Below are 57,671 nucleotides of genomic sequence, written 5' to 3'. Positions count from 1 at the left end.
AATATTTCACAGTTGATAAACCAATGCCAGCTCCTTCAACAGTTTCAATCAAAGGATTATTAATACGATGAAACCGTTTAAATATTTTTTTTTGTTCTGCCGTTTCAATGCCGACTCCTGTATCTGTAACCTTACATACCAATACATCACCTTTTTGCTTAACAAATAGAATGATCTCTCCTCCTGCAAGTGTATATTTTAATGAGTTTGATAATAAGTTACCTATTATTTGCTCCAGAGACTCTTCCAGTAATAAAATATTATGCGTATCTACATCTATATTTAACTGCATATTTATATTTTTTTTCTGTGCAATGACAAAAAACATCTGATAAATCTTTTCAATATCCGACTTTACTTCATAATTTTGAGTTTTAGCTTGCTCTATTTCTTCTTGCTGCGAAGTTAATAATAAATGCTCCACCATCTTGATCAATCGCTGACCACTGCACCAAGCTGCAAACCATTGGGTTTGATCTTTATCTTTTTTATCAAGCATCGCTTTAATGGGGATCTGCATTACAGTCAAAGGTGTACGAAATTCATGAGATATTCGAGTATAAAGCTTTTCTTTATCTTTAAGTAAATTCTCAATTTTACAATATTGTTCACGTACTTGTGATGTTCTATCTTCCACTTGTTGTTGCAACTGATTATTTCTATATTCTAATCTTTGTATTTTCCAACGAGAAAAAAAATATAAAACGAGTAAAAATAAAGAGCTTAAAACCAGTTTAAACCAAAGAGTACCATAGACTGGAGGCGTAATGACAAAGGGTAAAGATACTTCTACCCACGGGGTATGAATTAAACGACTTTGAACTTTAAAATGATAGCTTCCAGGATCTAAATTGGTATATTTAGCCTCTCGCTCATTAGAAAAGTTAGTTTGCCATTCTTGATCATACCCAACTAATTTAAAACGATATTCAGTACCAAACTGATTTAAATAATTTAAGTTTGCAAAACGAAATCTTATATTGCTGGGTTGTTCTTCCAACATAGAGTCAGAAGTTAGAGAAACTAAACTTTGATTTTGAATGGTATTTAATATCGTACTGTCAACTTTTACTTCAGTAATATACAAGCCTAGTGGCGTGACTTTTGATTTTGGATTTAAAGATATCAAGCCTCTAGTACTCCCGATATAAAGTACTCCATTATGATCTTGAGCAAGCGCCTCATCTTGTGGCGCATCAGATAAGCCTCTTATATTTGGTATACTATTAATTGTCTGCAAGTTAGTACTATTAATCTGATAAAAAGCTTGATTATCAACGACCCAAATATGGCCTTGCTTACCTTCTAATAATGATGCAATAGGTGTTTTAGCCACAATGCCATTAAAGTTCAAAAGCTGAAAGTTTAATCCTTGCTGATCCGAAACATATAAACCATTTTGAGTCGCAACCCAAATTTTTCCAAAACGGTCTTGTAACAAATCAACTATATCTCCTTTAGCAATATCATTTAATATAAAATGAGGGAGTAATTTTAATTTATTATTTTTATAAAGATAGAGCTCCCCCCCTTTAACATGCAGCATGCCATGCGATTTAGTCATTAAAGATAAATAAATAGGGTCATCTTGTTGAAAGATGACTTTATTATTCACAGAATCATATAAAAACCATTTTTCAAGGGTATTTATATGAATGAGTCCATTTTTTTGTTCTGAAAATGAATTAATTATCATCAATTCAGATTGTTTAATATCGGGATTAAGTAGAACAAATTCAAAACTATCTATTTTCTCATTATATCGAAAAGCACCATATTCACTACCAAGCCAAATATCACCGCGACTATCTTCGAAAAGTTGATAAGTATAGTTAGATGTTAATCCTGAAGTAGTAAACTGTGTGGCGTATTGTTTAAATTTATTATTACCTAAACGTCTAAAAACACCATTGCCAAAAGTGCTAAACCAAAGCCGATTTTTTTTATCTACAAGACTATCCATAATATTTTTTTGTTCAGCGAGTATATGGTCGCTATTTTTTTGCTTTAAAATACTGACATTGTCTTGAGTTGGATTTAAAATAAATGCAGCATCCCAGTTAATAGCCCAGATATTTTTTTGCTTGTCTTGATAAAACTGAACCACCCAATTAGAAGGAAGTTTACCGTTTAATATCATAACCTCAGACTGATGATTAAATGTATTAGTTTTTAATGTTAGCCTATTAATTTCCTTAGTTGTGCCAATATAGATATCACCTGATGAAGCAGTGAAAAGTGATCTTATTTCATTATGACTTAGAGATAGTTTATTATTCTTATCATGAAGAAAGTGCATGGTTTGGTGTCTTTTTACATCATGGACATAAAGTCCTTTTAATGTACCAACCAAAAGCTTGCCATCGTTTGTTTCTGCGAGCGCTGTGATATAAGCTAATTTTTGTTCGGTGTTATTTTCAAGTGAATAAACAACAAAATTTGCCCCCTCGAGTAGAAACAACTGTTTATTGTATGAAGCAAAAACTTTTCCTTCTTTTGAAATATAAGGCCTAACAATATGCCCTTGTGCACTATTAGTTCTATGAGGTAATTTGAAATACTCTAAGCTTTTATTATTGATAGAGTATTTAACTAAGTTTCCTCCGTAATAGCCTAACCAAAAATTATTATTAATATCTACAGCTAAAAAATCAAAACATATAGCACATTGATATTCTGAAATGATTTCTGGACCTAGACGAAGAATAAAACTATCTTCTTTTTCATTATATTGATATAGCCCTTGAGTTTCAGAGATAAACCACAAACCACCTTGGTTATCTTGAATCAATTGTATTACATCTTTATAAGTATAAAATTTTGATTCATAACTATCATATCGTATCAACCCGGTTTTAGAGGCTATCCAAATAAAACCTTGCGTATCTTGGATAATAGAAGAATTGGTTCTTAGTTGCGTAAACTTATCTATTTCTTTCAACTTAAAACCAAGATCGGTTTCAGCATAAAGCGCTGTATTTACCAATAAGGTTGTAATTACCAAACATGAAATTAAAAAATACTTTATCATTAATGATTCACTTTTATTACAACCTACATTCGTACCAGATAGTGAGGTGCGAAGTAGATAAAGACATGACATCAATACCCAATCGCATTATTTTTATATAAGTTTAACGATATAAATACCTAGATTAAAAAACAGGTATTAGGTACTTACTTTGTGCAATATAAAGTTTCCGCCTGTAGAAAGTAAAGTTTTTTGTGTTTTAATGTTAATTTTTTTATTTAAACCTGCTGTTTATTCATTTTTCACTACATAAAAGTGAATCAAAACAATTTATTGATAAAAATGTCGTTATATCACTATTTCTGGCGACTCTTTGATAGTCAATCATATGTTGTCGTGATCTTAATAATAATTGGCGCTCAACTGATACTCGGTTATTTATGAGCGCTCTATAGTTCTATTTATCAAAAATGGACTACAGGTATGAGTCATGGAACACTCTTTTTCATCTAAATATAAAAAATCACTTAACACATTATATAATGCGGCTTCTTTGGTTAAATTAAAAAGTGCCATTTTTAGTTTATCTCAAGAGCTAGGTTTTAACGGCATATTTATTACAGGTTTATCTCAAGTTGGCGAAAGTTTTTATTATATATCTGACTTTCCCACTCACTTGTTACCTGAATATAATAATAAATCAGGTAGCCATTACCCAAGGTATTATGAAGATGCATTAGAACAATGCCAATTTAGCAATAATTCAGTATTGTGGCATGAAGTTGCTCCCATTCAAGTACACTCTGGCTCTATTTTAGGATCACATATAGCAGGAGCAAAGGCACCTGAAAATGTGGATACAGTGCAAGGTGTATCCATTCCAACTTTTAGTAATAAAGGTTCTGGATTTATCAGTTTTTATTATTCAGGCGCACAAACTGATTTTTTGAAGTTTTACACAAAAAAACATTTAGAGCTGATCGGGATTGCCCAAATTATTTTTCAGCAATTGTGCCTTAATCACCCAGATGTGATTTTTGAAAAACCTAAGTTAACCGTTAAAAGCAAAGAGTGTTTACATTTTATGTCTAAAGGTTTTACTAATATTGAAATATCTAGATTAATGCATGTTTCTAAAGATAGGGTGAAAGAGCTTGTTAGCGGTATACTTGATAAACTAGAGGCAGCCAATCGCACTGAAGCTGTCATGATCGCCGCCTCTAACAATATAATTTGAAATAAATATAGGGTAGTTTAACTACCCTAGTTCATCTAAAATAATGACCCTAAACTCTCCACAAAAAAGCAAGTTCAGTCCTCTAAAAATACCATCCAATAAATCTTAAACCGTACATGTTCCTTTGATAAATCGATAAATTATTTGTATATGCCGAAGCCTATCAAAATGCGGATTTCAAAGCCTGAGAGGGAAATCAGACCAAGACATCTTTTTAGCCAATGTATTACCTTAACTAAAAAGGTAACGCTAAGCTGCTTCCCCCTCACATTCCAGGCGACAAGCCCAATTTAAATCATCTTCGTTGCTGTGAAAGTTTATAGGGGAATAACCACACATTCACTTTCACGTCTAGAATCTAACTCAGATTTGGCTTGCTGAAATCTCGCATTATGAATGGTTACGGATATATAACTTAATTGAATTTCATAACCCCCACTTGGGTAGGATTAATTATTAATTATTTCAGTAAAGTAGTATTCAGCCAGTTGGCAACACAGCTCTTAAATGAGTTAGTAATTTAAACAGTTAAGGAAGAAACATGAAATTTTCAATTAAAAAGTTATCATATTTATTATCATGCGGAATTTTACTATCAACCTCAGGTATAGCCAGTGCAGTTGATGGTACACAAATTGGCCCTGTGATGACGGATGCTTCAGGAAATATTCAAGTCGCTATTTTCAAAGCAACAATAAATAGAATAGGTAATGCAGGTCATTTTAAAGCTGAAGTGAAAATACCAGATGAAACTTTTGTTGCAATTAGTGGCGGATTTGAAGGTTCAGATTATCCAGGACAATATTTAGTCAGCTCTATGCCTGATTTAAACTATAGTAACTCTAAAGAACATCTTCAAACTTGGAAGATGATGGTAAAAGACCATTCATGGGTTGATAATTCACCTATAGAAGCATATGCGGTTGGTTTAAGAATTAATGGTATTTCAGCCACAGAATTGAAAAATAAAATCTTAGTAACTGAAGAATCAGCAAGTAAGCAAGAAGAACCTTATGCAACACGAACTTTATCTAAAGTGACAAGTAACTTAGTCATTGGTGGTGGAATGGAAGTTAGAAACTATACTGATAATGTTCGCTGGTTTGGTCAATTAGCAGTCAGTAATGCACCTACAGCCAATGGCACAGGTTGGCGTGGCGCATCTAAGCAACATGAGTATCATGATCAAAGAGCGCTGAAAACCTTTTTACTAGAACTACCTAGACACATAAATAACTTAACACTTGAAAATGTGATCCATGCTGGAAATTATGATACTAGTCAAACTTCTTATGTATCAGCAGATCTAAATGATAGAGCGGATTATGTATTAACATCTTGTGGCGCTGAATCTAGTTATGGCTATGCGGGCTTTGAAAAAGATACAGATAAAAGTGAAAGTGGTGCAGCTAAATTTATTACCACAATGAAACCTAGCCGTGGCGGCAAGTGTGAAGCTGTTTATAAAGATTTAAATTGGCCTGATAATACCACGCGTGTTCGTGCTGTTGTGGTAGGCTTAAAAGCAAATTAATATGTATTAATCTCAACTTGAAAAACCGAGAGTTACCCACTTTGATTAAGGTGTCAAATCTTAAATCAAAATAGGTAACTCTCAATGATCCATACTAACAATCCAATCATAAAACTAAAAGCAGGGCTTTTAAATTTAGACCAAGAACTTGGTAGTATTTCTAAAACCGGTAAAGACATAGGAGCTTCCCGTGATACATTTTATCGCTATCAAGCATGTTGAAAATGGCGGAATTGACGCTCTGATAGATAAAAGCCGCAGACGCCGTTAAACCTGTTTTTTCATATATCTTTTTGGGGCTAATCATTTTTTCATATTCATGGTATTTAACTACAGCATCAATAGTTCCGTCTTTATTTTAATTGCATTCAGCACCCGTCAATTTTCAAAGTTCGTAATATTGAATTTAACTAATGCTAAATCAATACCGTCAGCACTGGTTCCTAACATAAGAGCTAGTAATATTTAACCCAACTATCTATTTTCATTTGACCATATTAGTCACTCGTGGGTGCCCATGATGCGTCCTGACTAGAAATCAATTCCCTTCTAGCTCGATTTAGTGCGTCAACTCGTTTATTCGCTAATGTAAAAAATTGAGCTTTATATTTATTAGCTATAAGTTGTGCATCAGGTAGCTTTACGGTGCGTGGATTACTGGGCACACCATTTAACAGAAACTTATAATGTAAATGAGGTCCTGCGGCTAAACCTGTGTCACCTACGTAGCCTATTACTTGTCCCTGCTTAACACGTTGGCCTTTTTTAACTTCACGTTTTGAAAAGTGTAAGTACTTGGTGACTATACCATTACCATGTTGAATAAATACATAATTACCATTAAATTTACTAAAGGTTGAATGGGTTACTTTACCCTTACTGACAGCAACCACAGGTGCCCCTTTTTTGGCAGCATAATCGATACCGCGATGTGCTTTCCAGCGTTTTTGTACGGGGTGAAAACGTTTAGGCTTGAAGCTAGAACTGATGTATTTAAAATTCACTGGGGCACGTAAGAAAGCCTTACGCATACTATTGCCATCAGGAGTGTAATACTCATTGTCAGTAAAACGTATTGCCTGAACAGTATCCCCTTTGTTAACAACTTCAGCGGCTAAAATATTACCAGTACCAATGTATTCACCGTCAATATACTTTTTTTCGTAAATAACATTGAAACTATCACCCTTACGTATATCTTGTGAAAAATCGATATCCCAACTAAATACATTAGCAAGATTAATAACTTGAGCGTCACTTAGCCCAGCCTTTACTCCAGCATTCCAAAAATTTGAAGAAATAACTCCATTACTTAAGCTTTCTCGTATTTCAACCTCTTTGGTTTCTTTACTAGATTGGTAGCTGTCGCCAACTAAATTGATGTACAGTGTTTCAGTTGTTGATAATTGATATTCTAACCTCGCTAATTGACCGGTGTTGTTACTGCCAACCTTTAAGCTAGCACCTATACGTAGTTTTTTAAGTAACTTACTTTCGTCGCCTTTTGTTGTGATCACCGCATAGGTCGTTTGCGCACTAAACCCCAGCCGTATAAATATTCTTGCTAACGAGTCACCGTTTCCAACTTTAGCTGTTTGCCAATGAATAGGAGTTATTTTTCGAGCTCTATCTGTGGCCTCTTTTGTCTCTCGGATTCTTTTTTCTGTCGCTAACCTAGCTCTTTTCACTGTATCATTTATTTTCATCAATGATGGGGGTTCAATAATTTCACTGACTTTTTTCTCTGCCGAAAATATAAAAAAAACAAAAGTATGAAACTTAAAACAACAATTGTGATACGGTATTTTTTAGGGAACTTAAGCAAGGTGATTAAATAAGTTTTCAATGTTGCTTTCCTTTTAGAATAAACTCAGGAGTTTCATCCCCATATACCCAGCGACTAAAAAAGTCTGTAAGGTCTTTACGACTAACAGCTTCAAATGCCACTCTTAAATCAGTAGTGGTTACTGAGCCGTTTTTATGTTTTGTACTATAGTGCTTCAGGGCTTCCCAGAACACTTCATCACCCAATACATTACGCAACATGTAAAATACTAAAGCTCCTTTGCTATAAGCCATGGTTCTATTGATTTCACTTTCGTTAATCTGCTCTCTAAATGCAACAGCGGAGACCTTTTCTTTAGCAATTGCTGCCTTCACTCTTTTTTTGGCAATTTCGATTTCTTTCTCATAGGCGTCTTGCCCAAATAGGTGCTGTTTATAGGCGGCAACAAGAAATTGAACTAAACCTTCATTAAGCCAAAAATGAGAAAAGTTTGCGCAAGTTATATTGTTGCCCCACCATTCATGAGCTAGCTCATGAGCAATGAACCAGTTTTCATTTGGATCTTGCTGAACTGTATCCACAAATTTTTCGCCAACTAAGCTGAAACCTGTCGCTTCTTGAGCCATGTAACCCTCAACAATGACATACTTATAAGACAAGTTGGGGAGCTTAAAACCAGCTTTACCCTCAAAAAATGAAAGCATGTCAGGTACATCACGAAATACATCTTTCACGTTTTGATGATTGAATTTATCCAGCCGTTTCTTACGGTAAAAATAAGAAACCGAGTACTTACCTAGTTCTCTTGTTGACTGTTCAAATTTACCTAGTGCAAAGCCAAAGCTATATATGGGCATTGGAGTATCATGCAACCAATGCGAAATAACTTTTCCATTACTTTGTTGTTGAGAAACTAACTCCCCATTCCCAACGGAGATCAAATTTGAATTGTGCTTAAGCAATAACTCAAAACTTGCTTTGTCGGCAATATTACTATGGGAAATGAGCCAGTTTTTTGTATGATAGACAGTGAACAAGTGATCATCATAAAACTTCATTCCACGCTCAGGTGAAGCACGATATTCTGCTGAGACAACGTATTTTTGATTGGCAACTAATGGCGTATCAAAAGTGATTACTAAAACATCATTTTTTATTTTGTGCTTTACTCCGATATTTCTGACTTGTATAGATTTTATTGATTTATATTTAGCTGAAAAGCTAATTTGCCTTATACCGCTAACAACAGGTATAAATTCAATATCTACTGTCCCTGAAACAGTCTTAGATTGAAAGTTTGGCTCTAATTCGGCTCTGTAGTGAATAAAGTCAACTTCACTTGCTTCTACAAAATCTGTTTCAGCAAACAATTGCTGCGATGATGTAATAACAAATAGAAAAAAACAGATTTTTTGTAACATATATCCTACTGTAATTAAATTTCAGAGTGATGATAGCGAAATGCTATTACTTGTGTTTTTGTTAAATGCTAAATTTCGAATAAATTTGGCTACTGGTTTTTCAAAGTATTTATACGAGAGGTAAGCAGTAGCAATACTCAAAATAATAGACACCAGAAGCTTAAGCTCTATCGAAAAATCAAATTGATTCACTTTCGCAATAATGGGCATATGCAATAAATATAACGAATAGGATATTTTACCAATAAAATCTCCAACCTTGTTCGCTAGAAAAATATTATTATTCGGCACCAAAAATACAATACAAAAGAACAATGTGCTCATCACAAATAAGACTTCGTAACTTAGCCACATCTTATTTTTTGCATCTGATGTTATCGGAGAAAACTCAGGGCACATTAGCGGGATTAATAAAAGAGCTAAAACAAATCTGTTTTTATAGAGGTACCTCGGTACTTTGAAAGTTCTATAGTGCATTCCAAAAATCAGACCAACAAAGAAATAAGGAAGGCTTCTAAATACATGAAAAAAGTTATATTTAAAACCATAAATATCACCATTTATACGAGGAAAATTTGTAAAAAATAAAAGTATTAAAATTGAAATTATTAGCACATAAATATACCCTGAGCGCTCCGAAGCTAGCAACCAAAATACTATGAATGCTAAATAGAACTGCATTTCTGGCGAAATTGTCCAAAGAACACTTTCACCATAAATGAACATTAGGTGAGAGACTAGCTCTTTTATGTTTGTGATTTTGTATAACGCTTGAATGTCTAATAAAGTGAATAAATAGGAAAAAAATACGACTAATAAATACAGCGGAAGTACTCTCGCTAATCTGGCAATAAAATATTCTTGTATATTTCCTTTACTAAATTCTTTGTCAAAATAGAGGTAAGACATAAGGAAGCCACTTAGGAGAAAAAACAACATTACTCCATATTGACCAGCCCTTCCTCCCAAAACGCCTCCAAGCCAGTTTGTTGCATCACTGAAGTGTGTAATAAATACAATAAGTGCGGCTAATCCCCTTAGCGTATTTAATTTTCTTATTTCCAAAATCACTCTCTTAATTCACTTTAATACTTTAGTTAATATCTAACGAGCCTGTAGAATTTATCTAAAAGTCAAAATTAATTAAAAAGTGGATTTTTGTATCGCACTCTAAGCTTAAAACAAGACTTCACTAATACATTTAAAACCCTGTTTTCAGGCCATCAAATAAATTTTTAAATTATTCTACAACCTCACGCCATATTCAGTTGTTTGTCCGCAGTTATACTTTGTCATACGGCACTTTATTTGAATACATTGTTATTTTTAAAATAGTCATCCAAATAGTCTTCACTTGAGCCGACATCTCTAAGGAGCTTCTCATCCCATCCTTTACTTTTAGCAATTGCAGCTACCCTACCTTGGCCATTAAATAAAACATCGGGAATTGTAAAAGCAATAGGATCTTTATATGCCTCCTGAGGAGAAATAACCTTCCACCCCTGTTCACGAATATGCTCAATCAAATCATCGATAAATAAAGCAGCCATATCATTTTCATGAAGCAATAATACGTGTTTAGGAGATCGCCCTAGAGTTTTATTGGCTATTTCATCGTAAAAAAGAATGGACTGCCAAAGAACAGTAATATAAGCATTCTTTAATGCGTCATAATCCACTTTTTTACCGTTAACTAAAGCTCTTTGAAGTAAGCTATCCATGTACCAATCGTAGTTATCGACTGTAACGTAACCATTTTTATAGCTCATCTCTCGCAAATGCTGACGAATGCGGTCTCTTGTTTTTCTATCATTGCCTTCATGCAAATATGGGTACCTGTAAAAGGGCATATTATTTTTAAAACCTTTCAATTGATTACGCGCCACCGTTATATCAGAAAGGTATGTTTCAATATGTTTTTTATGGGCAGAAAAGTGACTATGGCTATGATTTCCAAGATGGAACCCTGCCTCTATATAAGCTTCAACACGTTTCTTTGATTTTTCCGTTATGTTATTTGTTGTTACAAATAGAAAAATATCAGGTACCTTGGATTTTCTGAGGGCTGCAATTAATTTTTGTGTTCTCTCCTCCCCAGAAAATAATCTTGAGTCTGGTCGTGGAACGTCATCAAATGTAATTGCTATCTCTTGAGCTTGACCTGAAGCAGCGGCAAATAATGTGATGAATAAGCATAATAATTTGTACATCCTGTCTCTTTCCTAATGACTATATAACGCTAACAAAAGCGAAAAATAAAGTTAGCTAAATTTAAATTGGGGTTTATCTAAATGATTACACTTGCTTATTCCTGTTTTCATAAACAGACAAGAACCGGTAGCAATATGGTATTTACCTTATCCCCTTCAGATTTGTAAGTTCAAATAAAGAGCTGGATCAATAGGTTTACCTGCTTTTAGCAGTTCAAAGTGCAGGTGAGGCCCAGTTACACGCCCCGTTTCTCCGACGGTACCGAGGGTTTGTCCCGCTGAAATATATTGCCCCGACTCAACTGAAAAGCTGTCAAGGTGCGCATACAAGCTTTGCATCTGACCTTTATGTTCAACTAGTACCACCTTGCCATAATTACGGTGCAAGGTGGCATTATCAGCAATTAAAACCTTTCCAGAAAAACTCGCAACCACTTTAGTACCTATTGGAGCAGCAAAATCGATGGCCTTATGAGGCCGATATCCTCTGAAGTCGTTAATATCACCGTAGCCGGAAGAAACCCGAGCATTCAATACTGGTAACATGCCGTCAAAGCTGTTGGAGTTAAATTCCAGCACTGGGAAAAAAGGTTTGACTGCTATAACAAAAAAGCACATAAAAGAGGATAAGAAGAGTAAAAATGAGATGTATCGCCTGTCATATTTATTATTTAGATGAGCTGACATTGCCGTTTTTATTCTGTTTTCAAAATCTTGCTTTTTAAGTTGTGGACCAGAAAAGTAAGTGGTTAACCCGTTATCTATGGTATTTTTACTTAACTTAAGACTTGCGACTAGTGCCCTAGCATAATCTAGCTTAACCTTTGGGTAGGAGGAAATAACCGCCATATCACAATTCAATTCCATACTCTGTAAAAATTGCCTTTCAAAAAAGCTTATAACAGGATTAAACCAGAATATACTGGAGCAAAACCGGAATATAATTACCGCTTTAGGATCCCACCTTTTAATGTGCATTAACTCATGTTCAATTAATAAGAATCGTTGTTGCTGCGACATATTAAAAACGCTACTTGGTAACAACATAGTCACTTGAAAAAATCCAAAAACAAACGGAGAAACAGGCTGACTGGTGATCCGAACACGAATATTATTAGTAGTAATTACGGTTTTTTGTTGCTGTGTAAAGTGCTTAAAATCAATTAGAGGTGTTGCCTGTTTAACAAATTTATTAACTTTTAACACCCCTGAGAAGAAACGTAGCAATGATAGGCAACAACCGCCGATTATCATCACTATTACTAGCGATAGGAATATCTGCAATGTCTCTGTACTTTCGATTTGATTTACAACTGAATTTGAATGATTCAATAAATTATGTTGAGAATCACTAAATGCTTCTTTCAAAGCATCAGGGATCAAAGTATTCACTTGATAAAAATAATCAGGAAATAAAGGCACTAAAGCGACTAAAAGCCAAGCTTGCCAAAACCGTGACCATTTGGCTAAATGGGGCAATATTTTAGTAATTGCTAACGCAAATCCATATAAAATCACACTCCAAGCAATGAAAAACAATATCTGCAACAAAAGAGTACTAGGCATATTTTGATAATCCATATTTTTACTCTTCTTCGTGCTTTTGTTCCAAGTCTTTCAATAGCTTTTCAAGATCAGCAATTTCGCTATCATCGATCAATCTGCTATCTGTAAACATGGCCACAGGTAATGGACCATCTAATTCAAATACACGTTTGGCAAAGTCTTGAGCAAAAGCGGCTAACGTCTTAACCTTATTTATACGGGCAAAATAGATCTTTTTGTTACCTTTAAACTCCATTGACACGAAATCCTTTTCTCCCATTCTTTCCAATGTCTTACGAGTAGAAGAATAACTCCAACTAAGTATTTGTTTGATTTCGTCGTGAAGTTCACGTGCTGTGCGGGGCTGCGTGTGCCATAACAGTTTTAAAATTTCCAGTTCAGGAGCTGTAGGTTGCATTTTATTCTTACTTATTGGCTGAGACCTACATAATGCGACATTTGTCACAGACGATCAAGGCAAATGTGACATTTGTCGCACATTATGAATAATAAATACCATTATAACTAGATTAAATCATCTATTCATAAGTACTGCTCCTTCACTAAGTACCTTGTAATTCCCAGAGATTGACACCTAATTGTTCATGTGTAGCGGTTAATATTTCATGAACGTTCACTATGATAAAGGTCCGTAAGGTGGTAGAAACCTTCATGCTAGAACAGTCAAATTCACAAGCAAACCATTGAATCAAATGTAATTTTTACGCTCACCATAAAATCATAATTAACGCAAAAAACCAATGACTTTTGCGAATTTAGATACAAACTAGGTAGCTATTGAATAAGAACTCTACATTATTTGAAGATCCACACACGTGGTATTTATGTTTTAGTTAAATGAGAGTTGAGTAACAGATAATTCTTCGAGGGCTTTAATTGAATATATAGGTTTAAGTTAAAATAGCTGGATCTGGTGGCTTATTCTATCGTTACTATCGTCATTAGGACCTATTTAAACACATAATAATCTAACGCCTTTCCACCTCCTCTGCGTATTGCTTCAATTAGTAATTCATCAAACAATTCATTACTAATCACTGAGTATTTTGATTCTTTTATTGTTTGCACAAAACCTTCGAATTTTACCTTAACACCCAATTTTCAAATTGTTCTATTAACAAGGTGCTTTTTAGAACGAAGAATTAATTCTGGAATCAGTTTTTCGCATATGTTGATATTCAACATAATTGTAATTTGCTGAAGATTATTTGATTGCCCCAAGATAAGGAGAATAATTAATCATTTTGATCTAAAACAACACTTAAAGTACCCAAAATAAGTCTACTCAACATTCAAAACTTAACTGAGCTTCATCGTTTTTTTCAAGTTTTATACCGACTCCAACACCTAATAATCTGACGCCTTTATAACCACCTCTGGTATAGGCTTTTTTTAAAAGTTCCGCATACACTTGATTACACAAAGAATTAGCAGTTTGATCTGCAGTTGTAGATACAAAGTCTGAAAACTTCACTTTAACACTCAGCTTACTAATATTTGAGGCCAAATTTTGTTTCTCTAACCTACGTTGTAGCTCATCAAGTAGTCCTGGGAATTTATCTAAACACTCCTGCTCAGAATTTAAATCAAATTCATATGTATGCTCTACACTTAATGATTTTCTCACTCTTTCAGTATGCACTTTACCAATATGATTTCCGGCACATTTTTGGTATAATTCATAACCAAAATTGCTTAAAGTACGTACCATCCAATCTTCGCCTTTATCTAAAACATCCTTGCCTAATTTTAGTTGTAATGCAGCCAAACGCTCTAAAGTTACTTTACCTACCCCTGGAATTTTACCTAAAGGCAATTCATTTAAAAAGTTTGAAACTTTATCAGGTGTTATTATACATTGTCCATTTGGTTTGTTTTCATCACTGGCTATTTTTGCTATAAACTTAATGGGTGCAACACCAGCAGATGCCGTTAAACCTGTTTTTTCATATATCTTTTGTCTTATCTCTTGTGCCATTAATGTCGCACTACCAGAACAATGTGCAGCATCAGTGACATCTAAATAGGCTTCATCCAATGATAATGGTTCGATTAAATCTGTATATTGATGAAAAATTTCACGAATTTGATTTGAAGCTTCTTTATATACCGACATTCTGCCTGGTACCAGTACAAGATGGGGGCATAATTGTAATGCTTTATAGTTAGACATAGCGGAGCGTACGCCATATTGACGTGCGATATAATTAGAGGTTGAGATCACCCCTCTTCGACTTTTACCACCGATTGCAAGAGGTACTTCTCGTAATGCAGGATTGTCTCGCATTTCAACAGCTGCGTAGAAACAATCCATATCTATATGTATAAACTTCTTCATACAAACATTCTTACTGTTTATTTATACAGTGTCAATTTTAAAATAAAAAATTCTTCGTTTGAAATTGTAAGCTGATATTTTTAATCAATGCGAGACAAATTCTAGACACAAAAAAACCTCGCGTACGAGGCTTTATCAGTATCTTTAATTTATAAATTAAAGTATTTGATTATCTTTCCAAACTTGTTCTTTAGCCATGCGTTCCTTACGACGATCACATGGATCATCACAATCACAAGCCTTTTCAATGCCCATAGCACCTAAACCACCACAACTACTTGCCATAGCCTTATTTTTAACCATCATACCAACCGCCATGGCAGCGGCAACAATTACGAGTAAAACAAATGTAAGAATAAACAGTGACATATTTTCGCCCCAAAAATCACTAAATAAATGTAGCTAAATTTCGCGACATATTATACCCCGACTCAAACTTAATAACTATACAAATTCCACGTTTGCGTGTCTCAGCTGAAACCTCACCTTTTATGCGTTATTTCAAAACCAAAAGCCCTGTGTATACTCTTAAAAACAAACTCAATGTTTCTTTTATAAATAAGGTTCAAATTTGGGACTTGAATAAGTTTGTAATCCATCAGAGGTTTTACTTATTAAATAAACGGCTAAATCATTGTCCTGAGCATACACTTTTGCTTTTTCTGTTCCCATGACAGTCAAAGCCGTAGCTAATGCATCAGCCGTCATAGATGATGGGTGTAACACTGTAACTGACACTAAATCTTGCTTAATAGGTTTTCCAGTTTCAGGGCTTATTATGTGCGCATATGTAGTGCCATCTAACTCGTAGAATATACGATAATCACCTGATGTCGCGACACTAATTGTCCCCAGTTTTAATGTACGATGAACCGCACGTTGCATTAAAGTTGGATCTGGTTGCTCAATTGCTATCGCCCAAAGGTCACCATTAGGTTTTTTCCCGCTTAGACGCAGCTCCCCACCAATTTCTACCATATAATTTGTAAAGCCATTTTCTTCTAGTAATTGTGCCACCTTATCAACACCAAAACCTTTTGCGATAGCTGATAAACTCAGTTCTAACTCTTGTACTGATTTTGTAAGACCGGCTTTAGATAAAGACAATTTATCAATACCCATTCTTGTTTGAATTGCCGTTAAATCTGATTCGCTTGGTACCTTAGTTGGCATTTTATCAGGACCAAAACCCCATAAATCAATTAATGGACCCATAGTCACATCTAATGTCTTAGTGCTGTTTCCTAAACGAATAGATTCACTCATCACAGTTCTAAAGTCATTTGATATAGGAAATATGGTATTTGCATCTAAACGATTAAACCGACTAATTTCAGAGTCGTCGATATAAGTCGACATAGACTGGTTAATATTTGCTAGCAGATCTTGAACATCTGAGAATAAATTAAGTGAACGTACCTGAGAATTAGGAACAAATACTTTTACCGTAAACGTTGTTCCCATCGTTTTACCTTGGAGTAACACTTCTTGGAACTTTTCTTGCTTAGAGCTTGGTTCACAACCTTGAAGAAATAAAAATAAAAAAATAAGAAAAAAACTAAAAACAAACTTTTTATTGATTGATAGTCTATTTAGGGTGTAAGAGTTCATCAATATTTCCACTTTAATTGTCAATAAAATTCTATTTTCAACTGAAAAAGTTAATACTTTAGAATTAACTTTCAGTGCTAAAGGTGCTTTTTTTACATAAAAAAAGCTTGCTACCAGTATAAACCAGTAACAAGCTTTTTTATAGTTTCAAACTATAAGCTTCTAATAAATAGCCGCTTTAGTTTAATGCTTTACTTAACCACCAAAGTCATCAAGTAAGATGTTTTCATCTTCAACACCCAGCTCTTTTAGCATGCTGATAACAGCAGCATTCATCATTGGAGGACCACACATGTAGAACTCACAATCTTCTGGTGCTTCATGATCTTTTAAATAATTTTCTAAAAGCACGTTATGAATGAAGCCAGTGTAACCTGTCCAGTTATCCTCTGGTTGAGGATCAGACAGTGCACAATGCCATTCAAAGTTAGGATTTTCTGCTAAACCGTCAAAATCTTCAACATAGAACATCTCTCGTACCGAACGCGCACCATACCAGAAGCTCATCTTACGCTTAGATTTTAAACGCTTAAGCTGATCAAATATGTGAGAGCGCATTGGTGCCATACCAGCACCACCACCAACAAATATCATTTCATTTTCAGTTTCTTTAGCGAAGAACTCACCAAAAGGACCTGAAATAGTCACTTTGTCACCCGCTTTAAGATTAAAAATGAATGAAGACATTTTGCCACACGGTAGAGATAAATCTCTAGGTGGAGGCGACGCAATACGTACATTCAACATAATAATACCCGCTTCATCTGGGTAGTTAGCCATTGAATATGCACGAATTGTTTCTTCATCTACTTTTGATTCTAAATTGAAGAAACCAAAATGTTCCCAGTCACCACGATATTCAGCTGGAATATCAAAGTCAGCATATTTAACATGATGTGCTGGTGCTTCAATTTGTATATAACCACCGGCGCGGAACGGAACAGACTCACCATCAGGAATTGCAAGCTTAAGCTCTTTGATGAAAGTTGCTTTATTATCATTAGAGATAACTTCACATTCCCATCTTTTAACGCCAAAGATTTCTTCGTCTAGTTCAATTTCCATATCACGTTTAACATTAACCTGACATGCTAAACGGCAGCCTTCTCTTGCTTCACCTTTAGAAATATGGTCAAGTTCAGTTGGTAGAATATCACCACCACCTGATTTAATGTTTACACGACACTGACCACATGAGCCACCGCCACCACAAGCAGAAGATACAAAAATACCAGAATCGGCTAATGCACCTAATAATTTACTACCTGCAGATGTTTTTATTGCTTTATCAGCATCTTCATTAATGCCGATTGTGATATCACCACTTGGAACTAACTTTGCTTTAGCCATTAATATAACTAAAACAAGTAGTACCACGATAGCGGTGAACATACCTACGCCTAAATAAATATCAAGCATGATTTTTCCTCGCTACCTTAAAGTGAAATACCAGAAAATGACATAAAGCCAAGACCCATAAGACCAACAGTTAGGAATGTAATACCTAACCCACGAAGACCATCAGGTACATCAGCATACTTCATTTTTTCACGAATACCCGCTAAAGTGGCAATCGCAAGCGCCCAACCAACACCCGCACCAATACCATATACCACTGACTCACCAAAGTTGTAATTACGTTCAACCATGAATGAAACCGCACCAAAAATAGCACAGTTAACAGTGATAAGTGGTAAGAAGATACCGAGTGCGTTATATAACGCAGGGAAAAAGTTATCTAAAGCCATTTCAAGAATTTGAACTAAAGCAGCAATAACACCAATAAATGTTAAGTAACGTAAGAAGCTTAAATCAGCGTCTACGAAGCTTGGGTGTAACCATTCAAGTGCGCCAGGTGCTAAAACAGCGTGATAAACTAAGTTATTTACAGGTACTGAAATACCTAATACAAAGATTACCGCCACACCAAGACCTATCGCGGTAGTTACTTTTTTAGACACAGCTAAGAAAGTACACATACCTAGGAAGAATGATAATGCTAAGTTTTCAATGAAAACAGCTTTTACAAATAAACTAATATAATGTTCCATTATTATCCCCTTAAGCCTTTTCTACTTGGTCTTTCTTATAAGTACGTAGTACCCATATGAATAAACCAATAATGAAGAAAGAACTTGGTGGTAAGATAAGTAAACCCATAGGTTGATACCAACCACCGTCTGCAACTAATGGAATAATTGAAACATCAAATAATGTTCCTTTACCGAATAGTTCACGAATAAAACCAACAGTTAATAGTACTACGCCGTAACCTAAGCCATTACCTAGACCATCAACAAATGACATCATAGGACCCGTTTTCATTGCGTAAGCTTCAGCACGACCCATTACAATACAGTTAGTAATGATTAAACCAACAAATACAGAAAGCTCTTTTGCTGTTGCGTAAGAGTAAGCTTGTAATACTTGGTCAACAATGATTACAACAGATGCGATAATCGTCATTTGAACAATAATACGTACACTTGAAGGTATGTGGTTACGTAGCATTGAAATAAACATGCTTGAAAATGCAGTAACAATCATTACAGCCATAGTCATGATCAAAGCATTTTTAAGGCTTGAAGTTACCGCTAGTGCAGAACAAACACCTAGTACTTGTAAAGCAATTGGGTTGTTAGCAAATACAGGACCAAGTAGCGCCTGTTTGATTTCTTTAGAATCAGCCATTAGTTCAACGCTCCTTTACGAACTTCTGCAAGGAAAGGACCAAAGCCGTTTTCACCTGTCCAGAATTTAAACGTATTATCAACACCAATAGAAGTTAAAGTCGCACCAGAAAGGCCATCTAACTTATTAATGTCATTACCTGTATAACCTTTAATGATATCAACCGGAAGTTGTTTACCAGCCCAAGTCGCAACCCATTTAGGGTTTTGAATCTCGCCGCCTAGACCAGGTGTTTCGCTATGCTTATAAAAGTTAATATTTTTAACTGTTGTAGTATCAACATCTAAAGCGATAAAACCAAACATAACACCCCATAAACCATAACCTTGTACAGGTAATATAAGAGTATTTACTTTGCCATTTTCTTTAACAAAATATACAGGTGATTCATTAGTCATACGTTGAATACCAGCAGTATCCATTTTTTTATCAAGTTTGAAACTGATTTTTTGATCAAATTTGCTTTTTTCAAAGTCAAAGCTATTTGGATCTGTATCAACAAATTTACCCGTTTTCATGTCAACAACTTTAGCTTCAACATTTTTGTTGAAGATAGTCTGAATATCAGCACCGTCTTTAACTTCAATGCCAGCAGCCGCTAAGATGTTTGTTTGAACATCGATCGCTTTGTTTATTGCTTGAAGTGGACGAAGTTGAACTGCAGCAGTAGATACTAAAACAGCACACACTAAACATAATCCAACTACAACACCAAGCGTTTTACCGATTGACTCTTTATTACTAGACATTGCGTGCTAACCTCCGTTTGATGTTCGACTGTACAACGAAGTGATCAAATAACGGTGCAAACAAGTTAGCAAAAAGAATCGCTAACATCATACCTTCTGGGTATGCAGGGTTTACAACACGGATCATCACAACCATAAAACCAATTAATGCACCGTAGTACCATTTACCTGTATCAGTGAATGATGCAGATACTGGGTCTGTTGCCATGAAGAACATACCAAAAGCAAAGCCACCTAACACTAAATGCCAATGCCAAGGCATTGCAAACATTTGATTAGTTTCAGAACCAACCCAATTTAATAGCAAAGATGTTGCAATCATGCCGATCATTACACCAACAACAATACGCCATGATGCAATTCGAACATACATTAAGAATAATCCACCAATGGCAAGTGCAAGCGTAGAAGTTTCACCTACAGAACCCTGAACAAAGCCATAAAATGACTCCAACCATAAATCCATGTTAGAAAAATCAATTGAACCCATAACACCTTGTGCAAGCATAGTTGCGCCAGAGAAGTTATCGACAGCAGTCCATACTGTATCGCCTGAAATTGCAGCAGGATATGCAAAGAAAAGGAAAGCACGACCAGCCAATGCAGGGTTTAAAAAGTTACGACCTGTACCACCAAATACTTCTTTGGCAATTACAACACCAAAAGTAATACCTAAGGCAACTTGCCATAATGGAATTGTTGCAGGCAAGATTAATGCAAACAATACTGAAGTAACAAAGAAACCTTCATTTACTTCGTGTTTACGGATTCCCGCAAAAATAACTTCCCAAAAACCACCTACCGCAAAAATAGTCGCGTAGATAGGTAAGAAGAAACACGCACCATAAAACATTTTGGCGCCCCATGCAGAGGATGAAGTTAATTCACCACCTAACATTTGGAACAAACCAACCTGCCAGCTATCGGCTAAAACAGCGCCGCCAGCAAGTGCATCAGCAGCTTGATGACCAATATTGAACATACCAAAAAACATAGCTGGGAATGTTGCCATCCAAACTAAGATCATAATACGTTTAAGATCGATATTATCACGTACGTGAGAACCGTTTTTAGTTACAAAACCCGGCGTATAGAAAATAGTTGCAGCTGCTTCGTAAAGCACAAACCACTTTTCGTGTTTACCACCTGGCTCAAAATTAGGTTCTATTTTTTCTAAATAATTCTTTAAGCTCATTATTAGCCTTCCTTCTCGATTGTATTCAGGCAATCACGAAGAATTACGCCATATTCGTATTTACCTGGGCAAACGAAAGTACATAACGCTAAATCTTCTTCATCTAATTCAAGTGCACCTAACGAAACGGCACTATCAAGATCACGCACAATTAAGTCACGTAATAAATGTGTAGGAAGAATATCTAGCGGCATTACTCGCTCATAGCTACCAAGTGGCACCATAGAACGCTCAGAACCACCTGTAGAAGTTGTCATATTAAATAGACGCTTAGGTGATAAATGAGATAAGAAAGTACGTGTTACTGAGAATTTTTTAGCACCTGGAGCTATCCAGCCAAATAATTCTTTTTCACGGCCTTCAGCTAATACTGAAACTTGATTATGATAACGACCTAAATAAGCGTGAACGCCATTTGCCGTTGAACCAGACAGTACCGAACCAGAAACAATACGGTTTTCACCATCTTCTAGTTCACCACTAATCAAATCTGTTAGGTTTGCACCTAATTGCGTTTTAACTAAACGTGGGTTCTTAACTGCAGGACCTGCAACTGAGATAACACGGTCAGTGAAAATTTCACCCGTAAGGAATAACTTACCAAATGCAATCACATCTTGGTAACCTAAGTGCCATACTTGTTTGCTAGCAGAAACAGCATCTAAATGATGAATATGAGTACCAACTAAACCAGCAGGATGAACTCCCGCAAACTCTTGTACTTCTACAGAAGCAACAGATGAGCTTGGAATTGAACTTCCAGCTTGTTTACAGACAAAAACCTTGCCATCTGTCAAACGTGAAACCACAGATAGTCCTGCTTCAAAAGCATCACTATTTTCACCGATCACAACAACAGGATCAGCGGCTAATGGATTAGTATCCATAGCGGTTACAAATATTGAATTAGGCTTGGCATCTAAAGCCGGCACTTTGCTGAAAGGGCGTGTACGCATTGCTGTCCACTGACCTGATTCAACAAGTACATTTTGAACTTTTTCACGTTCTAGCGTTGATAACGCATCTAAAGTGAAAGAGTCAAAAGTGATTTGCTCATTGCCATCGATTTCGATCACAACTGATTGCAAAACACGCTTTGCACCACGGTTAATCTCTTTAACAACACCCGAAGCTGTTGCTGTGAATTTTACGCCAGGAGTCTTTTTATCTACAAAAAGAACTTGGCCTTTTTTGACTTGGTCACCCACTCGAACTTGCATGGACGGACGCATTCCAATAAATTCCTCACCCAACACGGCAACTCGTTTAACGGCAGAACCGTCGTGAATTACTTGTTGTGGTGCACCTTCTATTGGAAGATCCAGACCTTTTTTTATATTGATCATAGACACTTGCATTACATTAAAGGAAAGAAACTGTTCATCTAACCGGCCATAAAATCTAACTTAAAAAAGCAACCCAACTTTTTATAAGTTCCCGTAAAGGTGTCCCATTTGAAGCTTAAATTTCAAACAAGAAAAGAATATACAGCGAAAATAAAATAATTTGCGGGATTTTAGCATTAAAACCCTATCTTTAGCGAGGGCATTATTGAAATTAATGCTTACAAATTAACTAATTCAGACCTAAATCAAAACAGGTCACTTTTCACTCAACAACTAAGCATAGACTAAAGTCTAAAAATTATGCCTTTTGAGTTAAAAAACATCAAAAACTTCATTTAATAGCAATAATTCTCATTAATAAAAAACCGCCAACCCCATAACAGGACCAGCGGTTTATAATAAAAAATAATGAGCTCTTTTTAGATCATGTGTTCTATATCTGCAACAGGGCTTACATCATCTTCATAATTAACATGGTCAATACCAAAGCCGAACAAACGTAAAAATTCATTATGATAACCAATGTAATCTGTTAGCTCATCAATTGAATCTGTATCTACAATATCCCACACTTTTTGTATACGTTGCTGCACATCATCTTCAAGCTCTTTATAGTTCTGGAATAAATGACCGTCGGCATCAAAACGCGGTGTATTACCGTAAAGGTTTTCCCTGAATAAACTATCAATTTGCTCAATAGTACCTTCATAAGTGCCATCTTCTTTCATTACTTTAAACAAAGCAGAAATATAAAGTGGCATAATTGGAATTGCAGAGCTTGCTTGTGTCACAACTGCATTTAATGATGAAACATACGCCTCACCATTTATATCTGCTGTTAAAGTTTTGATAGCGGCAGTTGCACGATCTAAGTCTTCTTTTGCTTTACCAATCGTCGCATGACCATATATAGGCCAAGTTAATTCTTTACCTATATAAGTATAAGCTGTCGTTTTGAAGTTATCGGCTAATACGTTTGCTTCATTTAATGCTTCTAGCCATAACTCCCAATCTTCACCGCCCATTACTTTAATCGTATTGGCGATTTCATCTTCATTTGCCGCTTCAACAGTGACAGAATCAATAATACGCTTAGATGTATTTAAATTTTTAGTTGTTATCTCTTGCCCAATTGGCTTTAAAGTAGAAGTATGAACTTCACCTGTTTTAGGATCTGTACGACGTGGAGATGCTAAAGAATAAATAACTAAATCAATCTTACCCATATCAGCTTTAATGGCTTCAATTGTTTTAGCTTTAATTTCATCAGAAAATGCATCGCCATTAATGCTTTTTGCCCAAACACCTGCTTTAGAAGCCTCTTCATGAAAAGCTGCTGAGTTATACCAGCCAGCAGAGCCAGTTCTCTTTTCGGTACCTTCTTTTTCAAAGAAAATACCCAATGTATTAGCACCAGAACCAAATGTAGCTGTAATTCGTGTTGCTAAACCATAACCCGTAGAGGCACCTATTACTAAAACATTTTTAGGGCCATTTTCAATAGGCCCTTGTGCTTTAACATACTCAATTTGTTCTTTAACGTGCTCAGCACAGCCAACAGGGTGTGCGTTGGTGCAGATAAATCCACGGATTTTAGGCTTAATAACCATACTCTTATCCCATACTTATATTGTAATTATTCATAAAACTAAGCGTTAGTTTAACGATAAAAATGATTTAACAGGTCGGATGTGTTTAAACGCTGTAGATTTTAAAGTACATTCATCCAACACTGTTTTAGCGCTTACTCAAGGTTTTCCATCTTATCTATTTAAATAATATTCTTTTTCAGAAATATCATGATATGACTTGGCTTGATTATAAAAAGCTTGATAAGACTGCCAAATTTGTTTCATTTTAGGGTTTGCAGCAATTTGCTCACGCATAACTTCACTCATGCCTTGTTTTAATGCAGCCATTATCTCAGGGGAGAATTTACGTAACTGCACTTTGTGTTTATTTACCAATTGTTCCAAAGCTTTATTATTTCGAGCTGTATACTCATCCAACATGTCTGTATTAGCAACGCGCATTGCAGCATTAACAATTGCTTTTAAATCATCAGGCAGCTCATTAAAAGCATCTTGATTAATTAAAAACTCTAAATTAGCGCCAGGCTCATGCCAACCAGAATAATAATAAAACTCTGCGGCTTTATTTAATCCAAAAGCAAGATCATTGTACGGACCCACCCACTCAGTGGCATCAATGGCACCCGTTTGTAATGACGTAAATAATTCGCCACCAGTCAAAGATACAGGTAAGCCACCTAACTTTTTAAGCACTTCGCCCCCTAAACCTGGAATGCGCATTTTAAGACCTTTCAAATCTTCAACTGTATTGATTTCTTTTTTAAACCAACCAGCCATTTGAACACCTGTATTACCACCAGCTGCAGGGATCAAATTATAAGGTTTATATAAATCTTGCCATAACTTTAAACCTCCACCATGATGCAGCCAGCCATTCATTTCTTGGGCGTTCATACCAAAAGGAATTGCAGTAAAAAATTGCGCTGCAGGAAGTTTACCTTTCCAGTAATATGCAGCACTGTGGCCCATTTGAGCTGTACCCGCCGATACAGTATCAAATACTTCAAAGCCTGGCACTAATTCCCCAGCACCATATACTTTAACGGTTAACCGACCATTGCTCATTAAATTCACATTCTTGGCAAATTTTTCAGGTGCAGTTCCTAAACCTGGATAGTTTTTAGGCCAACTTGTCACAAGTTTCCATTTAAATGTTTGCGCTACTTGGACTGCCTTTGTTTGTACATTATTATTTGAAGTGCTGTTTTTATCTGAGCAGCCAAAAATGAGTAAACTTGTTACCCCTAAAATAATCGCTTTTTTTATCAATTTCATTTTTCGTTTCTCCCTTTAAATTCTACTGATATCAGCACCAATAAAGCTTTACATTACATCGTCTGAACTATTTATTTTATTTTAAACGATTTAGAGTCATTTATTATTTATATAACATATCTGGCAGCCAAGTGACTACTTGAGGGTAAACAGACATTAAAATCAAGAGCAGTAATTGCATTACAATAAAGGGGATCACACCTTTATAGATATCTGAAGTTAAAATACTTTTGTCTGCAACACCCCGTAGATAAAAAAGAGCAAAACCAAAGGGCGGCGTTAAAAATGAAGTTTGTAAATTAACAGCTATCATAATGCCTAACCAAACAGGATCTACTCCCATCATTAATAAAATAGGCGCGACAATAGGCACCACAACAAAAGTAATTTCAATAAAGTCTAAAATAAAACCAAGTAAAAACATTACTAACATTACAACTAAAACGGCAGCAACCTTTCCTCCAGGTAACTGCTCAAAAAATCCAGCTATTAACTCTTCACCACCAAAGCCTCTAAATACTAAAGAAAATATCGATGCACCAATCAATATCATAAATACCATAGCCGTTATTTTTAAAGTCTGGCGCATCACATCTTGTAAATTAATGACTGTGAGTTGTTTTTGCCATAAGGCTAATAAAGATGCGCCAAAAGCCCCTACACCAGATGCTTCTGTAGGCGTTGCTAACCCAAACAAAATTGACCCCAATACGCATATAATTAATAACAATGGCGGTACTAATGCAGAAAATACACCAACAGATTTTCTACTTTTTATATAATCAATATCTTCATCAAGTAAAGAAGGGACTTGTTCGGGTTTAATAAAGGCAAGCAATACTGAATATAATATATAAAGCACAACCAATATAATCCCTGGGATCACAGCACCTGCAAATAAATCAGCAATTGATATTGTTTCAGGTGAAAATATCCCCATATTAAGCTGTGCTTGTTGATAACTACTTGAAAGTACATCACCTAATAAAACGAGTGCTATTGAAGGAGGAATAATTTGACCTAAAGAGCCCGTCGCGGCAATAATACCCGCGCTATATTGTGGGCTATAACCACGTTTAAGCATCGTAGGTAAAGCTAACAACCCCATAGTTACGACGGTTGCCCCTACAATCCCTGTGCTTGCAGCAAGTAGCATTCCGACTAAGGTTACAGCAATACCCATTCCTGCTTTAGTTTTACCCATCACAAGTGCCATGGCATCTAATAAGTTCTCAGCCACTTTGGACTTCTCAAGCATAACGCCCATAAAAATAAATAAAGGCACGGCCATTAAAGTTGTATTTGAGATAATGCCAAAAAGTCTGTTCGGAACTGCATGTAAAAAAGAAGCATCAAAATGTCCAGCTAACATACCAATACCAGCAAATGCCAAAGCAGTGCCTGCCAGTGAGAATGCAACTGGAAAGCCAATTAATAAAACAAGACAAACCGTTAAAAATAAATATAAGGCCATATACTCCATGGTCTTAACTCCTGAAAAATTAATTTAATTTTTATGACCAAGCAATATTTCAACAGATTTTAATATTTCTGAAATTGCTTGAATAATTAAGGTAAGAGACAATAAGGGGATCAAAGACTTTAAAATAAAAACGCCAGGCAAACCGCCCGCCTCGCGAGATCCTTCCATAACAGACCATGAGCTAGTGATATAATCAAAGCTCATTACTGAGATAAAAATAGTAACGGGAAATAATAAAAATATGCATCCCAGTAAATTGACCCAAGCTTGTTTTTTAATGCTAAATCGACGATAAAAAATATCAACTCGTACATGACCATTATGTTTTAAGGTATAAGAACAACCCAACATAAATACAAAAGCGTGCAAATATAAAACCGACTCTTGCATTGCAATCCAGCCAATATTAAAGCCATAACGTAACAAAACGATACTCACCATAATCAGTACCATTAAAACAGTAAACCAAGAGATCGCTTTACCTAAACTTTCTGTAAATTGATCTATTTTTTGATGGATTTTACTTAATTTGCTCAGCATCTATCACATTATTATTGTTATTTATCGCGAGAATTTAACATTAATTAAACCCAGAATAAACCTTTGTTACAGCTTCAAAATGAAAAATACAATAGATGGACCAATTTAAAGTATTTACTCTCATACAAACTCGTGTGGGCTTTTCAAAAAATGACTGGTTGAAGCTATACTATGAATAAATAATAATTTTACACTATAACTAAATTCATACCGTTAATAGGATATGTTAATGCTAGATTTTACTCAGTTATTCAAAATCATTATTATCTTTTTATTAATCAGCCTAAATGTTAATGCAAAATCTATAACTGAGACTTTAACTGAAATTGAATCTCTTACTCGTAATGATAGCTTAACTGCACAAGCACAACTAAATACTATTTTATTAAGCATAAACAATGCATCTTATGTAGAAAAGTTACGCTGGATACAATTAAGCCTATTTGCATCAGCTGTAAATTCAGATAAAAAATATCTTGACCTAACCATGAGTACAGCACGTAATTTATTGCAAAAAAAAAGCCAGTTAAATTCAAGTTGGCTCTTATTATTTCAGTTTGAAAAAGAACAGATCCTAAGAGAGAAACTAGGGTTATTAGCGCCATTACAGGCAATCTCACAACAAATTTCTATTCATGAAAACTTAAGGTTATCCGCCTACTTTAATCGGCTACTCCTTTTTGCATATATCGATGAGGCTATTTTTGATCTTGCTTTTGACACCGCATTTAAAAATATTCAACAATGGCAGCAACTTAAAGAACCCTATTTAGCCTTAGAAATCGCAGTTGAAATCATTGAACTTCAGCTTATATCTCAAGATATTGAAGGGGCTAATCGCACTTTGCAACAAGCAAAAACTCAAGCAAAACAACTTAATGCAAAAAACACTCTTATTTCACTGAACGAAATTGAATCACGAATATTATTCATTCAACAGAAGCCACATGAAGCAATAAAAAAACTAAAATATTTATTAGAAAAATATAAAATCAAAAAAAATGATGTCAACTACCCAAGCATTATATATGAACTCTCTTTTATCTATTATCAAATAGGCCAATATGACCAGGCAATTCAATATGCTGAAATACTACTATCCAATTCAGACCCTGCAATTGAAAACTCATCAATAGCAGCAAAAATGCTCTTAGCAAAATCACTGGTTGAAATTGGAGACTTGACTCGAGCAAAAAAATTTATCACTGAAGCGAAGCAAATATTCACATTAAAAAACGATCACTTTGGTTTATTTGAAGTAGACAAAACTAACATTGATATTTTATATAAAAGCAAAGATATCAATGGTCTTTATAAAAGCGCTAAAAGCTTGGTTAATAGAGTAATAAATTTCAAAGATAATCAAGGGGAACAACGTACAAAAAGAGCTAACACCATAGTACAAGTAGACAATCAAAATAAAGTGATTGATATACTTGCAAAAGATAATACAAAACAACAAAAAGAGCTAAGTGTCACAAAAAAATCAGTTCAGGAACAAAATACATACTTAACTTTATTAGTTTTATTTTGCTTAAGCTTATCCATACTGTTTATTTGGTTATTATTTTTACTCAGAAAAATAAGGGTTCTGGCAAATACAGATGTTCTCACAGGTATCACAAATAGACGCCATGGTTTAGAACTGGCCGAAAAACGACTTAACAAAAAAACACAAAGCACCTTATGCATTGCAATAATGGATCTGGATGAATTCAAATCTGTTAACGATACATATGGACATGATATAGGAGATAAAGTAATTCAATTAGCCGTTTCACAATCTCAGGTAGCGCTTAATGAAGATGACATTTTTTGTCGAATGGGTGGGGAAGAGTTCATGTATATTTTAAGCGATATAGATCAAATAAAAACAATCCAAAGGTTAAATAAAATCCGTGAGAGTATCTTTCAATCAGATACTCACTCACTCGGAATAAACCGTCAAATCAGCGCCAGTTTTGGTGCGACTCATGTGAGTGACCCCCAAAACAAAAAGTCATTAACCGATTATATGATAGAAGCCGATATTGCATTATATAAAGCTAAAAACAATGGTAGAAACCAAGTACAAAGTTAATTGTTTACTTTTTAGAACCTCCAGCGCATTTTGGTGAAAGAGGTGCTTGTTCATATAGTTCGGTCCACTCATGTTCAGTATAAGTGTGCAATGCTAATGCGTGAATATGATTTGCTAATTCATCAGCAAGAACTGAATTAATGGCTCTATGGCGTTGCAATAAGCGTTTGCCTTCAAATTCAGTACTCACAATGATAACTTTAAAATGAGAATCAGTGCCTGCACTATGCATATGACTTTCATTGGTAACAATTAAGTGCTGGCAAGCTATATTTGCCATAAGTTTTTCTTCAATTTGAAATTGCATCTGCATATATAAAACCTTAAATAAAAAGCTATAAAAGAAACTTTAGCTTGAAATACGATTATAGAAATAATAAAAACTAAGATTAAAATCCAAGTTACTGAGAGATAAATAAAGATTATTTTATTTTAAAAACCTTGATGAATATACCTAAATGTAAGGTTTATTCTCCCTCTTAATATATCAGTTTGTTTTGTTGGAGCTATCTTTGGAATACAGTGCTGATATTTTTTTTGACTCTCCTCTTGCATCAATAAGCAACTGCCATTTTGTAATAAGTGTTCAAAGACTTGTTTTGTTTTATTGTCTCTCACTTTAACTTTTCTTGCATCTCCAAGTGAGATAGACGCGATTACCGGGTTAATCCCTAGCTCATATTCATCATCGGCGTGCCAAGCAATACTATCGTTACCATCTCGATACCAGTTAATTAATACTGAATTAAATGGTATCGAAAACTGCTTAGATAACCTATTTGATATTTTTTTTAAAATTGGATCCCAAGGCTCGATCTTTAAAACCGCTCCCGAATAAGCATAAAGATTATCTTCGTCGGCCATATAAACTTGCTTTCGGGGGATCAATATTTTTTTACCAAACATATTTATTTTAGGCTGCTGCCAACTCATTTCATTAATTAAATAATCAAATAATGCATTTGCTTTATCTTCACTGAAGCAATTAGCATAATAATTAAAGCAGTTGGGTAAATCAGGTGAACAATTAAATAAAGGCATGGTAAAATCAAATAATGCAATTAAAACGAATTAGATTGGTATATCACGAATGATACAAGAGTCAATACAAGCAATTCTAGGTAATAAGTCATTTTTATTAGCAAGATTTCCACTTGAACAAAAAACAAGAAGCCTACAAGCTTGGGATTCTGCCGATGAATATTTAATAAATTATGTGGAAGAGCATCATAGTGACTTAAAAAACATTGTTATCATTAATGATAGTTTTGGTGCTTTAAGTTGTTATTTTAATGATAAAGCCAATGCCCTTATCAGTGACTCTTATATCGCTCATGAAGCTGCGCGTTATAATATTGAGCAAAACAAACTTTCTGCAAATAATTTAGATTTATTAACGTGCTTTGATTTGCCTTCAGGTGAGGTTGATTTAGTTTTAATTAAAATTCCAAAAAATAATGGCTTATTAACACACCAATTAGCAAAATTAAGTCAAATATTAAAACCAGGCACCTTAGTGATAGGAGCCGGTAAAACGAAAGATATTCACAATTCAACTTCTAAAACATTTGAAAAATATATAGGAGAAACTAAAACCTCATTAGCGGTTAAGAAATCACGTTTAGTATTTGCAAGTTTTGAGAAGCAAGCACAACAAACACCAGACCCAATAAAATGGGAATTAAAAAATACCGATTTTATTATCAATAATCATGCTAATGTTTTTTCTCGTGATTCATTAGATATTGGCGCTCGATTTTTCATGAATTTTTTGCCTCAAACAAAAAAAATTAAAAATATCGTTGATTTGGGTTGTGGCAATGGTGTCATTGGTTTAACAACTCTTACAAAATGCCCAAATTCAAACATTACATTTGTTGATGAATCTGATATGGCTATTAACTCAGCAGGATTAAACATTCAGCAAAACCTTGGTGATAAACTAGACCAGTGTACATTTATGCAAAACGATTGCATGACAGGTTTTGAAAGCGAAAGCCAAGACATCGTATTATGTAACCCTCCTTTTCATCAACAACAAGCCGTAACAGATCATATTGCATGGCAAATGTTTATAGATGCCCGTCGTGTATTAAGAACCGGTGGCGAATTACGCATTATAGGTAATCGGCATTTAGATTATCATGGTAAGTTAGAACGTATATTTGGTAACTGTAAGTTACTTGGCTCTAACAGCAGGTTTGTTGTACTTAGCTCAACTAAAGAAGATAAATAAAATCATAGGAAAATTATGAAAAAAATTGCTTTATTTTTTTGTACTTTGGTATTAACAGCATGCCAAACAGTACCTGAAAAAATTATTATTTCACCTAATTATACAGATCCTGCCAAGCTAAAACTGGCTCAGAATATAGCCTTGTCAGTTAAAGATGTGCGTGAAACACCAACTGCATTACGTATTTTAAATGATAAAAAAGTGACAGAAGTTAGTAGTAATGATTTAGCACAATCATTAAATTTTGCACTATCAAATGCTTTAGAAAAAGGTGATGTTAGTATTAATGTATCATCAAAAAACAAAATGTCTTTACATATTCATCAACTTGAAGTCATTGTTGAGCAACAAACATTAAAATACCGTAGTGAAGGCATAATTGAGCTTGAAATAAGGCTCAGTAAAGGAAATCGAAATTTTAATAAATACTATAATGGCAGCCAAACTAATGAAGGACCCCTTATTTTTGATAAAGCGAAGGTTGAAGGTCAACTTAATTCATTATTAGAACAAATGATATCTCGTATTGTAAATGACGCTGAGTTACAAACATTTTTACAAGGTTAAGGAAAATCAATGACACAATTTTTAATGAGAGTGCTTGTATTAACGATATGTTTTATTTTTTCATCATCTGCATTTAGTGCAGCCGATGGTAAGTTTGTTCAAAAAAACAACTTGTTTCCTAAAGTAGAATTTCAAACAAGTCATGGCAATATTATCGTTGAGTTAGACAGATCTAGAGCGCCAATAACTGTTAATAACTTTTTAACTTATGTCGCTAATGGAGATTATAAAGGCTCTATTTTTCATCGAGTTGAACGCGATGAAGAAAATGAGCGAGACTTTGTTATTCAAGGTGGCGGTTATGATAAAGATCATGATGGCATGCATACAATTAAGCCTATTTTTAATGAAAGTGGTAATGGTCTTAAAAATGAAATGTACTCAATTTCCATGGCCTATCAAGATAGAAAACCTCATTCAGGTGACCGCCAGTTCTTTTTTAACATGGAAGACAATACACATTTAAATCCAGGTAAAGATTGGGGGTTTGCTGTATTTGGAAGCGTATCCGAAGGATATGAAACCTTAGATAAAATCATGCAAGTCAAAACGGGTTATAACGAGAAAATTGGTTACGACTTTGTGCCTGTTAAACCAGTCCTTATCTATGGCATTAAAGTACTCCCTGAAGAGAAACTATAGCGCATACATCGCACACGCTAAATCTCGAATCTAATTAAGCGGGATTTATTTGCATATGAATAATAAAAACTAAAGAGCCAAATATGACCACTGATATATCAATGAAAGAATATTTTAGTTATTTCAAAGATAAACGTTTGATCAGTATTTTCATTTTTGGCATGGCCAGTGGTTTTCCCTGGGTTTTAATTGGCTCTGTAATGTCAGCTTGGTTAAAAGACGAAGGCTTATCTCGCAGTACTATAGGCCTGTTCGGTTTAGTATTTGGTGCCTACTCCATTAATTTTTTATGGTCGCCTTTAATTGATAGGATAAAACTGCCTTTTTTGAATAAATTATTTGGTCTACGTCGAAGTTGGATCTTGTTTACACAATTTTTTATTATCATAACCACTTTTTTATTATCAACTGTCGATATCAGCACAAACCTTAAACTTGCTGCTATTTTATCTATTATTATTGCAATTGCATCTGCAACCCAAGATATTTCTATTGATGCCTTTCGTATCGATACGTTAGCCGAAAATGAAAGCCATAAAGCAACAGCTGCGGCTGCAATGGCCACCTCAGGGTGGTGGTCAGGTTATGCCTTATTAGGCACTGTGCCGTTCTTTTTTGCTGATTTACCTGGCTGGAATTGGAATAATATATATCTTGTATTAGCATTTATGATGGCATGTTTGAGTTTATGTGTTTTTTGGGTAAAGGAACCAGAGTCAAATCGCGAAAAGAAACAATCAGAACTTGAAACTCACTATCAAAATACTTTATTTAGTCATAATAAAAATGCATTTATCTCTAAAATTACCAGCTGGTTATTAGTCACACTTATTGCACCTTTTTCTGAATTTTTTAAACGTAATGGTGTTAAAACAGCACTTGCATTACTTGCTTTTATTTTCCTATTCAAAGCAGGTGAGGCATTTTTAGGTAGAATGTCTATTGTATTTTATAAAGAAGTTGGATTCACTAATACACAAATTGGCATGTACTCTAAATTTGGCACAGGCGTCATAACCATTATTTTTGCGTTTTTGGGCAGCTTGTTTAACCATAAGTACGGCATCGTAAAGGGATTATTTATTAGTGGAATCGCTATGGCTGCCTCTAACTTGTTATTTGCAGTCATTGCAATGATAGGCCCTGTTGAATGGATGTATGCATTAACAGTTGTTGTTGATGGCTTTACTCAAGCATGGTCACTTGTTGCTATGGTGGCATTTTTATCTATGTTATGTGATCGCAGTTTTACGGCAGCTCAATATGCACTTCTTGCTTCGTTAGGGAATTTCTCAAGAACCTTACTTTCTTCTTCAAGTGGCATTTTGGTAGATTGGCTAAATGGAAATTGGGCATTATTTTTTGTATTAACGGCTGTAATGGTAATTCCATCATTGGTATTTTTATATTTGATCAGACATCATTTATATCGTTTAGAGGCAAACTTTCATAATAAAGAAAGTGTAAAGTAGACAAAATAAGTAAAAGAAAAGAGGCTTAAATAAACAATAAAACGCCTCCTTGCATTTTAAATTATATTGAGTAATTTAAATATTTTAAATTACTCAGAATGAAAACTATTCAGCTTCCAATAATGCTAGACCTTCAGTTGGATCAACTTCAAGTGCATTACAATAACGAACAAACTCTACAACGTCTAGGCGACGTTCTTGGTTTTCAATTTTACCAATAAATGAGTGTGGTGTGCCAATAATTTGTGCAAGACTTCTCATTGTATGGCCCTTTTCTTGACGCTTCTCTTTAAGCCAAGTTGTTAATCTGCTGTTTTCGTCAGATGAAACTGTTTTTCCCATCATAAAACCATCTCCTACTCGATGTTTTTTTATATTAAAATAAATGGGAGTGCCCCTCCCCATAAAATCAATCATTAATTTCTAAAAAATAAGATTCTAGAGCATAAAAACTAATTTGAGCCTATTAAAGCATAAAGCCCTATATTAGGTATAGCCGTTTTTAGCAAAATTACCTAATATAGGTTTTTATTATTACTTTGATGTTACTAAGTTGCAAATATTAACCTTTTATTTCCTTCTATAACATCAAATTCAATAAAATTTACATTCACACACAGCTTTAACATAAAACTGACTTTTATTTTTCTGCTGTTATACTCATAACCAAATGAATTAAACGAAGTGATAATTTGTAAAATATGATAAGACTAATGTTTCTACTGCCTATTTTTTTATGTTTTGCTTGGTATTTTTTTCTTAAACAAAATAACCTAAGTATTAAACAAGGCCAAAAAGGATTTTTGTATATACTTGGATTAAGCGGTTTTATATTGAGCTTTTTTACATTAATGATTTTTGTTACAAATCAGTAAAGCCACATAATAAATGACTTTACTGAAACGTACCTATCTAGACTTTGACTTTGTGCAATACTTTATTTTCTTGTCTACGTGCTCTTATCATCAATAAACAAGGTGTCAGCACCAAAGTTAACACGGTTGCAAAAGTTAACCCTCCAGCAACGGCAGTTGAAAGTTGTACCCACCACTGAGTTGATGGCGCACCAATTGCCACCTCCCGATTAAAGAAATCAATATTAACTTGTAATACCATAGGCATTAAGCCCAGTATCGTTGTAACAGTTGTTAACAGTACAGGTCTTAACCTTTGTGCTCCTGTTCTTAAAATAGCCTCTTGAGCAGCCATACCTTGTGCTCTAAGCACATTGTATGTATCTATGAGTACTATATTGTTATTAACAACAATACCCGCTAACGCGATAACCCCTATTCCCGACATCACTATGCCAAAGGGTTGTTGTAAAATTAACAAACCTAAAAACACACCTACCGTTGAAAACAGTACAGCACTTAAAATTAAAAAAGCCTGATAAAAACTATTAAACTGAGTGACTAAAATTAACCCCATAACAAACAAAGCAACCATAAGTGCATTTTTCAAAAATACCTCTGACTCTCCTTGCTCTTCATTTTCTCCACGTATTTTGAGTTTTACTCTAGGATCCATGCCTTGCTCTTTTAACTTTTTCTCTAAGGGTTTTAAAACTAAATTCAAAATCTTACCAGCTTTCAAATCAGCATTAACAGTTACAACCCTATGGCTATCTACTCTTCGAATAGTATCAACCTTAGGCACTGCAACTTTTTCAACAAAATGGGATACTGGAATTTGACCATGCATCGTTTTAATTCTAAGTGTTTCAATACGCCCTAAGTCTCGTTTTTCATGTGGAAAACGCACTCGAATATCAATTTCATCATCAACATCATCAGGGCGATATTCTCCCAGCTTTAAACCATTGGTGATCATTTGAACATTTGCGCCTAACATGGTTGCATCTGCACCAAATCGCGCAGCATTGCTACGATCAATTTTAAGCTGCCATTCAATACCTTGCTTCGAAGCTGTATCATCTATATTCATAAATGAACCATCAGCTTCAATTGCTTGACGAATTCTTCTGGCTTCATTATTTAATGCATCCGGATACTTGGAACTTAACTCAATTGATAAATCTTTTCCGCCACCGGGACCATTTTCATCTTTACGTAATTCAACTTCAACGCCTGCAATATTGCCAGTAAGTGATACCACTTTTTCTATAATTTGATCTGCGGGAAGTCTTTGATCCCAATCTTTCAAATTAAGACGAATCGTTCCCACTAAGTCTTTACCCCCTGTTCGTGAGTAAAGTGTTTTTATACCCTCTATAGATAAAATGCGACCTTCAACATCTTGCATTATCGTGTCTTTTTCATAAATAGACAGATCACCAAATGAGCGTATTTTTAGATTTATACCATTAGGTTCAACATCAGGGAAAAATTCAACACCTAACTTAGACGCACCATAACTTACAAAAACCAAAATAGAGATAATAATTGCACCTAACAATACCCACCATGGACGTGAAATGGCCTTATCAAGCACTCTGACATATTTACCACTAAAACCATGCATTTGTGTTACATCGCCTTCTTCAGCAGCTAGCAGCTCTTGTTTTTGCGACTCTTTAAGCGGCCTTACTTTGCCCATTAAACTTCCAAGTGCAGGTACAAATATTAAAGCCATTACTAAAGACGCGGTGAGTGTTGCTATTAGGGTGATAGGTAGGTACTTCATAAATTCCCCCATCATACCAGGCCAAAAAATAAGTGGTGCAAATGCAGCTAAAGTTGTTGCAGTTGAAGCTATAATTGGCCACGCCATGCGTTTTGCCGCAAGTGAATAAGCTTGCTTTCTATGCATGCCTTCACTCATCATACGATCAGCAAACTCAGTTACAACGATTGCACCATCCACTAACATGCCAACAGCCATGATAAGAGCAAATAAAACAACAATATTCACAGTAAAACCAAATAAAGATAAAACTAAAATTCCAGTTAAAAATGATCCAGGTATTGCAACACCCACTAAAAATGCTGAACGTGTACCTAAGATAGCAATTATAACTATAACAACGAGTAAAACAGCTGACATTACATTATTTTGCAAATCAGATAACATATCTTTTACATCTTTAGAACTGTCAGCTGTATAGTTTACTTTTATATGATCAGGCCATAATATTTTTGCATTTTCGACAATACGCTTTACTTCATTTACTGTATCGATAATATTTTCGCCACTACGCTTTTTAACCTCTAATGCAACAGCCGCCTCTCCATTTATACGTGCAATTGAGCTTGGGTCTTTATACGCACGGCGAATATTAGCAACATCCATAAAGCGAACGACTTTATCACCAACCACTTTTACAGGCTGTTCCATAACATCTTGTATATCTTCGAATACGGAGGGAATTTTTATTGCAAAGCGCCCTTTACCTGTATCTAAAGTACCCGCTGCAACTAATTTATTGTTATTACTTACTAAATTAAAAATGTCAGTTTGGTCTAACCCATATGAAACCATAAGAAGTGGATCAATAATAATTTCAACCATGTCCTCACGATTACCACCAATATCCACTTCCATTACACTGGATATGCCTTCTATATCGTCTTTCAGATTACGGGCTATCGTCAATAACCCGCGTTCAGGGACGTTACCTGATAAAGTCAGTGTAATTGTTGGCTGTTGGTCTTCCATAAGCACTTCATGTACTTCTGGTTCTTCTGACTCACTTGGTAGTTTCGCTTTTGCAAGTGATACTTTATCTCTAACTTCTGCTAATAAATCTTTAGTATCTAACCCAGCCAAAAATTCCAGTGTAATTGATGCATGCCCTTCACTGGCAGTTGCTTTCATTTCTTTAACACCCTGAATTGCCCTGAGTTCCACTTCCATAGGGCGAATAAGCAGTCTTTCAGCATCTTCAGGAGAAATACCATCATGTACAATAGATACATAAATAAAAGGAATATTTACATCAGGGTTCGCTTCTTTTGGAATGCTTTGATAAGTCATCCAACCGGCAATTAAAAGCAATACAAAAATAGATAAAACTGTACGGGTTCGATTTAGTGCACCGTCAATTATTGTTTTCATTTTATTATTTCCATTTAAATAATCGACCTTAATCTTGTTTAGCTATGGTTTCATCTGCAGAAAAAACAGGCTCAACAATATCACCAATGCGCACAAATCCTTGTCCTAAAGTAATGACATTCGCTTCATCACCTAAACCTGACATCCAAATACCATCAGCAGTCGATTTAACAACATTGATAGGTGAAAACACAACTTCATTTTTATCATTAATTGTTTTAACACCTATACTGCCCATAGGATCTAATGCCATAAAAGCAGGGCTAATATGAATTGCATTAATCGCTTCAAAATCAATATCTAATTGCGTTGAAAAACCAGCTCTAATTTTCATACTTGGATTATCAAACTGAGCTTCAATTCTAAACGTATTCGTATTGTCATCTGCTACAGATGCGATATACCTAAGATTTCCCTTATATGATTTTTTATTGATGAGTGTTGCTTTCACTTCTTGATTTAAATTTAAGCCAAAAATTTCAGACTGTGTAACATCAGCACGAACAATTAAAGGGTCTAAATCCGCTAGTTCTAAAATAGGATCTCCACGACCTAGGTAATCACCGATTTCAACTAAACGACGATTTATCACGCCACTAAAAGGTGCTTTAATTTCACTACGAGATAGACTTAATTTTAGACTGGCTAAATCTGACTTAGCATGTTCTAGCTGTGCCTTGCTTTGAGAAAGTTTGACTTCATCTTGTAAACCTTGCTGTTTTAGCTTAACAAACCCTTTATATTCTAATTTTCTTTGTACTAATAAAGATTTTGCTGAAATAATTCGTTCATTTAAATCAGACTGATCTAAAGTGAGGATAACCGTTCCTTTTTCAACGAACTGGCCTTCTTTGACAAAAATATTTTTTACTTCACCTTCTTCTCTGGCACTAATTTTTGAAATTTTATCTGGTTCTGACTTTCCATAAAGCGTCAGCGTTTTAAAGATTTGTTGTGCCTGTAATGTTTCAACTTTTACTTTGGCCAGGGGAACTAGTTCAGTTTTTTTATCTGTTTTACTCTGCGGATCTTGAGCATGAGAATTTCCTGATAACATCCAAAGTAATATACCTAGACTAATACTTAAAGCAATAATATATGGTTTTTCATCTAACAACTGACGAATACGGTGCAGTTTAAGCATCCCTTCTCTCCAAAAAGACAAATAGTTTTCATTTTGCTTATCATACGAATTTTTTATGTTTAAGGTAAGTAATAAAGTGTAAACAAAATTAACATTCTATTGGATTTATTAAGCTTTGAAGTACAAATCTTATAAAGCAAAAAACGAATAGATTACAGCACTAGAGTTGAAGTATCGTTATTTAAAAAATGATAAGTAAAAAGCAGATGAAATTAATTCAGGCATAAAAAAACCGCATTACGCGGTTTTCATAAACTATTTAATTTCTATGTATTTTAAACACTAAAGGATGAACCACACCCACATGTTGAAGTGGCATTAGGGTTATTAACAAAAAAACGAGAACCTTCGAGGCCTTCAGTATAATCAACAGTACCATCAATTAAATATTGAATACTCATAGGGTCAATAACAAGTGTTACGCCATTTTTAACTATGGTCATATCACCGGGATTTGTTTTTTCATCAAAAGTAAATCCATACTGAAATCCTGAGCAGCCACCACCCGTAACATAAACACGTAGTTTTAATTCAGGGTTTTCTTCTTCTTCGATTAGCTGCTTAACTTTATTTGCTGCATTATCGGTGAACTGGATAGGTAATTGCTCTGACATACTTCTGCTTAAATAATTTAATATGGAGGAATTATCCAATACCCGACTATTTTAATCAAGTATATATAAGTCAATTTCAACTTTAAAATAGTCATAACGATGCAATATTTTTATGCTAAGTCAGTAAGCATCTGATAAACTACCATTACTTTTTTGATTTGTTATTTTATAGGTATCTCTTTGCTTGAGTTGACAAATAAATCGCTTGAAGCGCTCAGAAAAAGCTTATCAAAACCAAAAACCTCAGCACAACTGTGTGTTTTAGGTATCATTTCAGGGTTTGTTGCTGCATTACTCATTATTTTTTTCAGGCTACTCATAATTGGTGTTCAGGCTTTATTTTTATCTGACACAGATGACTTCAGTCAATTACCTGAACTACATAGATTATTTATCCCTGTAATTGGTGCTTTGCTTATTTTTATGTTTGCAGCTTTATCTCGCTATAAACATTATCGTTTAGGCGTACCTTTTATTATTCACAGAATTAAACAAAATTATGGCAATATTCCTTTTAATAGCAGTTTAAATCAATTTTTTGGCGGTGCTATCGCTTTAATATCGGGATTTACGGTAGGAAGAGAAGGACCATCCGTTCATATAGGTGCAGCGGGAGCCAGTTTCATTGGCTCAAAACTGCATTTACCCAATAACGCGATGCGAACCTTAGCTGGATGTGGTGTAGCTGCTGGTATATCTGCATCCTTCAATACACCACTTGCGGCTGTTATTTTTGTAATGGAAGTGGTGTTAAGAGAATATAAGATCCACATTTTTGTACCTATAATATTAGCTGCGGTTACGGGGGCTGTGACGACACAATTTGTATTTGGTAATACCTATGAATTATCACTCATTAATGTACATCCTTTGCCAATTTGGCATTATCCCTACTTAATATTATGTGGTTTAACTTTAGGCGCAATTGCTTACGCCTTTAACCAAAATTTAATGTATGTGATCAAAGTTTTTAAAAATATAAGCATGTTTCCTAGATTATTGTTGGCAGGAACTGTGATGGGGCTAATATCTTTTTTAGTGCCTCAAGCCATGGGTTCAGGTATGAGTGCAATAGGTCTTTCCGTTATCTCAGCCGATAATCTACAACTTTTAACAACGATTCTGATTGCCAAATTACTCGCGACTTTATTTATTTTAGGTTTAGGGATCCCAGGCGGCATTATTGGCTCTGTATTTGGATTAGGTGTTATTATTGGCACTTTGATGTCTTACTTTGGTAGTTATATGAGCCCAGATATTAATGTTGTTGGTACATATGCTGTAATTGGCATGGCAGGTTTATTTGCAGCCACGTTACATGCTCCTTTGGCAGCCTTAGTAGCTGTGATGGAAATGACTTCTAGTGCTCATATTACAGTACCAGCAATGATAGTCATCACCACAGCTTATGTAAGTGCATTACAGTTTTTTGGTAATCGCTCTATATTTTTACAGCAACTCGACTTTCAACGTTTACCTTATCAAGTATCACCTGCGATTGAAGCTTTACAAAAAATTGGCGTGATGTCTGAAATGGATGAAAATTTCAAATTATTATATTCAGATGATAAAGATCAAATAAATGAAACACTCAATACAGTAACCTCTGATACACAAAATCAAACTCCGCTTATTGTTTTTGATGATGATAATGGTTACCGCCTAGCCGAATATGACTTAAGTTTAATGTCAGACAATGCCCTTCCAATTCATTATATAGAATTACAAGGGATCAGCAGTCAATCAACTTTAGCCGACGTGTTTAATATTTTAAAAGATAAACGCAGCAGCTCGGTTTATATTTACAATCAACTTGATAACAAACAAATAATGGGCTTGATTCGTTGGGATAATATTCATCATATTCTGACCATACGAAATAGTTTGGTTTAAAGTTTTCAGATTCAAACTTTAAAATAATGACAGAATAAACAAATATCAAATAAGGCAATTAATGACCACGTTCTTGATCTACAAATCACTTCATATTTTTTTCATGGTTGCATGGTTTGCAGGCATATTTTACTTGCCTCGATTATTTGTTTATCACGCGATGACAAATAATAAAGAAAGTCAGGAAATGTTAAAAATTATGGAGCGAAAGCTGCTTTATTTTGTCACGCCATTTGCAATTCTCACGCTTATTTTTGGCTCGTTAATGATTTATGAATATGGTCGACAATGGTTCAAAATGAGTATTTGGTTACATATAAAATTAGTACTCGTAATAGGTTTATACGTTTACCATGGTTACTGTTTCAAGCTACTAGCTGACTTTAAGCAAGACAAAAACACTAAGAGCGATAAGTTTTACCGAATTATTAATGAACTACCTGTTTTGGTATTATTGGCAATTATATTTTTAGCGATACTGAAACCACTTTTTTAACCGCTTTTTGGCTGCATATTCAACTAATTTAAGTATAATACTCAGCCAATAAAGATCCCCCTTATTTACTGCCAATATATTTTTATAGGATTGAACACATGCTGAACTTTCAAGGCGAACATATTCTTTCGGTTAATCAATTAAATAGAGACAGTATCGAGGCTATTTTTTCAGTTGCAAAAAAAATGGAGCCTTACGCAAAAAAGCAAAAGCGCACAAAAGTGCTTGAAGGTGCGGTTTTAGCAAACCTTTTTTTTGAACCGAGTACACGTACCCGAGTGAGTTTTGGCACTGCATTTAATTTATTAGGTGGTTTAGTACGTGAAACAACTGGCATGCAAAGTTCAGCTTTAGCAAAAGGTGAATCTCTTTACGACACAGCGCGTGTTATATCATCTTATGCAGATGCAGTTGCAATGCGTCACCCCGATGCTCATTCGGTAGCAGAGTTTGCAACAGGTTCCACAGTACCCGTTATAAATGGTGGTGATGGACCAAATGAGCATCCAACACAGGCTTTGCTAGATCTTTTAACGATAGAAAAAGAATTATCACGTTTTGAGCGTAAAATTGATGGCATGCATATTGCCCTTGTAGGTGATTTGAAATATGGCCGAACAGTACATTCATTATCTAAACTGCTATGCCATTACAAAGATGTTAAATTTACATTGGTTTCACCAGATGGCCTAGAGATGCCTGATTATATTTTAGATGCTGTCACAAATTCAGGTCATCAAATTGAATTAGTTAATCAAATGGAAGGTAACTTAGCTGCCGATATCGTTTATCAAACACGAATTCAAGAAGAACGCTTCCCATCACAAGAAGAAGCAAATAAATATCGAGGTGGCTTCAAAATAAGCCAAGCTATTTATGATGCGCACTGTAAGCCGAGCTCAGTTCTAATGCACCCTTTACCTAGAGATAGTAGAGGTGATGCGAATGAACTGGATAATGACTTAAATCATAACGACAACTTAGCAATTTTCCGTCAGGTTCAAAATGGAGTGATCGCCAGAATGGCCTTATTTGCATTGACTTTAGGTGTCGAAAATTTAGTCGACAAATATGAAACGGAAGTTCCTTGGTATAGCGCAAAGAAAAACAGCTGATTTTCACGTAAGATTACTTGCAATTAACATATTAAAAACAAATTATTAAGGCATTTTCATGACAACTAGCCAAGACTTATTTCAAAGAGCTCAAGACTCAATCCCTGGTGGCGTAAATTCACCTGTACGCGCATTTAATGGTGTTGGTGGAACCCCTTTATTTATTACGCAAGCACAAGGTGCGCGTATGACAGATGCGGATGGAAAAGAATATATAGATTACGTTGGTTCTTGGGGTCCTATGATTTTAGGTCATAATCACCCAGAAATTAAACAAGCTGTTTTGGATGCTGTAGAACATGGTCTTAGCTATGGTGCGCCAACAGAAACTGAAATTTTAATGGCCGAAAAAGTAAAAGAACTTGTGCCATCAATTGAAAAAGTGCGTATGGTAAGTTCAGGGACAGAAGCAACTATGAGTGCGATTCGTTTAGCACGTGGCTTTACTGGTCGAGATAAAATACTTAAATTTGAAGGTTGTTACCACGGCCATGCAGACTCTTTATTAGTAAAAGCAGGATCTGGCGCGTTAACTATGGGTGTACCTAACTCACCAGGTATTCCTGAAGATTTTGCAAAGCATACTTTAACTGTTTCTTTTAATAACTTAGATGAAGTAAAAGAAATTTTTGCAAAATACGCAGATGAAATTGCATGTATTATAGTTGAGCCAGTTGCTGGTAATATGAACTGTATTCCACCTGTAGAAGGCTTTTTAGAAGGCTTAAGATCTGTATGTGATGAATACAAATCAGTGCTTATTTTTGATGAAGTAATGACAGGCTTTCGTGTTGCATTAGGCTGTGCACAAGCTTATTACAACATCAGACCAGACCTAACAACATTAGGCAAAGTAATTGGTGGTGGGATGCCTGTCGGTGCTTTTGGTGGTAAAAAAGAAATCATGGATTTCATTGCACCAGTAGGACCCGTTTATCAAGCAGGCACGCTTTCAGGTAATCCAATAGCGATGGCTGCTGGTCTTAAATCATTAGAACTTATTTCTAAGCCAGGTTTACATGACGACCTTGAAGCAAAAAGCAGACGTTTATGCGAAGGGTTTAAACAAGCAGCTGAAAGAGCAGGTATTCCTTTAACAACTAATTATGCAGGTGGCATGTTTGGTTTCTTCTTTACTGAAGAAGATAACATTACAACTTATGAGCAAGCAACACAGTGTGATGGTGAACGCTTTAAGCGTTTCTTTCACTTAATGTTAGAAGAAGGTGTTTATTTAGCACCCTCAGCTTATGAAACAGGCTTTGTTTCTACTGCGCATGGTAATGATGAAATAGAACAAACCATTTCAGCTGCAGAACGTGTATTTTTTAAACTTTAGTCTTTTCTAAGATAATGCCAAGCTTTGCTTGGCATTACTCAATTAAAACTCTTCAAAATCAGCAATTAACTTCTTTTAATTTTATTTGTTTGAACTAAAATAAGAACAATACCGTTCTTATAGTGTATCAAACTAAGCTGAATAAACGTTTAGCACAAAATAAACTAATTTGAAGAAGAGTAATATGACAGGCTTGAAAAAAATAGCACAACCTGCAACAAAACTGATGGAACAGCTTAAATACTCAAAAAAAATAGCCCTCGTTTTTGGTATCTTATTAGTACCTTTAAGCTTAAGTTTGTTTTTTTTAAACTCAAAATTAGCAACGTCAATTGAAATGACACATTCAGAAATAAAAGGACTTAAACTCTATCCAAAAATACTGACCAGTATAATAGAAAAAGATGATTCACAGGCTCAAAATATAGCAAAAAAAGCAGGATATAAAATAAATAAAGAAGATGCTAATAAAGTACTCGAAGCCGTTTCAATACAGTCATTTTTAGCCATATTAAATAACTTAGCCAGTTCTTATTTAAATCGAGCCTTAGTTGAGTCTTTACCAAAATTAATCGATCAAACCCGAATCACCTCAGAGCAAACACAAACAGTTTTAGCCGCTGGAAGTTTTACCCCTGAGAGCTACATAGCACTTTCCAATTCAAATAAATCACTCCCGCTTGCACTTGATGAGTTTGTACAAAAAATAACTGTCGCAACAAATCATCAGAGTCAAATAAAAAAACAGCTACAATCAAGTATAATAACAACACAAGAGACTATTTTAAGTTTTAAAAAACTCATTGATAATAAAATTTTAGAACCCGATGAAATTAACATTTCACTTCAACAGTTTAAGCAAAAACAAAAAGCCACTTTAGAAAACCTTAATCAATTAATTAATAAAATATTACCTGTCTTGAATTCGCAGCTTGAACAAAAATTGGTAAATGAGCAATGGATTTATCGTTTAGTATTACTTGCTTCAATTTTAAGTTTATCATTAGCATTTTACTTAATGCTTGGTTTTTATTGCTCAGTCGTAGACGCTATTAAAAACTTTTCAAAAGCGGTTAACAAAGCTGCAAAAGGCGATTTAAAAGCAATTACAACACTGTCAGGAAATGATGAACTAACACAAATAGGCGAACAATATAATACTATGTTAGTACAGTTTTCGGACTTGGTGGATCAAGCTAAAAATACATCATCACAGCTTGGTGATGCAACACAAGGGTTAACGCAAGTGAGTGAAAAAACGCGTATTGATGTCACGCAACAACAACAAAAAACAACAGACATTAATGCACTACTAAGTGAGATGACGTCCTCAGCTCAAGAAGTAGAATCTAAAGCGCAAGAAGCTGTGACCCTTGCGCAAAATGCAGGAACTCATGTTAAACAAGGAACACAAAATACCATTTCTTTAGCAAATCACATGGAAGACCTTCAAACTGAATTTGAACAAAGCCGCATTGCCTTAGATAAACTAGCAGAAGACAGCCAAAACATCAGTAAAGTCAGTTTAGCTATCAGTGGCATCGCTGAGCAAACAAATTTATTAGCACTCAATGCCGCGATTGAAGCAGCAAGAGCTGGTGAACAAGGTAGAGGTTTTGCAGTTGTAGCAGATGAAGTCAGAACATTAGCACAAAGAACACAACAACAAACAGAAGAAATACATACAATAATCAGCTCACTTCAAACAGCTTCCAATGATACACAAAGCAAAATGCAATCAAGTGTGGAAAAAATGGAACAGGGCGTACTGGCAGCAAACCAAACAAGAGAAATATTAAACCTTGCTGAGCAAGGCATGTTAGATATAGATAGATACAGCGCAGACATTGTTCAGCTTTCTACGAGTCAAACTCATGCAACCGAACAGGCATTAAATCGCTCAATAGAAATTGACGCATTAGCACAAGATACCTTAAGTTCAGCACAAAGCACTGAGCAAGAATCAACTCACTTATCAAAAATGTCGGCTGATCTGCAAGACAAAATGGCTTATTTTAAATAGATACAAGAGAAAAGCATGATTAAAAAATGTATTATTTCATTTATATTTTTATACCTTGTATCAGAACCTGCTTTTGCTAAGGAAATGGTATTTTTAAAAAATCAGCGACACCCCCAAGATATAAAACGAGATATTACGAGTAAATCTTCTGCCATCATGAGTTTTGTTAATTTATCCAAAAACATGGTTGTTGCTGATGTGCTAGGTGGGGGCGGCTTTTATAGTGAATTAATAAGCAAAAAGGTGGGTCCTAAAGGCAAAGTCTACTTACATAACAATAAAGCTTGGTTGCCATTTTCAGGTAAAGAATTAGAAGCTAGATTAAAAGACAATCGCTTACCAAACGTAATCAGATATGATAAAGAAGCCGACGAGCTGTCTTTTTCAGACAATAGCCTAGATGCCATTTTTTTTGTATTAGGATTTCATGATTTATTCTATGTAGATAAAGGTTGGAAAATCGATCCTAAACATTTTTTAACTCAGCTAAAAAGTGCATTAAAACCTGGAGGGAAGCTATTAATTGTAGATCACTCAGCGGTTGCAGCGAGCAATAAAAAACATGCACAAAAATTACATCGGATAGACAAAAATTTTGTAATACGAAATTTGGAGTCACTAGGTTTTAAGCTTATCAAGCAAAGTAACATGCTCGCCAATAAACAAGATACTCGCCTAACAACCCCCTTTACCCCACAGATCCGCCGAAAAACAGACAGATTTGTTTTATTATTTGAAAAATAAGCTACTTTAAAATCATTTTTATCGCTTGCTCTAATTCTGGTGCATCAGGGTTTGAGTTACTCGTTGAAAAAACAATCTGCCCTGTTTTTGAAATGAAAAATGTTGTTGGCGTGCCTGCCACTTTATATTTTTTACTTAACTTATCACCATTTATTACAGTTGTAAGTTTATATCCTCGACTATTTAATACAGCTTGAGGAGTAGCACCTTCATCTTCCCACAAACTAATAGCCAACATTTCTAAACCTTGTTTTTTATATTTTGTATATAAGCGATTTAATCCGGGTTGAAGTTTTTTACAATACGGACACCATGTAGCCCAAAAATGAAGTATCAAAGGTTTACCTTTATAATCACTTAAGCTAATAGTTTCGCCTGCTTGCGTTTTTAAAGTGAAATCAGGCGCTTTTTCAGCTACTGCGTTATATGACATAAATAAACAAATGAAAAAAAGAATTATATTTTTAAGCATGAGAGCCTCGTTATTTTTTAAGTTCAGCCCATTAGACCTGCTCAATAAAATATTGCTTTCAATTTATTTTATGAAATATATTGTAAAAAAATAAAAATACTCATGCTGGCAGCTAAAGTTAAGTAAATACTTTTTGTTTTTAAAGAAACAAAGATTGCCAAGGTAGCGGCTAACAAATATGGGTTTGTTAAGCTGATATCTAAAGTATTATCTTTAACAAAAATAATCGGAACCCAAATAGCAGTTAAAACGGCTGGAGCACTAAAATTCAAAAAACGTTCAACTCTAGGCCCTATCTGTAAAGGCAGTTTAGGGTGTAAAAATAAATATCGTGTTAAAAACGTAATACAAGCTAACAAAAAAATTGTAATTAAAGTCATAATATTTTCTCTTCTTTTTTATTTAGCATTGCCCTACTTTTATTATTGCTTTTTATTTGCATTTTTGAAGTGAAATATCCACTGTACATGGCAATAACAGATGATAAAACAAGTCCTAATTCCAAGTTATACACCTTAAAAACAACCGATAATATCGCAGCCACACACACAGTGACCAATATTGATAGATTAACAATAGACGGGATCACTAAAGCAATAAAGGTCACAGCAATTGCAAAATCCAATCCTAAGTGTGTTAAATCGGGTAAAATACTGCCAGCAACTATGCCTATAATATTCCATGCTAACCAGCTGAAATAAAAACTACCGCCAGCAAATAATGCATATATCAATCTAAGTTTACTTTTATATGACTGTCGTTCGCCCGATAATGCAAAAAGCTCATCGGTTAATAAAAAACCTAAACTCCCCCGCCACTTTAAGGGTAAATTTTTAAGTTTCTCTCTTAGCGCTAATCCATATAAAAAATGCCGAGAGCTAATAATAAACGCCGTAAATAAAATTGTTGCTAGAGGCGCATTATCTGAAATCAGCTCAATAACAACTAACTGCACCGATCCTGCAAAAACAATCATAGGCATTAATATCGCTTCAAAAATTGTAAAGTCTCGCTGAATTGCCAGCGAACCACATAATACCCCCCAAGGAAGCACAGCTAAATTTAATGGCAACATATCTAAAAGCCCTTTTTGTGCCATTTTTAAATATGCATTTTTTCTATTAAAAGACATTACATCCCTACTATTGGTGTTAATTGCTTAAATACAGCTTGGCATTAAATAACAATGAAAACTTGTAAGATATTGCACTGCTCACATCTAAGTTATCTAGAGTATTGTTTTTGATAATAATTCTTCGCATTTTAATTTTATTTTTAGATGTAGAATGGATCTAAAAGTATGAGTTATAAATTTGCATTTTATCAACAGGAAATATCCATCTCCCACGAAAACACAAACACACAAAAACCAGCTAAACCCTTGATAATATTTTCGAAAAAGGCACTTTGTATATATAAAAACCATGTTTACGGGAAAGTCCGTGTTTAAACATTGATTAAATCCGCCTGTTAAGCGCACTATCAATTCTTGCGTAACCTGAGAGAACTATGAGTATTGAATTTTTACAAACGGATTTTGAAAAGGTAAGCTATTTAGCTAATTTATTGACCGCTCACGCTACGGGAAAAGAAGCTTCAGATCTTGAGTTTGAAAAACTTCGTCATGAGCTATTAAGCAATACATCATTCCAAGGTTTACTTCCTTCATGGTTGAAAGTTCATAGAAACTTAGGATCATTTTGGGGATTTATACAACCTAAATTTGGTACTTACGCAGATAGACGTAAATTTCTAGCTGAAGAATTCTCCCCTGCTCTAAACCTTTTAGAATTTGGTTATACTGTTGAAATGGAAAAAGTAGAGGAGTTTCCTGTCCCTCAAAATACCTTTAATCCCCCCTCAAAGACTAAACCAAAGAAAAAGATATTCATTGTTCATGGTCGTGACAATGAATCAAAACAAGAGTTGTCTCGTTACATTGAAAGCCTGGGTATTGAAGTTATTATTCTTCATGAACAAGCAAGCAGTGGTATGACTATTATTGAAAAAATTGAGCATTATTCAAATGAAGTTGATTTTGCCTTAGTGCTTTACACAGCATGTGATCATGGGCGTGGTATTCAAGAAACTAAAATTCATCCAAATAATAGAGCTAGGCAAAATGTTGTTTTTGAGCATGGTTATCTAATGGCTAAGTTAGGTCGTCAAAATGTTTGCGCTTTAGTGAAAGGTGAAATCGAAACTCCAAACGATATTAGTGGCGTAGTTTATGTTGCATTAGACCTAGCAGGTGCTTGGAAAATAGAAGTAAATAAAGAGCTTAATGCTTGTGGGTATAATATTTAAAAAGTAATTGGGGTCGAGTTTTTCGTTTGCCCCTAACTGTTTATTAACAAAGTTTATGATGAATGTTCTCATTTTTAAAACTAATAACTCTACTAAAATTTCTCCTACAAACAGACAGCTTAATCATCACTCCCGTAGGCGGGAATTCAGTCGCGCTTGTATTATATGTTGCTTATAAAGCACATTTAATTGTTAAAATAACTCAATATGAGTAAAGTGTGCGCATTATAAAAAAGTATTATGATCGATATATTAGCAGCTAAAGTTTATGATTAACTACCCTTGTATATTTAAATTATATGGTGATGATGAGCTAATTTATTTAAGTTCTAAAGATGATTTATCAAGCGAGTTTGAATCATTAATATGCCATGAAGAAGACTATTTAATCGACTCAACAGGTCAAGCCTTTAAAGTACAACAAGATAATAAGGATGAATTTAGCTTTGTTAAAATTGGTACTCCAGTATCGACACAAACACTGACTGAATTAATACAAGCCCATGAGTTTTCAAAACAGAAGTGTGCTTAGCTAAGATTCAATTTAAATCGCTAACCGATGCTATCAATTCATTAACTTTATAGTTATGTCATTGAGTTTAACCATGAGCATCTAGAAAAATTAAAACTTATTACACTACTTTAAAAACAGCTCGGATTATCGGTAATTACTCCTGCATTACTCTACAGCTTACACCTTGCAAGTAGCTTCCCGCCTACAAAACATCCATATTTAAAAATAGTTTATTCGTAACTCTAAACATCGTGAAATAGCTTTAATTAATATAAAAAAGGCTATTAATCATATATCAGTTTTTCAACAAATAGATGAATAGCAATTAAAAAGCAATACAAAGACACCTATCATTCACTTTATATTTCAATAACTCAAAAAACTTCAAGCTAGTTGATAAATTAATACTGGCATTTAAATGCCAGTATTAATTTATTTTCTAAAACAGCTAAAAACCCTAAGTTTAAAGCGCTTTATTGAGGCTATTAAAAAATTTTTGTTTTTAAATATATATGCAAATATGCAGGTAAATCTAAGGTGGTAATCATAAGCTATAAAACAAAAGTTACTATTTAGTGTAAGCTTATTACTCATCAATACACAATTTAGGTAACTTAATAATGCAAAAATCTATCTTGCTCTTTTTAAGTTTATTATGGGCTTCATATTCACAAGCTCATGATAAAAACTTAGTTGCCTGTATTGATGATCACCCTCCTTATCAATACCTAAGTGATAAACCACATGGCATTCATATTTCAGCATTAGAGAAGCTTAGCAATGTATTAGAAAGACATTTAAAATTTGAACAATCACTCAATTTTGCAAGATGTGTTGCGATGTTAAAAAAAGGTGAAGTGGATATCATCGCAGGCCTGGGTAAGACCGAAAAAAGAAATAAATTTGCATTTTATGCACCTTTTAAAATATCAGATTCACTTAAAGTTATTTCAAAAAAAGGGCTAAAAATTAATACATATAGTGACTTTAAAGGTAAAATTATTGGTGTTTCTCGGGGCTCAGTATATTTTCCGCGTTTCGATAAAGATGACTCACTAGATAAAATCTCAGTACAAAACGCACAAATAGGCTTTTCTCTGTTACTCAAAGACCGTATTGACTTAATTATGATAAGCCCTGTAATGCTGGAGACACTAAAAGAAGAAATTAAAAATGCAGGTTTAAAAGTAGCACCTATGGCACTTGAAGAATTCAGAAATAAAATAACTTTCTTTGGTTTTAGCAAACTGAATAAACTAAATTTAAGCGATAAAGAAATCATATACAAAGTAACGACTGCGTACCAACAAGGTATTTTTAAATAAACATCAAATAGCTTTATAACTGATATTAACCGCTTAACAGGTAATTATACCTTTGCTAATTTAAATAACTCACTCAAAAGAATATCGTTAACAATCACTTTATAGAAATATTGTTAAAGGGTTATTTAAATCAATGGGAACACAAACTTGTAATCAAAAAGGTTGCTCTAAAAAAGTAAGTCAAAGTTCATCAATGAGTTGTAATGTGTGCTCTTTGCTAATTAAAGCGCAACGTAAGAGAACACAAGCAAATCAAAGACTTCTACAACATATAAATAGCTCAAGAGTTTTTTCAGGTTCTATGAAGTTATTCACTTAAATGTATCTATTTATCTTTAACTAGTAACTTAAATATACCTTGCCCATCAATTGCGATATAAATAATACCATCAGGTCCTTGCTTTATATTCCGTACTCTTACTAGCTGTTCTTTAACTATCTCTTGGTTAGTCACTTGATCACCATCAAGTTTAAGCATAATTACTTGCCCAAACTTTAATGAACCGACTAGCATGTTTCCTTTTAAACTTGGATACTTATCACTTGTTACAAATGCCATTCCTGAAGGTGCAATAGAGGGAGTCCAATGCCAGACTGGCTGTACCATTCCTTTTTTCTCTGTTAAATCTGTAAATCGGGTTCCTGAATAATTAACGCCATAACTTACTAATGGCCAACCATAATTTTTGCCTTTACCAATTAAGTTGACCTCATCTCCTCCGCGAGGCCCATGTTCATGAATCCAGATTTCACCTGTTATTGGGTGTTTTGCCATTCCTTGGGGGTTACGATGACCATAAGAGAAAATTGCTTTTTTAGCAGACTCATTTTTTACAAAAGGGTTATCGCTCGGAATTTTGCCATCATCATGTAACCTATAAACCTTACCAGCATCACGATTAATATCTTGAGGATTGAGATCTCTTTGACCTCTATCGCCAATTGAAAAATACAAATATCCTTGGTTATCAAAAGCTAACCTACTTCCAAAGTGCCTACCACCAGCATTATAAGCATCTGCCACATAGAGTTCTTCTTGATCTATTAACTGCATTCCCCTTAATTTTGCTCTCATAACAGCTGTACTTTTATTTCTGTTACTGTCAGTTATTGAATAAGAAAAATAAATCCACCCATTGTTCGCATACTCAGGATGTATAACAATATCTAATAAGCCTCCTTGTCCGCCCGTAGCTATATTTGGCAAACCTGAAATGTTTTTAGACTGATGCTCACCTTTTTTAACTATTTTCAATTGCCCACTTCGAATGGTAATTAACATGTCACCATTAGGTAACCAAGCCATTCCCCAAGGTACATTTTTGTCAGCTATGTATAACTCTGTTTTAAATTGATTTTTAAGCTCTAGAGGCTCAGCTTGTGACATAAAAGAAAGCGGAGATAATAAAACAATCAGTTTTATGACCATATATTTACTATTTAATCCGAGAAAATACATAGGGTTCCTTAAAATAACAGTACTCATACCAATAAATAGAATCGCTTAAATCATAATCAATAATAAGAATATTTAGTACCATTAGATAAATAAAATCACATATAACTAAAAAGAATTAGTTATGCATCTACTTACTATTGATATACTATAACATTACTTGAAATTGAAAAAACTAAAACTTATGAAAGCCTTTGAATTAGAAACATTTATAGAAAAACGCCAATGGATTGGATTATTTGCAATTGTAATTTGTGCTCTTGCATGGACTATGGAAATAATTGGCAGCGTTTATATCTGCCCATATTGCCGAGTTCAGCGGACCGTAATTGGCATATTAGGTTTCATATTACTATTACCCTTTTCTTATCATTGGCTTGTAAAGTATGCAGCTATTGTTCTTGGTTTTTTTGGTGCTGTTATCGCTTCAAATCAACACTTTATGGGTTGGAAAAAAATCTCATCAGGGGAGTTTCAATTTAATGATAATATTTTTATCGATCCATTTTTATTATCCGGGTTTGCGCTTACAGGGATCATAGGTATGACATGCCTTATACTTAAATTACAAAATAAAAAAGTATGAGTGTCTAGATTTAAAATATTATGACTACTAATGTGAACATATTTTAAAGTCTATAAAATATAAATGGCGTTAATTATGCGGCTATATATACGCATAATTAGCACCCCAAAACGCGTGCAACTTACTTTTAGTATATAAAGGTATTAGCTCTTAATTCATGACTCGCCAATACTAACGCCATAATCTACACAAACACAGCAACCCTAACACCAAGTTTAATCATATCTCCGTAGGTGGGACTTCCATCGCGCTTGTATTAAATAAAGTATCCACGTTCTAAACAATTTAACCCACTTGCCTTGCATAACGACTTGGTGTCACACCATTGGCTTTTTAAAGTGACGATGTAAAATCCCGCCTACGGTTAGCACCCTCATTCCATTCGCACGGCTAAAGCCGAGCCTACAAATAAATTTAATAATCCCTGGGGGCGTTGGTTAAAAAGCGCGCGGATAAATCCCCGTCTACAAGACAATTTACCCACTTAGTGTCACCGTTAGCTTTTTAAAAGCGTACGATGTAAAATCCCGCCTACGGTTAGCACCCTCACTCCATTCGCACGGCTAAAGCCGAGCCTACAAATAAATTTAATAATTTCTGGGGGCTTTGATTGAAAAGCGCGCGGATAAATCCCTGTATACAAGACAATTTAACTCATTTGTCGTGCATAACGACTTGGTGTTACACCATTAGCTTTTTTAAAGTGGCGATGAAAATGGCTTTGATCATAAAAGCCAATATCAGTTGCAACATCTACAACCTTATTGCCTTGCCTTAATAACGATTTACTTTTACGAAGTCTTTGCTGAATTTGATATGCATGAGGCGGTAAACCATACATTTTTTGAAACTGTCTTACTAAATAAAATGGCGTGAAATTACTTATTTTAGCTAAGGTTTCTAATGTAATGTTTTGTTCTAAATGATCATTAATATATTGTTTTACCCATTCCAGCTTTTGGTTGGATGTTTGCTGTTGTTTTATCTCACTTCGGCTTTTACCATGTTTAAGCATTAAACGGGTTAATACGCCATACAACATGGTTTCACGTAAAAGCGTATTATCAGAGTTTGCAAGGGTATTAAATAACTGACGTAACTCAGTAGCCATTTGTGGGTCTTGTACGACTGCATTAGGAAAATAAGGCGCAAAGCCTTGTGCTAATCCAATTTCAGATGCTAATTTAGTAAAGTGTGATTCAAATGGCGCAATACCGCGATACGACCAACCATTATCTGTGCCAGATTGCCCCGTGTGCACTTCATCGGCATTTACAAAAATAATACTATGCTCAGGCGCCATAAAGTGACTGCCCGAACTTAAAAAGCGTTGTGCGCCCTTCTCTATCACGTTAATAGTATAAGTTTCATGGCTATGCTTTGAAAAGTTATGATCACAAAAATCAGCTTCCACCATTTCAAGCCCACCTAACTCTTGGTGCAGTTGAAATTTTGCTTGCTCTTTTGGTTTCATCATTTTATTAACCAAAACATTGAGGTCTTAATAGCTTACTGTATTACACTTTAAAAAGTTTGTACAAAATTGCACTTTTCGTCTAAACATTAAACTTATTAAGTGCAGTCGCTAATTTATCCCAATCAAATTCTTGTTCAATACTATCCGCTAAATGATTAATGCTTTGTTCACGTAATGCTTGGTAATCAACCTGTTTAAATTCAGAACCATTAGTTGCATCAGTAGCCCAATTTAAAATAGCACTTAATGCTGCTGGCGTATCCATTAAACCATGCCAATAACTGGCAAATATTTGATTGTCATCTGATATAACACCTGAGCCAAATGATGCTTTTAGTTTATCGTTATCAAATACTACTTGTTTAACATCAGCCGTGTTTACTGAGTTATCTAATAAAGTATCACCTGCATGAATTTCATATCCTTGAATATCTACTTTATTTTGATCTGGTAAGTCTAAAATCCCATTTTTTAAGCTCAGTTCCTTATTGGCTTTTAATGTTGTTATTAAAGGTAATAAACCTAAGCCTTTTTTGGTTTTACATTGCGGACTTTCTATGCCATCGGGGTCTTTAATTTCTTGCCCTAACATTTGCAAACCACCACAAATAGCCAAGACTTTACCGCCATATCTTAAGTGGCGTTTTAAGTAGTCTTCCCAACCTTGCTCTTTAAACCAAGCTAAATCTGCTTGAGTATTTTTAGAACCTGGTAAAATCAACAAGTCAGCTTTTGGTTTATCTGATTGTAATTCACTGTTTGTTGCTTGTGCACCAATGAGCTGCGGTCCAACTAACTGCACATTTACATCAGGGTGTGCGCGCAAAGAGTCGAAATCGTTATGATTACTGGCTCTTGGATAAACCGGAATTACAACGTTAAGCTTTGGCTTTTCTATTACTTGTTCAAGCGCTACTGAGTCTTCGCTGTCTAAATGCAAACCTTGTAAATAAGGCAATACAGCAAGTACAGGTTTAGCTGTTTTTTTCTCTAACCAATCTAAACCTGAAGTTAATAAAGCAGGATCGCCTCTAAAACGATTGATCACAAAACCTATTACCCGATTTTGTTCAGACTCACTTAAACAGGCTAAAGTACCCGTTAAATGTGCAAATACCCCGCCTTTATCTATATCTGCAATTAAAATGACAGGGCAATCAACTTCTTCAGCAAACCCCATATTGGCAATATCACGATCACGCAAATTGATTTCGGCGGGACTCCCTGCCCCTTCAACTAATATACTTTCAAAATCATTAGATAAACGTTGATGTGCTTTTAGTACCGCTTTCATCGCTGTTGGTTTGTAATCATGATAATTTTGTGCATCTAATTGCGCTGCGACTTTACCGTTAATGATCACTTGGCAGCCAATATCAGAGCTGGGTTTTAACAATACCGGGTTAAAATCACATATTGGCGCTAAATCACAGGCCTGCGCCTGTAAAGCCTGCGCCCGACCAATTTCTCCCCCATCAATAGTAACAGCACTATTGAGGGCCATGTTCTGAGGTTTAAATGGTGCGACTTTAATCCCTTTACGCTTAAACACACGACCTAGACCACAGACCAAAGTCGTTTTACCTGCATCTGAAGTTGTACCTTGC

At 34.8% G+C, this 57,671-nt stretch carries 49 protein-coding genes and 1 pseudogene (1 of these 50 running past the window's edge); 18 read left to right on the top strand and 32 right to left on the bottom strand.

The window, feature by feature from the left end; all coding sequences use genetic code 11:
• On the bottom strand, positions 1-3,031 hold the 5' portion of the coding sequence (locus BM088_RS07480; RefSeq protein WP_177207977.1) for a hybrid sensor histidine kinase/response regulator transcription factor. 1,070 nt of this gene lie to the left of the window's left edge; only the first 3,031 of its 4,101 coding nucleotides appear in the window; its start codon is at positions 3,029-3,031; its stop codon lies beyond the left edge, outside the window.
• 430 nt (positions 3,032-3,461) lie between these two features.
• On the opposite strand from BM088_RS07480, the gene BM088_RS07475 reads away from it, so the two are divergent.
• From BM088_RS07475 to BM088_RS27010, 3 genes and pseudogenes are all read left to right on the top strand, one after another.
• Complete coding sequence (locus BM088_RS07475; RefSeq protein WP_091982387.1) at positions 3,462-4,208, top strand: response regulator transcription factor; 747 nt, start codon at positions 3,462-3,464, stop codon at positions 4,206-4,208.
• A gap of 541 nt (positions 4,209-4,749) precedes the next feature.
• Entirely contained in the window at positions 4,750-5,742 is a 993-nt protein-coding gene (locus BM088_RS07470; protein WP_091982385.1) for a hypothetical protein, read from the top strand.
• 84 nt (positions 5,743-5,826) lie between these two features.
• Positions 5,827-6,004: pseudogene (locus BM088_RS27010) on the top strand (helix-turn-helix domain-containing protein); the annotation flags it as partial.
• 235 nt (positions 6,005-6,239) lie between these two features.
• Here the strand turns inward: BM088_RS27010 and BM088_RS07465 are convergent.
• From BM088_RS07465 to BM088_RS07375, 19 genes are all read right to left on the bottom strand, one after another.
• Positions 6,240-7,448, bottom strand: a complete 1,209-nt coding sequence (locus tag BM088_RS07465; protein ID WP_091982382.1) for a peptidoglycan DD-metalloendopeptidase family protein — start codon at positions 7,446-7,448, stop codon at positions 6,240-6,242.
• 136 nt (positions 7,449-7,584) lie between these two features.
• Positions 7,585-8,949 (bottom strand): M1 family aminopeptidase, encoded by a 1,365-nt coding sequence (locus BM088_RS07460; protein WP_091982381.1) that lies wholly within the window; start codon positions 8,947-8,949, stop codon positions 7,585-7,587.
• A 21-nt stretch (positions 8,950-8,970) separates the two neighbouring features.
• Positions 8,971-10,014, bottom strand: coding sequence for an acyltransferase family protein (locus BM088_RS07455; RefSeq protein WP_091982379.1), 1,044 nt, complete (start codon positions 10,012-10,014; stop codon positions 8,971-8,973).
• 239 nt (positions 10,015-10,253) lie between these two features.
• The gene (locus tag BM088_RS07450) at positions 10,254-11,159 is read right to left on the bottom strand and encodes a polysaccharide deacetylase family protein (RefSeq protein ID WP_091982378.1); all 906 of its coding nucleotides are present in this window, start codon (positions 11,157-11,159) and stop codon (positions 10,254-10,256) included.
• A gap of 156 nt (positions 11,160-11,315) precedes the next feature.
• The gene (locus BM088_RS07445; protein WP_091982376.1) at positions 11,316-12,740 is read right to left on the bottom strand and encodes a M23/M56 family metallopeptidase; all 1,425 of its coding nucleotides are present in this window, start codon (positions 12,738-12,740) and stop codon (positions 11,316-11,318) included.
• A gap of 4 nt (positions 12,741-12,744) precedes the next feature.
• Entirely contained in the window at positions 12,745-13,122 is a 378-nt protein-coding gene (locus tag BM088_RS07440) for a BlaI/MecI/CopY family transcriptional regulator (RefSeq protein ID WP_091982375.1), read from the bottom strand.
• Between the two features lie 888 nt (positions 13,123-14,010).
• Entirely contained in the window at positions 14,011-15,063 is a 1,053-nt protein-coding gene (gene dinB / locus BM088_RS07435) for a DNA polymerase IV (protein ID WP_091982373.1), read from the bottom strand.
• Between the two features lie 156 nt (positions 15,064-15,219).
• Positions 15,220-15,432 carry a (Na+)-NQR maturation NqrM gene (nqrM, locus tag BM088_RS07430; protein ID WP_091982372.1) on the bottom strand — a complete coding sequence of 71 codons (213 nt, stop codon included), beginning with the start codon at positions 15,430-15,432 and terminating at the stop codon, positions 15,220-15,222.
• Positions 15,433-15,615: 183 nt separating this feature from the next.
• Entirely contained in the window at positions 15,616-16,674 is a 1,059-nt protein-coding gene (locus tag BM088_RS07425) for an FAD:protein FMN transferase (RefSeq protein WP_091982370.1), read from the bottom strand.
• A 195-nt stretch (positions 16,675-16,869) separates the two neighbouring features.
• Positions 16,870-18,093: an NADH:ubiquinone reductase (Na(+)-transporting) subunit F gene (gene nqrF / locus BM088_RS07420; RefSeq protein ID WP_091982369.1), complete on the bottom strand. Its 1,224-nt coding sequence runs from the start codon at positions 18,091-18,093 to the stop codon at positions 16,870-16,872.
• Positions 18,094-18,110: 17 nt separating this feature from the next.
• A complete protein-coding gene (gene nqrE / locus BM088_RS07415; protein ID WP_091982367.1) occupies positions 18,111-18,725 on the bottom strand; it encodes an NADH:ubiquinone reductase (Na(+)-transporting) subunit E in 615 nt (204 codons plus the stop codon).
• Positions 18,726-18,735: 10 nt separating this feature from the next.
• Positions 18,736-19,365 (bottom strand): NADH:ubiquinone reductase (Na(+)-transporting) subunit D, encoded by a 630-nt coding sequence (locus BM088_RS07410; protein ID WP_091982365.1) that lies wholly within the window; start codon positions 19,363-19,365, stop codon positions 18,736-18,738.
• On the bottom strand, positions 19,365-20,114 hold the full coding sequence (locus BM088_RS07405) for a Na(+)-translocating NADH-quinone reductase subunit C (protein ID WP_091982364.1): 750 nt from the start codon (positions 20,112-20,114) through the stop codon (positions 19,365-19,367). Before BM088_RS07405 ends, BM088_RS07410 begins: the two co-directional genes overlap by 1 nt.
• Positions 20,107-21,309: an NADH:ubiquinone reductase (Na(+)-transporting) subunit B gene (locus BM088_RS07400; RefSeq protein ID WP_091982362.1), complete on the bottom strand. Its 1,203-nt coding sequence runs from the start codon at positions 21,307-21,309 to the stop codon at positions 20,107-20,109. The genes BM088_RS07405 and BM088_RS07400 overlap by 8 nt, the downstream gene beginning before the upstream one ends.
• 2 nt (positions 21,310-21,311) lie before the next feature.
• Positions 21,312-22,655 (bottom strand): Na(+)-translocating NADH-quinone reductase subunit A, encoded by a 1,344-nt coding sequence (locus tag BM088_RS07395; protein WP_091982360.1) that lies wholly within the window; start codon positions 22,653-22,655, stop codon positions 21,312-21,314.
• A 419-nt stretch (positions 22,656-23,074) separates the two neighbouring features.
• On the bottom strand, positions 23,075-24,265 hold the full coding sequence (gene fabV / locus BM088_RS07390) for an enoyl-ACP reductase FabV (protein ID WP_091982359.1): 1,191 nt from the start codon (positions 24,263-24,265) through the stop codon (positions 23,075-23,077).
• A 153-nt stretch (positions 24,266-24,418) separates the two neighbouring features.
• A complete protein-coding gene (locus BM088_RS07385; RefSeq protein ID WP_091982357.1) occupies positions 24,419-25,522 on the bottom strand; it encodes a TRAP transporter substrate-binding protein in 1,104 nt (367 codons plus the stop codon).
• 103 nt (positions 25,523-25,625) lie between these two features.
• Entirely contained in the window at positions 25,626-27,005 is a 1,380-nt protein-coding gene (locus tag BM088_RS07380; protein WP_091982355.1) for a TRAP transporter large permease, read from the bottom strand.
• 24 nt (positions 27,006-27,029) lie between these two features.
• Positions 27,030-27,545 (bottom strand): TRAP transporter small permease subunit, encoded by a 516-nt coding sequence (locus BM088_RS07375; protein WP_091982354.1) that lies wholly within the window; start codon positions 27,543-27,545, stop codon positions 27,030-27,032.
• Positions 27,546-27,774: 229 nt separating this feature from the next.
• Here BM088_RS07375 and BM088_RS07370 point away from each other — a divergent pair, with 229 nt between their 5' ends.
• Positions 27,775-29,625 carry a GGDEF domain-containing protein gene (locus BM088_RS07370; protein ID WP_177207976.1) on the top strand — a complete coding sequence of 617 codons (1,851 nt, stop codon included), beginning with the start codon at positions 27,775-27,777 and terminating at the stop codon, positions 29,623-29,625.
• A gap of 4 nt (positions 29,626-29,629) precedes the next feature.
• On the opposite strand, the gene BM088_RS07365 is transcribed toward BM088_RS07370, so the two are convergent.
• Both BM088_RS07365 and BM088_RS07360 read right to left on the bottom strand, forming a co-directional pair.
• Positions 29,630-29,938, bottom strand: a complete 309-nt coding sequence (locus BM088_RS07365) for a BolA/IbaG family iron-sulfur metabolism protein (RefSeq protein WP_091982350.1) — start codon at positions 29,936-29,938, stop codon at positions 29,630-29,632.
• 119 nt (positions 29,939-30,057) lie between these two features.
• Positions 30,058-30,666 carry an alpha-ketoglutarate-dependent dioxygenase AlkB family protein gene (locus tag BM088_RS07360; protein ID WP_091982349.1) on the bottom strand — a complete coding sequence of 203 codons (609 nt, stop codon included), beginning with the start codon at positions 30,664-30,666 and terminating at the stop codon, positions 30,058-30,060.
• Between the two features lie 49 nt (positions 30,667-30,715).
• On the opposite strand from BM088_RS07360, the gene BM088_RS07355 reads away from it, so the two are divergent.
• From BM088_RS07355 to BM088_RS07340, 4 genes are all read left to right on the top strand, one after another.
• Positions 30,716-31,861 carry a methyltransferase gene (locus BM088_RS07355; protein WP_091982347.1) on the top strand — a complete coding sequence of 382 codons (1,146 nt, stop codon included), beginning with the start codon at positions 30,716-30,718 and terminating at the stop codon, positions 31,859-31,861.
• Positions 31,862-31,876: 15 nt separating this feature from the next.
• Entirely contained in the window at positions 31,877-32,428 is a 552-nt protein-coding gene (locus tag BM088_RS07350) for a YajG family lipoprotein (protein WP_091982345.1), read from the top strand.
• A gap of 24 nt (positions 32,429-32,452) precedes the next feature.
• The gene (locus BM088_RS07345) at positions 32,453-33,070 is read left to right on the top strand and encodes a peptidylprolyl isomerase (protein ID WP_091982524.1); all 618 of its coding nucleotides are present in this window, start codon (positions 32,453-32,455) and stop codon (positions 33,068-33,070) included.
• A gap of 83 nt (positions 33,071-33,153) precedes the next feature.
• Complete coding sequence (locus BM088_RS07340; RefSeq protein ID WP_091982343.1) at positions 33,154-34,542, top strand: AmpG family muropeptide MFS transporter; 1,389 nt, start codon at positions 33,154-33,156, stop codon at positions 34,540-34,542.
• Positions 34,543-34,647: 105 nt separating this feature from the next.
• Here BM088_RS07340 and BM088_RS07335 read toward each other — a convergent pair whose 3' ends face one another.
• The 4 genes from BM088_RS07335 to erpA form a co-directional block, all read right to left on the bottom strand.
• A complete protein-coding gene (locus BM088_RS07335; protein ID WP_091982522.1) occupies positions 34,648-34,887 on the bottom strand; it encodes a helix-turn-helix domain-containing protein in 240 nt (79 codons plus the stop codon).
• A 567-nt stretch (positions 34,888-35,454) separates the two neighbouring features.
• Positions 35,455-38,559: an efflux RND transporter permease subunit gene (locus tag BM088_RS07330; RefSeq protein ID WP_091982341.1), complete on the bottom strand. Its 3,105-nt coding sequence runs from the start codon at positions 38,557-38,559 to the stop codon at positions 35,455-35,457.
• Positions 38,560-38,587: 28 nt separating this feature from the next.
• Complete coding sequence (locus BM088_RS07325; RefSeq protein WP_091982339.1) at positions 38,588-39,703, bottom strand: efflux RND transporter periplasmic adaptor subunit; 1,116 nt, start codon at positions 39,701-39,703, stop codon at positions 38,588-38,590.
• Positions 39,704-39,978: 275 nt separating this feature from the next.
• A complete protein-coding gene (gene erpA / locus BM088_RS07320; RefSeq protein ID WP_091982337.1) occupies positions 39,979-40,317 on the bottom strand; it encodes an iron-sulfur cluster insertion protein ErpA in 339 nt (112 codons plus the stop codon).
• 189 nt (positions 40,318-40,506) lie between these two features.
• Here erpA and BM088_RS07315 point away from each other — a divergent pair, with 189 nt between their 5' ends.
• The 6 genes from BM088_RS07315 to BM088_RS07290 all read left to right on the top strand — a co-directional run bounded on the left by BM088_RS07315 (position 40,507) and on the right by BM088_RS07290 (position 47,927).
• A complete protein-coding gene (locus tag BM088_RS07315) occupies positions 40,507-42,210 on the top strand; it encodes a chloride channel protein (protein WP_091982521.1) in 1,704 nt (567 codons plus the stop codon).
• Positions 42,211-42,271: 61 nt separating this feature from the next.
• Positions 42,272-42,706 (top strand): CopD family protein, encoded by a 435-nt coding sequence (locus BM088_RS07310; RefSeq protein WP_091982336.1) that lies wholly within the window; start codon positions 42,272-42,274, stop codon positions 42,704-42,706.
• Between the two features lie 98 nt (positions 42,707-42,804).
• On the top strand, positions 42,805-43,821 hold the full coding sequence (locus tag BM088_RS07305) for an aspartate carbamoyltransferase (RefSeq protein WP_091982334.1): 1,017 nt from the start codon (positions 42,805-42,807) through the stop codon (positions 43,819-43,821).
• 58 nt (positions 43,822-43,879) lie between these two features.
• A complete protein-coding gene (gene hemL, locus BM088_RS07300) occupies positions 43,880-45,160 on the top strand; it encodes a glutamate-1-semialdehyde 2,1-aminomutase (protein ID WP_091982332.1) in 1,281 nt (426 codons plus the stop codon).
• A 184-nt stretch (positions 45,161-45,344) separates the two neighbouring features.
• Entirely contained in the window at positions 45,345-47,183 is a 1,839-nt protein-coding gene (locus BM088_RS07295) for a methyl-accepting chemotaxis protein (protein ID WP_091982330.1), read from the top strand.
• Positions 47,184-47,198: 15 nt separating this feature from the next.
• A complete protein-coding gene (locus BM088_RS07290) occupies positions 47,199-47,927 on the top strand; it encodes a class I SAM-dependent methyltransferase (RefSeq protein ID WP_091982328.1) in 729 nt (242 codons plus the stop codon).
• 1 nt (position 47,928) lies between these two features.
• Here the strand turns inward: BM088_RS07290 and BM088_RS07285 are convergent, their stop codons facing one another.
• The 3 genes from BM088_RS07285 to BM088_RS07275 all read right to left on the bottom strand — a co-directional run bounded on the left by BM088_RS07285 (position 47,929) and on the right by BM088_RS07275 (position 49,531).
• Positions 47,929-48,360, bottom strand: a complete 432-nt coding sequence (locus BM088_RS07285; RefSeq protein WP_091982519.1) for a peroxiredoxin family protein — start codon at positions 48,358-48,360, stop codon at positions 47,929-47,931.
• Positions 48,361-48,467: 107 nt separating this feature from the next.
• Positions 48,468-48,779, bottom strand: coding sequence for an AzlD domain-containing protein (locus tag BM088_RS07280; protein WP_091982326.1), 312 nt, complete (start codon positions 48,777-48,779; stop codon positions 48,468-48,470).
• Positions 48,776-49,531 carry an AzlC family ABC transporter permease gene (locus BM088_RS07275; protein ID WP_091982324.1) on the bottom strand — a complete coding sequence of 252 codons (756 nt, stop codon included), beginning with the start codon at positions 49,529-49,531 and terminating at the stop codon, positions 48,776-48,778. The genes BM088_RS07280 and BM088_RS07275 overlap by 4 nt, the downstream gene beginning before the upstream one ends.
• Positions 49,532-49,908: 377 nt before the next feature.
• Between BM088_RS07275 and BM088_RS07270 the strand changes: the two genes are divergently transcribed.
• From BM088_RS07270 to BM088_RS07260, 3 genes are all read left to right on the top strand, one after another.
• Positions 49,909-50,706, top strand: a complete 798-nt coding sequence (locus BM088_RS07270; protein WP_091982322.1) for a TIR domain-containing protein — start codon at positions 49,909-49,911, stop codon at positions 50,704-50,706.
• Positions 50,707-50,974: 268 nt separating this feature from the next.
• The gene (locus tag BM088_RS07265) at positions 50,975-51,238 is read left to right on the top strand and encodes a DUF4144 family protein (protein WP_218156477.1); all 264 of its coding nucleotides are present in this window, start codon (positions 50,975-50,977) and stop codon (positions 51,236-51,238) included.
• 602 nt (positions 51,239-51,840) lie between these two features.
• On the top strand, positions 51,841-52,545 hold the full coding sequence (locus BM088_RS07260) for a substrate-binding periplasmic protein (RefSeq protein WP_091982320.1): 705 nt from the start codon (positions 51,841-51,843) through the stop codon (positions 52,543-52,545).
• 325 nt (positions 52,546-52,870) lie between these two features.
• Here BM088_RS07260 and BM088_RS07255 read toward each other — a convergent pair whose 3' ends face one another.
• A complete protein-coding gene (locus BM088_RS07255; RefSeq protein WP_245763777.1) occupies positions 52,871-54,004 on the bottom strand; it encodes a PQQ-dependent sugar dehydrogenase in 1,134 nt (377 codons plus the stop codon).
• 181 nt (positions 54,005-54,185) lie between these two features.
• On the opposite strand from BM088_RS07255, the gene BM088_RS07250 reads away from it, so the two are divergent.
• Positions 54,186-54,587, top strand: a complete 402-nt coding sequence (locus tag BM088_RS07250; protein ID WP_091982316.1) for a disulfide bond formation protein B — start codon at positions 54,186-54,188, stop codon at positions 54,585-54,587.
• Between the two features lie 649 nt (positions 54,588-55,236).
• Here the strand turns inward: BM088_RS07250 and BM088_RS07245 are convergent.
• Positions 55,237-56,064 (bottom strand): AraC family transcriptional regulator, encoded by an 828-nt coding sequence (locus BM088_RS07245; RefSeq protein ID WP_177207975.1) that lies wholly within the window; start codon positions 56,062-56,064, stop codon positions 55,237-55,239.
• 79 nt (positions 56,065-56,143) lie between these two features.
• Positions 56,144-57,671 (bottom strand): cobyric acid synthase (locus tag BM088_RS07240; RefSeq protein WP_143085046.1); only part of this gene is annotated, 1,528 nt, incomplete at its 5' end.

Source organism: Pseudoalteromonas denitrificans DSM 6059 (assembly GCF_900112265.1).
GTDB lineage: Bacteria > Pseudomonadota > Gammaproteobacteria > Enterobacterales > Alteromonadaceae > Pseudoalteromonas > Pseudoalteromonas denitrificans.
This window is presented reverse-complemented; position numbering and strand designations above follow the sequence as displayed.

What these genes read in the sequence shown, in the direction of transcription:
- BM088_RS07475 (WP_091982387.1), top strand. Translation starts at nt 3,462, where the DNA reads ATGGAACACTCTTTTTCATCTAAATATAAAAAATCACTTAACACATTA.
- BM088_RS07470 (WP_091982385.1), top strand. Translation starts at nt 4,750, where the DNA reads ATGAAATTTTCAATTAAAAAGTTATCATATTTATTATCATGCGGAATT.
- BM088_RS07465 (WP_091982382.1), bottom strand. Translation starts at nt 7,448, where the DNA reads ATGAAAATAAATGATACAGTGAAAAGAGCTAGGTTAGCGACAGAAAAA.
- BM088_RS07460 (WP_091982381.1), bottom strand. Translation starts at nt 8,949, where the DNA reads ATGTTACAAAAAATCTGTTTTTTTCTATTTGTTATTACATCATCGCAG.
- BM088_RS07450 (WP_091982378.1), bottom strand. Translation starts at nt 11,159, where the DNA reads ATGTACAAATTATTATGCTTATTCATCACATTATTTGCCGCTGCTTCA.
- BM088_RS07445 (WP_091982376.1), bottom strand. Translation starts at nt 12,740, where the DNA reads ATGGATTATCAAAATATGCCTAGTACTCTTTTGTTGCAGATATTGTTT.
- BM088_RS07440 (WP_091982375.1), bottom strand. Translation starts at nt 13,122, where the DNA reads ATGCAACCTACAGCTCCTGAACTGGAAATTTTAAAACTGTTATGGCAC.
- dinB (WP_091982373.1), bottom strand. Translation starts at nt 15,063, where the DNA reads ATGAAGAAGTTTATACATATAGATATGGATTGTTTCTACGCAGCTGTT.
- nqrM (WP_091982372.1), bottom strand. Translation starts at nt 15,432, where the DNA reads ATGTCACTGTTTATTCTTACATTTGTTTTACTCGTAATTGTTGCCGCT.
- BM088_RS07425 (WP_091982370.1), bottom strand. Translation starts at nt 16,674, where the DNA reads ATGAACTCTTACACCCTAAATAGACTATCAATCAATAAAAAGTTTGTT.
- nqrF (WP_091982369.1), bottom strand. Translation starts at nt 18,093, where the DNA reads ATGCTTGATATTTATTTAGGCGTAGGTATGTTCACCGCTATCGTGGTA.
- nqrE (WP_091982367.1), bottom strand. Translation starts at nt 18,725, where the DNA reads ATGGAACATTATATTAGTTTATTTGTAAAAGCTGTTTTCATTGAAAAC.
- BM088_RS07410 (WP_091982365.1), bottom strand. Translation starts at nt 19,365, where the DNA reads ATGGCTGATTCTAAAGAAATCAAACAGGCGCTACTTGGTCCTGTATTT.
- BM088_RS07405 (WP_091982364.1), bottom strand. Translation starts at nt 20,114, where the DNA reads ATGTCTAGTAATAAAGAGTCAATCGGTAAAACGCTTGGTGTTGTAGTT.
- BM088_RS07400 (WP_091982362.1), bottom strand. Translation starts at nt 21,309, where the DNA reads ATGAGCTTAAAGAATTATTTAGAAAAAATAGAACCTAATTTTGAGCCA.
- BM088_RS07395 (WP_091982360.1), bottom strand. Translation starts at nt 22,655, where the DNA reads ATGATCAATATAAAAAAAGGTCTGGATCTTCCAATAGAAGGTGCACCA.
- fabV (WP_091982359.1), bottom strand. Translation starts at nt 24,265, where the DNA reads ATGGTTATTAAGCCTAAAATCCGTGGATTTATCTGCACCAACGCACAC.
- BM088_RS07385 (WP_091982357.1), bottom strand. Translation starts at nt 25,522, where the DNA reads ATGAAATTGATAAAAAAAGCGATTATTTTAGGGGTAACAAGTTTACTC.
- BM088_RS07380 (WP_091982355.1), bottom strand. Translation starts at nt 27,005, where the DNA reads ATGGAGTATATGGCCTTATATTTATTTTTAACGGTTTGTCTTGTTTTA.
- BM088_RS07375 (WP_091982354.1), bottom strand. Translation starts at nt 27,545, where the DNA reads ATGCTGAGCAAATTAAGTAAAATCCATCAAAAAATAGATCAATTTACA.
- BM088_RS07370 (WP_177207976.1), top strand. Translation starts at nt 27,775, where the DNA reads ATGCTAGATTTTACTCAGTTATTCAAAATCATTATTATCTTTTTATTA.
- BM088_RS07365 (WP_091982350.1), bottom strand. Translation starts at nt 29,938, where the DNA reads ATGCAGATGCAATTTCAAATTGAAGAAAAACTTATGGCAAATATAGCT.
- BM088_RS07360 (WP_091982349.1), bottom strand. Translation starts at nt 30,666, where the DNA reads ATGCCTTTATTTAATTGTTCACCTGATTTACCCAACTGCTTTAATTAT.
- BM088_RS07355 (WP_091982347.1), top strand. Translation starts at nt 30,716, where the DNA reads ATGATACAAGAGTCAATACAAGCAATTCTAGGTAATAAGTCATTTTTA.
- BM088_RS07350 (WP_091982345.1), top strand. Translation starts at nt 31,877, where the DNA reads ATGAAAAAAATTGCTTTATTTTTTTGTACTTTGGTATTAACAGCATGC.
- BM088_RS07345 (WP_091982524.1), top strand. Translation starts at nt 32,453, where the DNA reads ATGAGAGTGCTTGTATTAACGATATGTTTTATTTTTTCATCATCTGCA.
- BM088_RS07340 (WP_091982343.1), top strand. Translation starts at nt 33,154, where the DNA reads ATGACCACTGATATATCAATGAAAGAATATTTTAGTTATTTCAAAGAT.
- BM088_RS07335 (WP_091982522.1), bottom strand. Translation starts at nt 34,887, where the DNA reads ATGATGGGAAAAACAGTTTCATCTGACGAAAACAGCAGATTAACAACT.
- BM088_RS07330 (WP_091982341.1), bottom strand. Translation starts at nt 38,559, where the DNA reads ATGAAAACAATAATTGACGGTGCACTAAATCGAACCCGTACAGTTTTA.
- BM088_RS07325 (WP_091982339.1), bottom strand. Translation starts at nt 39,703, where the DNA reads ATGCTTAAACTGCACCGTATTCGTCAGTTGTTAGATGAAAAACCATAT.
- erpA (WP_091982337.1), bottom strand. Translation starts at nt 40,317, where the DNA reads ATGTCAGAGCAATTACCTATCCAGTTCACCGATAATGCAGCAAATAAA.
- BM088_RS07310 (WP_091982336.1), top strand. Translation starts at nt 42,272, where the DNA reads ATGACCACGTTCTTGATCTACAAATCACTTCATATTTTTTTCATGGTT.
- BM088_RS07305 (WP_091982334.1), top strand. Translation starts at nt 42,805, where the DNA reads ATGCTGAACTTTCAAGGCGAACATATTCTTTCGGTTAATCAATTAAAT.
- hemL (WP_091982332.1), top strand. Translation starts at nt 43,880, where the DNA reads ATGACAACTAGCCAAGACTTATTTCAAAGAGCTCAAGACTCAATCCCT.
- BM088_RS07295 (WP_091982330.1), top strand. Translation starts at nt 45,345, where the DNA reads ATGACAGGCTTGAAAAAAATAGCACAACCTGCAACAAAACTGATGGAA.
- BM088_RS07290 (WP_091982328.1), top strand. Translation starts at nt 47,199, where the DNA reads ATGATTAAAAAATGTATTATTTCATTTATATTTTTATACCTTGTATCA.
- BM088_RS07285 (WP_091982519.1), bottom strand. Translation starts at nt 48,360, where the DNA reads ATGTCATATAACGCAGTAGCTGAAAAAGCGCCTGATTTCACTTTAAAA.
- BM088_RS07280 (WP_091982326.1), bottom strand. Translation starts at nt 48,779, where the DNA reads ATGACTTTAATTACAATTTTTTTGTTAGCTTGTATTACGTTTTTAACA.
- BM088_RS07275 (WP_091982324.1), bottom strand. Translation starts at nt 49,531, where the DNA reads ATGTCTTTTAATAGAAAAAATGCATATTTAAAAATGGCACAAAAAGGG.
- BM088_RS07270 (WP_091982322.1), top strand. Translation starts at nt 49,909, where the DNA reads ATGAGTATTGAATTTTTACAAACGGATTTTGAAAAGGTAAGCTATTTA.
- BM088_RS07265 (WP_218156477.1), top strand. Translation starts at nt 50,975, where the DNA reads ATGATTAACTACCCTTGTATATTTAAATTATATGGTGATGATGAGCTA.
- BM088_RS07260 (WP_091982320.1), top strand. Translation starts at nt 51,841, where the DNA reads ATGCAAAAATCTATCTTGCTCTTTTTAAGTTTATTATGGGCTTCATAT.
- BM088_RS07255 (WP_245763777.1), bottom strand. Translation starts at nt 54,004, where the DNA reads ATGTATTTTCTCGGATTAAATAGTAAATATATGGTCATAAAACTGATT.
- BM088_RS07250 (WP_091982316.1), top strand. Translation starts at nt 54,186, where the DNA reads ATGAAAGCCTTTGAATTAGAAACATTTATAGAAAAACGCCAATGGATT.
- BM088_RS07245 (WP_177207975.1), bottom strand. Translation starts at nt 56,064, where the DNA reads ATGATGAAACCAAAAGAGCAAGCAAAATTTCAACTGCACCAAGAGTTA.